49 protein-coding genes (1 of these 49 running past the window's edge) are annotated in these 57671 nt (G+C 66.0%); 31 read left to right on the forward strand and 18 right to left on the reverse strand.

All coding sequences use genetic code 11. The features are described 5' to 3' along the window. The first annotated feature begins 138 nt into the window (after positions 1–138). A complete protein-coding gene (locus C5F46_RS06250; protein ID WP_107324507.1) occupies positions 139–750 on the forward strand; it encodes a L,D-transpeptidase in 612 nt (203 codons plus the stop codon). A gap of 53 nt (positions 751–803) precedes the next feature. Here the strand turns inward: C5F46_RS06250 and hemH are convergent, their stop codons facing one another. Both hemH and C5F46_RS06260 read right to left on the reverse strand, forming a co-directional pair. After that, positions 804–1871, reverse strand: coding sequence for a ferrochelatase (hemH, locus tag C5F46_RS06255; RefSeq protein ID WP_107324508.1), 1068 nt, complete (start codon positions 1869–1871; stop codon positions 804–806). 51 nt (positions 1872–1922) lie between these two features. Next, on the reverse strand, positions 1923–2765 hold the full coding sequence (locus tag C5F46_RS06260) for a methyltransferase domain-containing protein (protein ID WP_107324509.1): 843 nt from the start codon (positions 2763–2765) through the stop codon (positions 1923–1925). Here C5F46_RS06260 and C5F46_RS06265 point away from each other — a divergent pair. From C5F46_RS06265 to C5F46_RS06280, 4 genes are read left to right on the forward strand one after another with little or no spacing between them, the layout of a single operon-like run. Beyond that, positions 2764–3513, forward strand: a complete 750-nt coding sequence (locus C5F46_RS06265; RefSeq protein ID WP_407947334.1) for a double zinc ribbon domain-containing protein — start codon at positions 2764–2766, stop codon at positions 3511–3513. The two genes, C5F46_RS06260 and C5F46_RS06265, sit on opposite strands and share 2 nt — an antisense overlap. A 34-nt stretch (positions 3514–3547) precedes the next feature. After that, a complete protein-coding gene (gene grxC / locus C5F46_RS06270; RefSeq protein WP_107324511.1) occupies positions 3548–3805 on the forward strand; it encodes a glutaredoxin 3 in 258 nt (85 codons plus the stop codon). A gap of 3 nt (positions 3806–3808) precedes the next feature. After that, on the forward strand, positions 3809–4639 hold the full coding sequence (locus C5F46_RS06275; RefSeq protein ID WP_107324512.1) for a carbon-nitrogen hydrolase family protein: 831 nt from the start codon (positions 3809–3811) through the stop codon (positions 4637–4639). Between the two features lie 3 nt (positions 4640–4642). Further along, positions 4643–5086, forward strand: a complete 444-nt coding sequence (locus tag C5F46_RS06280) for a MarR family winged helix-turn-helix transcriptional regulator (RefSeq protein WP_107324513.1) — start codon at positions 4643–4645, stop codon at positions 5084–5086. Positions 5087–5136: 50 nt separating this feature from the next. Here C5F46_RS06280 and ubiG read toward each other — a convergent pair whose 3' ends face one another. Further along, positions 5137–5886, reverse strand: a complete 750-nt coding sequence (gene ubiG, locus C5F46_RS06285; RefSeq protein WP_235820101.1) for a bifunctional 2-polyprenyl-6-hydroxyphenol methylase/3-demethylubiquinol 3-O-methyltransferase UbiG — start codon at positions 5884–5886, stop codon at positions 5137–5139. Positions 5887–5958: 72 nt separating this feature from the next. On the opposite strand from ubiG, the gene pip reads away from it, so the two are divergent. The 5 genes from pip to infB all read left to right on the forward strand — a co-directional run bounded on the left by pip (position 5959) and on the right by infB (position 12460). Beyond that, complete coding sequence (pip, locus tag C5F46_RS06290; protein ID WP_107324514.1) at positions 5959–6930, forward strand: prolyl aminopeptidase; 972 nt, start codon at positions 5959–5961, stop codon at positions 6928–6930. A gap of 152 nt (positions 6931–7082) precedes the next feature. After that, on the forward strand, positions 7083–7664 hold the full coding sequence (gene rimP / locus C5F46_RS06295; protein ID WP_107324515.1) for a ribosome maturation factor RimP: 582 nt from the start codon (positions 7083–7085) through the stop codon (positions 7662–7664). Positions 7665–7667: 3 nt separating this feature from the next. Continuing rightward, entirely contained in the window at positions 7668–9284 is a 1617-nt protein-coding gene (gene nusA, locus C5F46_RS06300; protein ID WP_107324516.1) for a transcription termination factor NusA, read from the forward strand. Between the two features lie 18 nt (positions 9285–9302). Continuing rightward, entirely contained in the window at positions 9303–9932 is a 630-nt protein-coding gene (locus C5F46_RS06305) for an RNA-binding protein (RefSeq protein WP_107324517.1), read from the forward strand. Beyond that, positions 9929–12460: a translation initiation factor IF-2 gene (gene infB / locus C5F46_RS06310; protein ID WP_107324518.1), complete on the forward strand. Its 2532-nt coding sequence runs from the start codon at positions 9929–9931 to the stop codon at positions 12458–12460. The genes C5F46_RS06305 and infB overlap by 4 nt, the downstream gene beginning before the upstream one ends. A 52-nt stretch (positions 12461–12512) precedes the next feature. On the opposite strand, the gene C5F46_RS16605 is transcribed toward infB, so the two are convergent. The 4 genes from C5F46_RS16605 to C5F46_RS06325 all read right to left on the reverse strand — a co-directional run bounded on the left by C5F46_RS16605 (position 12513) and on the right by C5F46_RS06325 (position 15352). Further along, positions 12513–12650: a hypothetical protein gene (locus tag C5F46_RS16605; protein WP_168796803.1), complete on the reverse strand. Its 138-nt coding sequence runs from the start codon at positions 12648–12650 to the stop codon at positions 12513–12515. 90 nt (positions 12651–12740) lie between these two features. After that, positions 12741–13139 carry an 8-oxo-dGTP diphosphatase MutT gene (gene mutT, locus C5F46_RS06315; RefSeq protein WP_107324519.1) on the reverse strand — a complete coding sequence of 133 codons (399 nt, stop codon included), beginning with the start codon at positions 13137–13139 and terminating at the stop codon, positions 12741–12743. Beyond that, the gene (argJ, locus tag C5F46_RS06320) at positions 13136–14494 is read right to left on the reverse strand and encodes a bifunctional glutamate N-acetyltransferase/amino-acid acetyltransferase ArgJ (protein ID WP_107324520.1); all 1359 of its coding nucleotides are present in this window, start codon (positions 14492–14494) and stop codon (positions 13136–13138) included. Before argJ ends, mutT begins: the two co-directional genes overlap by 4 nt. A 12-nt stretch (positions 14495–14506) precedes the next feature. Further along, positions 14507–15352, reverse strand: coding sequence for a peptidylprolyl isomerase (locus tag C5F46_RS06325; protein WP_107324521.1), 846 nt, complete (start codon positions 15350–15352; stop codon positions 14507–14509). Between the two features lie 183 nt (positions 15353–15535). On the opposite strand from C5F46_RS06325, the gene secA reads away from it, so the two are divergent. After that, positions 15536–18238, forward strand: coding sequence for a preprotein translocase subunit SecA (secA, locus tag C5F46_RS06330; RefSeq protein ID WP_107324522.1), 2703 nt, complete (start codon positions 15536–15538; stop codon positions 18236–18238). A 28-nt stretch (positions 18239–18266) separates the two neighbouring features. Here secA and radC read toward each other — a convergent pair whose 3' ends face one another. The 3 genes from radC to dnaK all read right to left on the reverse strand — a co-directional run bounded on the left by radC (position 18267) and on the right by dnaK (position 22256). Continuing rightward, the gene (gene radC, locus C5F46_RS06335; RefSeq protein WP_107324523.1) at positions 18267–19037 is read right to left on the reverse strand and encodes a RadC family protein; all 771 of its coding nucleotides are present in this window, start codon (positions 19035–19037) and stop codon (positions 18267–18269) included. Between the two features lie 93 nt (positions 19038–19130). Next, positions 19131–20276 carry a molecular chaperone DnaJ gene (dnaJ, locus tag C5F46_RS06340; protein WP_107324524.1) on the reverse strand — a complete coding sequence of 382 codons (1146 nt, stop codon included), beginning with the start codon at positions 20274–20276 and terminating at the stop codon, positions 19131–19133. A gap of 72 nt (positions 20277–20348) precedes the next feature. After that, a complete protein-coding gene (gene dnaK / locus C5F46_RS06345; RefSeq protein WP_107324525.1) occupies positions 20349–22256 on the reverse strand; it encodes a molecular chaperone DnaK in 1908 nt (635 codons plus the stop codon). Between the two features lie 179 nt (positions 22257–22435). Between dnaK and C5F46_RS06350 the strand changes: the two genes are divergently transcribed. After that, positions 22436–23068, forward strand: a complete 633-nt coding sequence (locus tag C5F46_RS06350) for an alpha-ketoglutarate-dependent dioxygenase AlkB family protein (RefSeq protein WP_107324582.1) — start codon at positions 22436–22438, stop codon at positions 23066–23068. Positions 23069–23074: 6 nt separating this feature from the next. On the opposite strand, the gene C5F46_RS06355 is transcribed toward C5F46_RS06350, so the two are convergent. After that, complete coding sequence (locus C5F46_RS06355; RefSeq protein ID WP_107324526.1) at positions 23075–23896, reverse strand: ABC transporter permease; 822 nt, start codon at positions 23894–23896, stop codon at positions 23075–23077. A gap of 128 nt (positions 23897–24024) precedes the next feature. Here C5F46_RS06355 and cysQ point away from each other — a divergent pair, with 128 nt between their 5' ends. From cysQ to C5F46_RS06375, 4 genes are all read left to right on the forward strand, one after another. Next, the gene (cysQ, locus tag C5F46_RS06360) at positions 24025–24819 is read left to right on the forward strand and encodes a 3'(2'),5'-bisphosphate nucleotidase CysQ (RefSeq protein WP_107324527.1); all 795 of its coding nucleotides are present in this window, start codon (positions 24025–24027) and stop codon (positions 24817–24819) included. After that, complete coding sequence (locus tag C5F46_RS06365) at positions 24819–25619, forward strand: 3-deoxy-manno-octulosonate cytidylyltransferase (protein WP_107324583.1); 801 nt, start codon at positions 24819–24821, stop codon at positions 25617–25619. The genes cysQ and C5F46_RS06365 overlap by 1 nt, the downstream gene beginning before the upstream one ends. Beyond that, positions 25616–26872, forward strand: a complete 1257-nt coding sequence (locus C5F46_RS06370) for a glycosyltransferase family 2 protein (RefSeq protein WP_107324528.1) — start codon at positions 25616–25618, stop codon at positions 26870–26872. Before C5F46_RS06365 ends, C5F46_RS06370 begins: the two co-directional genes overlap by 4 nt. Before the next feature lie 87 nt (positions 26873–26959). After that, on the forward strand, positions 26960–27640 hold the full coding sequence (locus C5F46_RS06375) for a sugar transferase (protein ID WP_107324529.1): 681 nt from the start codon (positions 26960–26962) through the stop codon (positions 27638–27640). Between the two features lie 8 nt (positions 27641–27648). Here the strand turns inward: C5F46_RS06375 and C5F46_RS06380 are convergent, their stop codons facing one another. The 3 genes from C5F46_RS06380 to C5F46_RS06390 are packed head-to-tail and all read right to left on the reverse strand — an operon-like array spanning position 27649 to position 31842. Next, positions 27649–29781: a GumC family protein gene (locus tag C5F46_RS06380; protein ID WP_107324530.1), complete on the reverse strand. Its 2133-nt coding sequence runs from the start codon at positions 29779–29781 to the stop codon at positions 27649–27651. A gap of 37 nt (positions 29782–29818) precedes the next feature. After that, positions 29819–31129 carry an O-antigen ligase family protein gene (locus tag C5F46_RS06385; protein ID WP_107324531.1) on the reverse strand — a complete coding sequence of 437 codons (1311 nt, stop codon included), beginning with the start codon at positions 31127–31129 and terminating at the stop codon, positions 29819–29821. Next, positions 31126–31842, reverse strand: a complete 717-nt coding sequence (locus C5F46_RS06390; protein WP_107324532.1) for a hypothetical protein — start codon at positions 31840–31842, stop codon at positions 31126–31128. Before C5F46_RS06390 ends, C5F46_RS06385 begins: the two co-directional genes overlap by 4 nt. A gap of 91 nt (positions 31843–31933) precedes the next feature. Between C5F46_RS06390 and C5F46_RS06395 the strand changes: the two genes are divergently transcribed. Then, positions 31934–32350: a hypothetical protein gene (locus C5F46_RS06395; RefSeq protein WP_107324533.1), complete on the forward strand. Its 417-nt coding sequence runs from the start codon at positions 31934–31936 to the stop codon at positions 32348–32350. Between the two features lie 8 nt (positions 32351–32358). Here the strand turns inward: C5F46_RS06395 and C5F46_RS06400 are convergent, their stop codons facing one another. The 4 genes from C5F46_RS06400 to C5F46_RS06415 form a co-directional block, all read right to left on the reverse strand. Further along, positions 32359–32856 (reverse strand): hypothetical protein, encoded by a 498-nt coding sequence (locus C5F46_RS06400; RefSeq protein ID WP_107324534.1) that lies wholly within the window; start codon positions 32854–32856, stop codon positions 32359–32361. Between the two features lie 182 nt (positions 32857–33038). Then, entirely contained in the window at positions 33039–33338 is a 300-nt protein-coding gene (locus tag C5F46_RS06405) for a hypothetical protein (RefSeq protein ID WP_107324535.1), read from the reverse strand. After that, the gene (locus C5F46_RS06410) at positions 33335–34267 is read right to left on the reverse strand and encodes a hypothetical protein (RefSeq protein ID WP_107324536.1); all 933 of its coding nucleotides are present in this window, start codon (positions 34265–34267) and stop codon (positions 33335–33337) included. Before C5F46_RS06410 ends, C5F46_RS06405 begins: the two co-directional genes overlap by 4 nt. A 26-nt stretch (positions 34268–34293) precedes the next feature. Next, the gene (locus C5F46_RS06415) at positions 34294–35163 is read right to left on the reverse strand and encodes a hypothetical protein (protein ID WP_107324537.1); all 870 of its coding nucleotides are present in this window, start codon (positions 35161–35163) and stop codon (positions 34294–34296) included. Positions 35164–35962: 799 nt separating this feature from the next. On the opposite strand from C5F46_RS06415, the gene acs reads away from it, so the two are divergent. The 14 genes from acs to C5F46_RS06485 form a co-directional block, all read left to right on the forward strand. Then, complete coding sequence (acs, locus tag C5F46_RS06420) at positions 35963–37936, forward strand: acetate--CoA ligase (RefSeq protein ID WP_107324538.1); 1974 nt, start codon at positions 35963–35965, stop codon at positions 37934–37936. A 2-nt stretch (positions 37937–37938) separates the two neighbouring features. Beyond that, positions 37939–38637 carry an adenylate kinase gene (locus tag C5F46_RS06425; protein WP_107324539.1) on the forward strand — a complete coding sequence of 233 codons (699 nt, stop codon included), beginning with the start codon at positions 37939–37941 and terminating at the stop codon, positions 38635–38637. Positions 38638–38702: 65 nt separating this feature from the next. After that, positions 38703–38960: a DUF4212 domain-containing protein gene (locus C5F46_RS06430; RefSeq protein WP_107324540.1), complete on the forward strand. Its 258-nt coding sequence runs from the start codon at positions 38703–38705 to the stop codon at positions 38958–38960. Positions 38961–38975: 15 nt separating this feature from the next. Next, a complete protein-coding gene (locus C5F46_RS06435) occupies positions 38976–40979 on the forward strand; it encodes a sodium:solute symporter family protein (RefSeq protein ID WP_107324541.1) in 2004 nt (667 codons plus the stop codon). An 83-nt stretch (positions 40980–41062) separates the two neighbouring features. Further along, positions 41063–42898 (forward strand): putative nucleotidyltransferase substrate binding domain-containing protein, encoded by a 1836-nt coding sequence (locus C5F46_RS06440; protein WP_107324542.1) that lies wholly within the window; start codon positions 41063–41065, stop codon positions 42896–42898. 10 nt (positions 42899–42908) lie between these two features. Beyond that, positions 42909–43442: a hypothetical protein gene (locus C5F46_RS06445; RefSeq protein ID WP_107324543.1), complete on the forward strand. Its 534-nt coding sequence runs from the start codon at positions 42909–42911 to the stop codon at positions 43440–43442. A 3-nt stretch (positions 43443–43445) separates the two neighbouring features. Next, entirely contained in the window at positions 43446–43841 is a 396-nt protein-coding gene (locus C5F46_RS06450; protein ID WP_107324544.1) for a response regulator transcription factor, read from the forward strand. Further along, positions 43838–45925 (forward strand): 3'-5' exonuclease, encoded by a 2088-nt coding sequence (locus tag C5F46_RS06455; protein WP_107324545.1) that lies wholly within the window; start codon positions 43838–43840, stop codon positions 45923–45925. Before C5F46_RS06450 ends, C5F46_RS06455 begins: the two co-directional genes overlap by 4 nt. A 93-nt stretch (positions 45926–46018) precedes the next feature. Next, positions 46019–51454, forward strand: coding sequence for an alpha-2-macroglobulin family protein (locus C5F46_RS06460; protein ID WP_107324546.1), 5436 nt, complete (start codon positions 46019–46021; stop codon positions 51452–51454). A 3-nt stretch (positions 51455–51457) separates the two neighbouring features. Next, positions 51458–53461 carry a penicillin-binding protein 1C gene (pbpC, locus tag C5F46_RS06465; protein WP_107324547.1) on the forward strand — a complete coding sequence of 668 codons (2004 nt, stop codon included), beginning with the start codon at positions 51458–51460 and terminating at the stop codon, positions 53459–53461. 66 nt (positions 53462–53527) lie between these two features. Then, entirely contained in the window at positions 53528–54133 is a 606-nt protein-coding gene (locus C5F46_RS06470; protein ID WP_107324548.1) for a CDP-alcohol phosphatidyltransferase family protein, read from the forward strand. A gap of 80 nt (positions 54134–54213) precedes the next feature. Then, positions 54214–55398, forward strand: a complete 1185-nt coding sequence (locus tag C5F46_RS06475) for an ABC transporter substrate-binding protein (RefSeq protein WP_107324549.1) — start codon at positions 54214–54216, stop codon at positions 55396–55398. Beyond that, complete coding sequence (locus C5F46_RS06480) at positions 55395–57077, forward strand: ABC transporter permease (protein ID WP_107324550.1); 1683 nt, start codon at positions 55395–55397, stop codon at positions 57075–57077. Before C5F46_RS06475 ends, C5F46_RS06480 begins: the two co-directional genes overlap by 4 nt. Beyond that, on the forward strand, positions 57074–57671 hold the 5' portion of the coding sequence (locus C5F46_RS06485) for an ATP-binding cassette domain-containing protein (protein ID WP_107324551.1). Its footprint extends 38 nt past the window's final position; 598 of the gene's 636 nt are visible here — the first part of the coding sequence; it begins with the start codon at positions 57074–57076; its stop codon lies off the right edge, out of view. The genes C5F46_RS06480 and C5F46_RS06485 overlap by 4 nt, the downstream gene beginning before the upstream one ends.

Genomic DNA, 57671 nt, shown 5'->3' on the forward strand with positions numbered 1-57671 from the left:
GCCGATTGTGCCCGCAAGAGCAAATGCAAGTCGGCGTGAATCGGCGCAATGACGCCAGTTTGAATTGCACCTGCGGCAAACCCGTCATAGACAGCACAAAAAGCCGGGCTGGATTCCGGAATAATTGGAGACATCGTGATGGCCAAAGCGCGTTCCGCAACCCTGAACCGCCGCAGTTTCATTGCCACAGCCGCCGCCCTTGGGGCTGCGGGGCTGGCGGTTCCGGCATTGGGGCAGACCGCGCTTGATGCTGGCACGGTTCAGGAAGAAACTGCCAACACCAACATGCGGCGCAACATTTCCAGCTTTCGTGCGCTGGACTGGCAGCCCTATTTCGACAATCTGCGAAATGGCGCCATTCTGGTCGATATCACCTCGCGCGCGCTGCATTTCTGGTCGGAAGATCAGACGGTCTACAAGCTTTATCCCACCTCGATCCCGGTGTCGGAGGATCTTACCCGCCGCGGCCGGACCGAAGTGATCCGCAAGGTCGAAGGCCCTACCTGGTCGCCCACCCCGGCGATGAAGCAGCGCAACCCCGAATGGCCCGATTTCGTGCCCGCCGGGCCCGACAACCCGCTGGGCACCCATGCCCTGTATCTGAGCTGGCAGTATTACCGCATTCACGGCACGCACGACACGCGCAAGATCGGCCGCAAATCGTCCAACGGCTGCGTCGGGCTGTATAACGAACATATTCAGGAGTTGTTTGCACTGGCCAAGGTTGGCACGCAGGTGCTGCTGATCTGACCCGCGCTAACGACCGGATGCGAGACGGGCGGTGGCTACTCCACCGCCCGTTTTCATTTGACCCAGCCCATCAGATTTTCACCGATCACCTCGATCAGCGCGGCGATATGGGCGTCATCATCATTCAGGCAGGGGATGTAGGTAAAACTCTCGCCCCCTGCCTCCTCAAACGCCTCGCGGATTTCGCCGTTGATCTCTTCCAATGTCTCGATGCAATCGGCAGAGAAGGCAGGAGAGATCACAGCGATGTTCTTTTTGCCCGCCTTTGCCAGTTCGGCCACATGTTCCACCGTATAGGGCTTCAGCCAGACCTCGGTGCCGAACACCGACTGGAAGGTGGTGTCAATCGCACCCGGCGCCCAGCCCAGCCGTTCGCGCAACAGCCGCGAGGTTTTCGCGCATTGGCAATGGTAGGGATCGCCCTCCAGCAGATAGCGCTGCGGCATACCGTGATAGCTGGCCACCAGCACGTCGGGCCGCGTCTCCAACCCGGAATAGACGCGTTCGACCGATTGCGCCAAGGCCTCGATATAGCTGGGACGGTCGAAATATTCGGGCACCACGCGCACGGCGGGCTGACGCTTGATCTCTGTCATTACGCGAAAGAACTGGTCGTTCGCCGTGGCCGAGGTGGCGCCCGCATATTGCGGGTAAAGCGGAAAGAACAGGATCTTTTCGCAGCCCTGATCAACCATCCGGTTGACCACGTCGCGGGTCGAGGGGTTGCCATAGCGCATGCAGAATTCGACCACGACATTATCGCCCCACAGCGCCTGCGCCTTAGCCCTGATCTTGGCTGTCTGCTGGCGCGTGATCGTCATCAACGGGCTTTCGCCCAGATCGTGGTTCCAGATTTCCTTGTAATTCGCCCCCGAGGTGAAGGGCCGCTTGGACAGGATGATCAGTTGCAGCAGCGGCTGCCATTTCCATGCCGGATAGTCGATCACCCGCTGATCCGACAGAAACTCGTTCAGATAGCGGCGCATCGACCAGTAGTCATAATTATCCGGCGTGCCGAGATTGGCCAGCAGGATACCGATCTTTGCCCGCGCGACCGGAGGATGGTCGGCCGGCGCATGGGCGAGGCGGCCAGCACCGGGCTGGATCATGTCCTTGGTCATCGGATGTCTCTTGTTTGTTTCAGAACTGACATAAGCAGAATTATTCCAAGGTCAATTGTCAGAGCCCGGCATTGGTGCCGGCGTCAGTGTAGCGCCCGAAAGGGCATCGGCCAGCCGGTAGCGGGCCGTTCCGGGGCGCAGGGGCTGCTGTTGGCTGTCGTGCGGGGCCCAGCCGGTCAGATAGATCAACTCGAAACTGGCCAGAACCCTGTCCCCTGCCTCAGAAAATGCCGCAGCATAGCGCCGGGCGGCGTCAACAAACACCCCGCGACGGGCAGGGGTGCGGCGACGTGCCGCAAGCGCATTGGCTTCGCCCATCGCCCGCAGATCGGCCATCAGGTGAAAGGCGTTGCGATAGCTGACCTTGCGCAGGCTGGCATCGGCCACCGGCAGCGCCAGTCCAGCGCGCTGCAACAGCCCGCCCCAGTCGCGGATTTCACCCATCGGCAGGATGCGTGGCGACAGCCCCCCGGTCAGCGCAGCCTCGGCTTCGGCCAGCGTGGCGCGCAGTTCGGCCAGCGTCTGACCACCGAACAGCACCGCGATGAACAGCCCGTCGGGGCGCAGCGCCCGGCGACATTGCACGATCTGCCCGACCGGGTCATTGGCCCAATGCAACGCCATCGCATGGATCACCAGATCATGCGCCCCCTCGGCCAGATCAAGCGTCTCATCATCGGCCACAACCCTGGCCTCGGGGAAGGATGCCGCCCACAGATCGGGAAAACCCGTCACCACGGCAGGCGCCGTAAACCTTCTGTTAACCTCGATCAGCCTTTCCTTGATCTCGGCCGCGGCCTCGTCATGGAAAAACAGCGCCGGGGCGCCGCGCAGGGCACGGGCGCGGGCGCGGGTCAGGGCCTTGCGGTCGGTCAGAAGGGGGGCTTTGGTCATGGGTGCAGACTTTAGAGCCGTTCGAAACGGGATGCTAGCCGCGTTGCACCTGATATTTCCACCGCGCTGCATCGGCTGCGGCGGCGCTGTCACTGACGATTTCGGGCTGTGCGCGGCTTGCTGGCGCGAGACCGACTTCATTTCCGGGCTGGTCTGCGACAAATGCGGGGTGCCGCTGCCGGGGAAAAACGAGGGCCGGGCCGAACTGTGCGACGAATGCCTGACCATCGCCCGCCCCTGGGACCGGGGCCGGGCGGCAATCCTTTATCGCGATACGGGGCGGCGGCTGGTGCTGGCGCTGAAACATGGCGACCGGCTGGATCTGGTGCCGCCGCTGGGCGCCTGGCTGGCCCGCGCAGCGGAGCCGATCCTGTTGCCTGACATGCTGGTGGCGCCAGTGCCGCTGCACCGATGGCGGCTGTTGAAGCGGCGCTACAATCAGGCTGCGCTTTTGTCGGGCGCGTTGGCGCGGGCGGCTGGGCTTGACCATTGCCCCGACCTGCTGGCGCGCCCCCGCCCCACCCCCAGCCAGGAAGGCCGCGGGCGCGAGGCGCGCTTTGCCAATATGGCCGATGCAATCCAGGTGGCGCGACGGCGGCAGGGGCAGATCATGGGCCGGCCGGTGCTGATCGTCGATGACGTGATGACCTCGGGCGCAACGCTGGCGGCGGCGGCGGACGCCTGCCTTGCTGCGGGCGCGGCCTCGGTTTCGGTCGCCGTGCTGGCGCGCGTTGCGAAGGAGGGCTGAATCCGTATATTGGGCCGATGCGGAAGGGCCCATCATGCAGCACGTTGAAATCTATACTACCCGAACCTGCCCCTATTGCATAGCTGCCAAGCGGCTGCTGGATGCCAAGGGCGTTGCCTATGACGAAACCGATGTGGGCGCCGACCCGCGCCTGCGTGCGGCGATGACCGCGCGGGCGGGCGGGCGCTATACCGTGCCGCAGATTTTCATCGGCGGGCAGCATGTAGGCGGCTGCGATGACATCCACCTGCTGGACCATCAGGGCAGGCTTGACATCCTGCTGGCAGGTTAAGCGATGCGCGCAGGGCTGGTGCAGCTTTCGGTGACCGACGATCCGGCGGCGAACCTGCCGGTGACGCTGGGCCTGGTCCGTCAGGCGGCCAGCGCCGGGGCAGGTTTTGTGCTGACGCCCGAATGCACCAATCTGCTGTCGTCCGATCGCGCCTGGCAGGCCGAGGCGCTGCGGCATGAGGCCGAGGACGAGACCCTAGCCGCCCTGCGGGCCGAGGCCGACCGGCTGGGCATCTGGCTGCTGATCGGGTCGCTGGGGTTGAAGACGGATGACCCCGACGGCCGCTTTGCCAACCGCAGTTTCCTGATCGCGCCCGATGGGGCGATTGCGGCGCGCTATGACAAGATCCACATGTTCGATGTGGATGTGTCGGCAACCGAACGCTACCGCGAATCAGAGGGGTATCGCCCCGGCACCCGTGCGGTGATGGCCGATGCGGGCTTTGCCCGGCTGGGGATGGCGGTCTGCTATGACCTGCGCTTTGCCTATCTGTTCCGGGCGCTGGCCAAGGCCGGTGCCGAGGTGCTGACGGTTCCAGCCGCCTTCAACGATACCACCGGCGCCGCGCATTGGGAGCCGCTCTTGCGCGCCCGTGCAATTGAAACCGGCTGCTATGTTCTGGCCCCCGCGCAATGCGGCGAACATGCCGCCCATGGCGGCAAGCCGCGCCGCACCCATGGCCACAGCCTGGCCGTAGGGCCCTGGGGCGAGGTGCTGGCCGATGGCGGCGCCGAGCCGGGCATCAGCCTTGTCGATCTGCACCTGCCTGAGGTTGCCCGCGCCCGTGCCCGCGTGCCCGCGCTGCACCACGACCGCGCCTTTGAGGGGCCGTAGCCGATGGCAGACCTAACCGACACGCTGGCCGCGGCGCTGTTTTCCGAGGTGTTCATGGCCGATCAACTGGCGCGCAACCTGATTTCGCGCGCGCTGCCCAAGGGCATGGAGATTTCGCATTTTTCGGTGCTGAACCATCTCGCCCATGCGAATGAGGAACGCACCCCCGCGCAGCTTGCCGCCACCTTTCACGTTACCCGCGGCGCGATGACCAACACGCTCTCAAGGCTGGAATGGGCCGGGCATGTGCACATTCGCCCCGATTGGGACGATGCGCGGCGCAAGTTCGTTTCCATCAGCCCGGCGGGCCGGGCCGCGCGCGATGCCGCGCTGGCGGCCTTCATGCCGGTGATTGCCGATGTGGTGCGCGGCATCGGCCCCGACAAGGTTCGCGCCGCCCTGCCGGTGCTGCGCGAATTGCGCGCACGGCTGGGCGACGAGATCTGACCCCGACTGCGGGAGCCTCCGGCGGGGATATTTGGGCCAAGATGAAGGGGTCAGCGTTTTACGCTGGCGGTGACGTAGTTGACCGACAGGTCGCGGTCCGACAGGCTCCAGCTCCAGCTGACGGGGTTGAAGACCATGCCCTTGCGGTCCACCGGATCAAGGCCGGCAGTTCGGATCAGACCATAAAGCTCATCGGGGGTGATGAACTTTTGCCATTCATGCGTGCCCTTGGGCAGCCAGCGCATGACATATTCGGCGCCCACGATCGCCATCATGAAGCTTTTGGGGTTGCGGTTCAGCGTCGAGCAGATCATCAGCCCACCCGGCTTCAGCAACCGGCGGCAGGTGGTGATGAATCCCTGCGGGTCAGCGACATGCTCCACCACCTCCATGTTCAGCACCACGTCGAATTCCTCGCCCGCCTCTGCCAGCGCCTCGGCGGTGGTATGACGGTAGTCGATCGCAAGCCCCTGCTGTTCGGCGTGGATCTGCGCCACGGGAATGTTGCGGCCCGCCGCATCGGCGCCGACCACGGTGGCCCCTAGCCGTGCCATCGGCTCTGACAGCAGCCCGCCGCCGCAGCCGATATCCAGCAGCCGCAGCCCCGCGAACGGCTGCGGCTGGGTCAGGTCGCGGCCAAACTCGGCGGCGATCTGACCGGTGATATAGTCAAGCCGACAAGGGTTGAGCATGTGTAGCGGCTTGAACTTGCCGTTGGGGTTCCACCATTCGGCCGCCATCGCCTCGAATTTCGCCACTTCGGCGGGATCGACGGTGTTCATCGGTTGATCGCCCGGCATAGTGCCCCCTTTGCTGCAAATCCTGGCCCGACACGGTGGCGGGCACTCTGTTTTGGGGTATATAGTGCGATCATGGACAGAACCGCAGGCCAAAAGCGCGCAGCACACGCCTTTCTGTATCCGCCGCTCGAACCCTTCGATCAGCGGATGCTGGAGGTTGGTCAGGGCCATCGGCTGTATGTGGAGCAAAGCGGTCATCCGCAGGGCGCGCCGGTCGTGGTGCTGCATGGCGGGCCGGGGGGCGGGTCGAACCCGGCGATGCGGCGCTATTTCGACCCGGCGCATTACCGCATCATCCTGTTTGACCAGCGCGGTTGCGGCCGGTCGCGCCCGCATGCCAGCGTGGAGGCGAACACAACCCCGCATCTGATCGCCGATATCGAGGCGATCCGCGAAACGCTGGGGGTCCGCAACTGGTTCGTGTTTGGCGGCAGTTGGGGGGCGACGCTGGCGCTGCTGTATGCGCAGGCCCATCCGGGCCGGGTGCGGCACCTGATTCTGCGCGGCGTCTTTCTGGCCATGCGCGAGGAGTTGAAGTGGTTTTACGGCGGCGGGGCGGGGCTGTTCTTTCCCGACCTCTGGGCCGATTTCTGCCGCCCGATCCCCGAGGCCGAGCGGGGCGACCTGATCGGCGCCTATCACCGCCGCCTGTTTTCCGGCGACTGGGCAACCGAGGCGCGCCATGGCCGGATCTGGGCGCAGTGGGAAAACGCGCTGGCCAGCGTGGACCATGATGGCCCGCTGGGTGAGGCACCGCCTGATTACGCGCGCGCCTTTGCCCGGCTGGAGAACCACTATTTCAAGCACGACTCGTTTCTGGACTGCGACGGTCAGATCTTGCGCGACCGGCACCGGATCGAGGATATCCCTGCCAGTATCGTGCAGGGCCGGATGGACATGATCTGCCCGCCGATCTCGGCATGGCGGCTGGCCGATGGCTGGACCATGGCCGACCTGCGGATGGTGCCTGCGGCGGGCCACGCCCTGTCGGAACCCGGCATCACCGCCGAACTGGTGCGGGTGATGAACCGGCTGCGCGAGTAACACGCCAGGCCTGGCCCACGCGGCGCTTGCATGATTGCGGCGGTTCGCCTATAGAGCGGTCAACAGCGGCGCTCCGGGGTCCAAACCCGCAGCCCACCGGGAGAGATCGACGGGCCGCTTGCGCCCGTTTTTTGTTTTTGAGGCATCACCAGATGACCGACCTGATCGCAAAGACCGCCATCGACCGGCGCCTGGCCGACATCGTGACCCCCGCGATCGAGGGGCTGGGGTATGAGCTGATCCGCCTGCGCCTGATGGGCGGGCTGACCAAGACGTTGCAGATCATGGCTGACCGCCCTGAAGGCGGGATCAACGTGGAAGACTGCGCGAAAATCTCGACCGCGATTTCCGCCGCGCTTGACGTGGAAGACCCGCTGGAAGATGCCTACAACCTTGAGGTGTCCAGCCCCGGCATCGACCGGCCGCTGACCCGGCTGAAGGATTTCGACCTGTGGGAGGGCTATGAGGCCCGGCTTGAGACGACCGAGACGATCGACGGGCGCCGCCGCTTCAAGGGGATGCTGGCCGGCACCGAGGGCGACGAGGTGCTGATCAACATCGAGGAAGGCACCGTCGGGCTGAAGTTCGACTGGCTTTCGGATGCGAAGCTGATCCTGACCGAAGATTTGATCGCCGAGATGTTGCGGCAGAAAAAGGCCGCCGGCATCGTTGACGAAGACATGTTCGACGAGATCGAAACCGATACTGATACTGACCCGTCCGAGGAGGCGTGAGACATGGCAATCACCTCTGCCAACCAGCTTGAACTGCTGCAGACGGCCGAAGCCGTTGCCCGCGAGAAGATGATCGATCCCGACCTGGTGATTCAGGCGATGGAAGACAGCCTCGCCCGCGCCGCCAAATCGCGTTACGGCGCCGAGATGGACATTCGCGTTGCGATCGACCGCAAGACGGGCCGGGCCAGATTTACCCGTGTGCGCACCGTGGTCGAGGATGACGGCGTCGAAAATTATCAGGCGCAGGTGACCGTGGCCCAGGCCAAGCCCTATCTGGCCGACCCCAAGGTGGGCGATGAGATCATCGACGAGGTGCCCCCGGTCGATCTGGGCCGGATCGCCGCGCAAAGCGCCAAGCAGGTGATCCTGCAAAAGGTGCGCGAGGCCGAGCGTGACCGTCAGTATGAAGAATTCAAGGACCGCAAGGGCAGCATCATCAACGGTGTGGTCAAGCGAGAGGAATACGGCAACATCATCGTCGATATCGGCCGGGGCGAGGCGATCCTGCGCCGCAACGAAAAGATCGGCCGCGAAAGCTATCGTCCGAACGACCGTATCCGCGCCTATATCAAGGATGTGCGCCGCGAGGCCCGTGGCCCGCAGGTATTCCTGAGCCGGACCGACCCGCAATTCATGGCGGAACTGTTCAAGATGGAAGTGCCCGAGATCTACGACGGCATCATCGAGATCAAGGCCGTCGCCCGCGACCCTGGCTCGCGCGCCAAGATCGCGGTCATCAGCTATGACAATTCGATCGACCCGGTCGGCGCCTGCGTGGGTATGCGCGGCAGTCGTGTGCAGGCCGTGGTGGGCGAATTGCAGGGCGAAAAGATCGACATCATCCCGTGGAACGAGGATCAGGCGACCTTCCTTGTGAACGCGCTGCAACCGGCCGAAGTGTCGAAGGTGGTGATCGACGAGGAAGCCAACCGCATCGAGGTTGTGGTTCCCGACGAGCAACTGTCGCTGGCCATCGGTCGGCGCGGGCAGAACGTGCGTCTGGCCAGTCAGTTGACCGGCCTGGACATCGACATTCTGACCGAGGCCGAGGAATCGAGCCGCCGTCAGGCTGAATTCGCCGAGCGCACCAAGCTGTTCGTCGATGCGCTGGATCTGGACGAATTCTTTGCCCAGCTTCTGGTGGCCGAAGGCTTTACCAGTCTTGAAGAGGTGGCCTACGTCGATCTGGACGAGCTGCTGTCGATCGAGGGCGTGGACGAGGGCACCGCATCCGAGCTTCAGGCCCGTGCCCGCGACCAGATCGAGGAACAGAACCGCAAGGCGCTGGAGGCTGCCAAGGCCCTGGGCGTCGAGGACAGCCTGTTTGCCTTTGAGGGGCTGACCCCGCAGATGATCGAGGCGCTGGCGAATGACGGTGTCAAGACGCTGGAAGACTTCGCCACCTGCGCCGACTGGGAACTGGCCGGCGGCTGGACCACGGTCAACGGCCAGCGCGTAAAGGACGAAGGCATCCTTGAGAAATTCGACATGAGCCTTGAAGAAGCGCAGCAACTGGTGATGACCGCGCGGATTCAACTGGGTTGGGTCGATCCGTCGGAACTGCCCGGCGCCGTGGTCGAGGACGAAGACGACACAGACGAGGAGGCCGAGGGCTAAGCCCCGGAGCGCGACACTATGACCCGAGGGGGCCGCGACAAGGACCGAGAAGACCCGGAACGCCGCTGCATCGTCACCGGCGATGTCCGGCCGAAGGCCGGGCTTATCCGCTTTGTCGTCGGCCCCGAAGGGCAGATCGTGCCCGATCTGGCCGAAAAGCTGCCCGGTCGGGGCATCTGGGTGACGGCTGATCGCAGTGTGCTGGCACAGGCCGTCAAAAAAAACGCCTTTTCCCGCGCGGCACGCCAGCCCGTGATCCTGCCCGAAGGGCTGGTCGCGATGGTCGAGGCGGCGATGGCGCAGCGGGTTGTTGACCTGGTGTCGCTGGCGCGCAAATCGGGCCGGGCGGTCTGTGGCTTTGAAAAGGTCAAGGGCTGGCTGGCCGAGGGCCGCGCCAAGGTTCTGCTGCAAGCCTCCGACGGGTCGGAACGCGGCAAGGGCAAGCTGTGGACGCCCGAAGGCGGGCGCTGGTTCGGCTGCCTGACGGCCTCGGAATTGGGTTTGGCATTCGGCCGCGATCATGCCATACACGGCGCGCTTGCGGCTGGCGGACTCAGCATACGTGTTATAGAGGATGCGGCGAAGCTCACGGGCTTGCGCAAGCAGGACGGCGGCGGGACCGCCGAGAAGGATACGAAGACGGCATGAGCGATACAGACGGCAAAAAACCCCTTGGTCTTGGTGGCGGGCGCCCCGGTCAGGTGAAGCAGAGCTTCAGCCACGGCCGCACCAAAAGCGTCGTTGTCGAGACCAAGCGCAAGCGCGTCGTGGTGCCCAAGCCTGGCACCGCCTCGACGACGGGCGCCGGTGCAGGCAGCCCGAACCTTGGCGATCCGTCCAAACGCCCCGCAGGCATCTCCGACGCCGAGATGGAGCGCCGCCTGAGCGCGCTGCGCGCTGCCAAGGCGCGCGAGGTCGAAGAGGCCGCGCAACGCCTGCTGGACGAGAAGGCCCGCGAGGAAGAGCGCGCCCTGCGCCGCGCCGAGATCGAGGCGAAAGAACGCGAAGAGCGTGAGCGCGAAGAGGCCGCCCGGCTGAAAGCCGAGGAGGAGGCCCGCAAAGCCCGTGAGGCCGAGTTGCGCGCACAGAAGAAAGAAGACGTGCGCAAGCCCGTCACGACCAAGCCCGCGGTGCCCGCAGACCCGGCTGCGGCCGAGGCGGTCGCTTCGCGCGCCGCGACCAAGGGCGTGGCCACCGTCGGCCCGCGCAAGACCGACCGCGACCGCGCCGATGCCGACCGCGGCGATGCCCGCGGCAAAGCCAAGACCGATGACGCGCGCCGCACCGGCAAGCTGAGCCTGTCAGATGCGCTGGATGGCGAGGGCGGGCGGCAGCGTAGCCTGGCCGCGATGAAGCGTAAGCAGGAAAAAGCTCGCCAGAAGGCGATGGGCATGGGCCACCGCGCCGAAAAGATGGTGCGCGACGTTCAACTGCCCGAAACGATCGTGGTGCAGGAACTGGCCAACCGGATGGCAGAGCGCGCGGCCGACGTGATCAAGTCGCTGATGAAAATGGGCATGATGGTCTCGATCAACCAGACGATCGACGCCGACACCGCCGAACTTGTGATCGAGGAATTTGGCCACCGGGCCGTGCGCGTGTCGGATGCCGATGTGGAACAGGTCATCGACACGGTTCAGGACCGCGACGAAGACCAGATGCCGCGCCCGCCGATCATCACAATCATGGGCCACGTTGACCACGGCAAGACCTCGCTTCTGGACGCGATCCGCAAGACCAACGTGGTGTCGGGCGAAGCCGGCGGGATCACCCAGCACATCGGCGCCTATCAGGTGAAAACCGAATCGGGCGCGCTGCTGACCTTCCTTGATACGCCGGGCCATGCCGCCTTTACCTCGATGCGCGCCCGCGGTGCGCATGTGACCGATATCGTCGTTCTGGTGGTGGCGGCCGATGACGCCGTGATGCCGCAGACGATCGAGGCGATCAACCACGCCAAGGCCGCCAAGGTGCCGATGATCGTGGCGATCAACAAATGCGACAAATACGAGGCGAACCCGCAAAAGGTGCGCACCGATCTGTTGCAGCACGAGGTTGTCGTCGAGGCGATGTCGGGCGATGTGCAGGATGTAGAAGTGTCCGCAAAAACCGGCATGGGCCTTGATACCCTGCTGGAGGCGATCGCGCTGCAATCCGAGATCCTGGAGCTGAAGGCCAACCCGCAGCGCGCCGCCATGGGCGCTGTGATCGAAGCCAAGCTGGACGTGGGCCGCGGCCCGGTCGCAACGGTTCTGGTGCAGAACGGCACGCTGAAACAGGGCGACATCTTTGTGGTTGGCGAAAAATGGGGCAAGGTCCGCGCGCTGATCAACGACAAGGGCGAGCGCGTGGACAGCGCCGGCCCCTCGGTTCCGGTCGAGGTTCTGGGCCTGAACGGCACGCCCGAAGCGGGCGACGTGCTGAACGTGGTCGAAACCGAAGCGCAGGCGCGCGAGATCGCCGATTACCGGATCAAGGCCGCAAAAGACAAGCGCGCCGCCGCCGGTGCCGCGACCACGCTGGAACAGCTTATGGCCAAGGCCAAGGCAGATGAAAGCGTGTCGGAACTGCCGATTCTGGTGAAAGCCGACGTGCAGGGTTCGGCCGAGGCGATCGTGCAGGCGATGGAAAAGATCGGCAACGACGAAGTGCGCGTGCGCGTGCTGCACTCGGGCGTCGGCGCCATCACCGAAAGCGATATCGGGCTGGCCGAGGCTTCGGGCGCGCCGGTGATCGGTTTCAACGTGCGAGCCAATGCGCCGGCACGGGCCGCCGCGAACCAGAAGGGCGTGGAGATCCGCTACTACTCGATCATCTACGATCTGGTCGATGACATCAAAGCCGCCGCCTCGGGCCTGCTGAAGGCCGAAGTGCGCGAAAACTTCATCGGCTACGCGCAGATCAAAGAGGTTTTCAAGGTCTCGGGTATCGGCAAGGTGGCGGGCTGTCTGGTCACCGAAGGTGTGGCGCGCCGGTCTGCGGGTGTGCGTCTGCTGCGCGACAACGTGGTGATCCACGAGGGGACGCTGAAGACGCTCAAGCGGTTCAAGGACGAGGTCAAAGAGGTTCAGTCGGGTCAGGAATGCGGGATGGCGTTCGAGAATTACGACGATATCCGCCCGAACGACGTGATCGAAATCTTTGAGCGCGAAGAGGTCGAGCGTAAGCTGAGCTAAAAAGACGGGGGGCGCATTGCCCCCCTGATACTGCGCTGGAAACCGCCTGATCTCAGGCGGTTTTTTGCATTACGGGCTTGCCCTGATACAGGCTGTTGCCAACCCGCACGACAATGCGGCCATCGTCGAGTTGGCCTTCAAAGCTGCCCTGCACCGAGACGCAACTGCCCACTGTTATCGTTCTCAACATGTCCTTCCCTCCCAAGAAAGCCGCGCTGCGCAACATTGTTGCGAATTCTGGCTTTGCGCAACAGTTTTTTAACAACTGTTGCCTACGGCACTACAGCCAATCGCGCAGGATCGGGATCAGAGGTTCGTCGGCGGGCGGCATCGGATAGCCGCGCAGATCGGCCGGGCGCACCCAGGCAAGGCTCTGGCCCTCCCGCGGGGTGACAATGCCCTTCCACTTGCGGCAGGCATAGAGCGGCATCAGCAGGTGGAAATCGGCGTAGCTGTGGCTGGCAAAGGTCAGCGGTGCCAGGCAACTGGCAAATGTGTCGATACCCAGTTCTTCCTGCAATTCGCGGATCAGCGCAGCTTCGGGCGTCTCTCCCGGCTCCACCTTGCCGCCCGGAAACTCCCACAACCCCGCCATCGACTTGCCCGCGGGGCGCTGCGCCAAAAGCACCCGGCCGTCGGCATCAATCAGCGCGACGGCCGAGACCAGGACAACCTTCACGAGCGGTAATCCGCGTTGATGTCGATGTAGCGATGGGTCAGATCGCAGGTCCAGACCGATTTGGCGGCCTTGCCCAGCCCCAGATCGACACCGATCACCAGCTCAGGCTGCTTCATATAGGCGCTGGCAGCGGCCTCGTCATAGTCGGGCACGCGCCAGCCGTTTTCGGCCAAAACCATATCGCCAAAGGCGATTTTCAGCCGGTCGCGGTCGGCCTTGGCGCCCGATTTGCCCACTGCAGCCACGACGCGGCCCCAGTTGGCATCCTCGCCCGCGATCGCGGTTTTCACCAGCGGCGAATTGGCCACCGCCATCGCCACCTTGTGCGCGTCGGCGGCATCCGCCGCGCCAGTCACGCGGATTTCGACAAATTTCGTGGCACCCTCGCCATCACGCACCACCTGATGCGCAAGGTCCATCATCACCCCGCGCAGACCCGCCTCGAACGCTTTGGCCACCTTGCCGCGCAGATCCCTGATCTCGGCCGCCGGGCCCTGGCCGGTAGCGGCCACGATCAGCGCATCCGAGGTCGAGGTGTCGCTGTCCACTGTGATTGCGTTGAACGTGTCATCGACCTGACGCGAGACGATCTTTTGCAGGTTCGCCGCCGAGATTTTGGCATCGGTAAAGATGTAGACCAGCATCGTCGCCATATCGGGCGCGATCATCCCCGAGCCTTTGGCGATACCGGCAATACGGATCGGCCCGCCCTCGCCCGCGATCTCGGCCATGGCGCCTTTCGCGAAGGTGTCGGTCGTCATGATCGCGCGCGCCGCCGCCTCGATCCCCGCCGGGTCAAGGCCCGCGACCAGCGCCGGAACCGCGGCGGTGATCCGGTCATGCGGCAAAGGCTCGCCAATGACCCCGGTCGAAGAGGAAAACACCCGCTGCGCCGGAACCCCCAGCGCCTGCGCCACCGCGCCGGTGACGGCATCGACCGAGGCCTGACCGCCCGCGCCGGTGAAGGCATTGGCATTGCCCGAGTTCACGATGATCGCGGCGCCGCCCTCGGCGTTTGCCGTCAGCTTGGCCTGACAATCCAGCACACAGGCTGCGCGGGTCGAAGACCGGGTAAAGGCCCCGGCAATCGCCGTGCCGGGCGCAAGGCGCACCAGCATCACATCGGTGCGGCCCGCGTAGCGCACGCCTGCGGCGGCAGCGGCAAATTCGACCCCTGCAATCACTGGCAGCGCGGGAAAGGCTGCAGGCGCGAGCGGCGAAACCGGGTTGGCCGCCTTGGCCTTGGGTGCGGGCGAAGCGGGGGCCAAGGCGGCCTCCAGCCGGGCTTTCAGCACCTCGACCTTGGCTTTCAGCTTGACCGCCTTCGCCTTCAGTTCCTTCTTGTCCTTCGACATTGCAGACCCCCCTCAATTGTCCAGCAGTGCGGCGTTTTTCAGCACTGCCGGGTCTATCCCCTCGGCCCTGCGTTCAACCTTGGCGGCCTGCACAACCTCATCAAGGCGGGCCTCCACGGCCTTGGCGCGCAGATCGCCCTCCAACTCGGCACGAACATCGTCGAGCTTGGGCGCCTCGGCCAACCGGGTGTCGTTCAGGCGGATGATGTGCCAGCCAAACTCGCTTTGCACCGGCACCGAGATTTCGGCGGGTTTCAGCGCCGCCACCGCATCGCCAAAGGGCTTGACCATCGCCTCCAGCGGGAACCAGCCCAATTCGCCGTCGTTCGGCCCCGACGGGCCGGTCGATTTAGTCCGCGCGATTTCGGCAAAATCAGCCCCGCCGTCGAGTTCGGCCTTGATCGCCTTGGCCTCTTCCTCGGTCTCCACAAGGATATGGGAGGCGTTGTATTCGCGCGTGGGTTCGGCCTTGGCAAAACGGGCGTCATAGGCGGCCCGCACACCTTCTTCGGTGACGGCGGTGTCGGCGGTCTGATCCAGCACCGCGCTGGCCAGATAGGCGCGGCGGTCCACCTCCAGCATCGCCTCATCCCGACGGGTCATTTTTTCGGCGCCAATCTGGGCCAGTGCGGTCTGCTGAATCAACTGATCCAGAATCCCGTTGAACAACACGTCATCGGGCAGCGCCTGATAATCGGCGGGCAGGCTGTCGCGCAGCGCAATCATGTGCGCCAGCGTGATTGACTGACCGTTCACATTGGCCACCACCGTATCGGCGGTTAGGTCAGCCGCGCGCACCGGGGCCGAAAGCGCCAGAGCCAGCGCAGAGGCCGCCAGAAATTTCACACCGATCGACATCAAAGCCACTCCTGCAAGGGCCGCGACCTGCCGCGGCGTTGACACTCTGACGGTAGACCCTTACATCGCCAAGGGACTTGTGAAGGCTAATCCGCCCTTTGTTAGCAGCCGTTCTAGGCAAGCCCGAAGGTGCGGGCAAGGCCACGTTTCACACGATGGCGCAATCGAACCCGCGGAGAACACATGCTGGGCTTTGGGACACTCGCGAAAAAGGTTTTTGGCACGCCCAACGACCGCATGGTGAAATCGGCCCGTCCGCTGGTTGAAAAGATCAACGCGCTGGAGCCGGAGTTCCAGAAACTGACCGAGGCGGGCATCAAGGCCAAGACCGCCCAATTGCAGCAACGCGCGCAAGGCGGCGAAAGCCTGGATGACCTGCTGCCCGAAGCATTCGCCAACTGCCGCGAGGCCGCGCGCCGCGCGCTGGGCTTGCGCGCCTTTGATGTGCAGTTGATGGGCGGCATCTTTCTGCACCAAGGCAACATCGCCGAGATGAAGACCGGCGAAGGCAAGACGCTGGTCGCCACCTTCCCCGCCTACCTGAACGCGCTGGCGGGCAAGGGCGTGCATATCGTGACCGTCAACGACTATCTGGCGCGCCGCGATGCCGAGTGGATGGGCAAGGTTCATGCGGCGCTGGGGCTGACCACGGGCGTTGTGGTGCCCTATCAGCCCGACGCCGAAAAACGCGCCGCCTACAAGGCCGACATCACCTATGCCACCAACAACGAGTTGGGCTTTGACTATCTGCGCGACAACATGCGCAGTTCGATCCCCGAAATGTCGCAGCGCGGCCATTTCTTTGCGATCGTGGACGAAGTTGACAGCATCCTGATTGACGAGGCGCGCACCCCGCTGATCATTTCCGGCCCCTCGCAGGACCGGTCCGAACTTTACAAGACGCTGGACCGCTTCATCCCCGAAATCCGGGCCGAGCATTTCAGCCTCGATGAAAAGACCCGCAACGCCACCTATACCGAGGACGGCAACGAATTCATCGAGCAGCGCCTGCGCGAAGAGGGCATCCTGCCGGAGGGCCAGTCGCTCTATGACCCCGAAAGCACGACCATCGTGCACCATGTCACGCAGGCATTGCGCGCGCACAAGCTGTTCCACAAAGACCAAAACTACATCGTGCGCGGCGACGAAATCGTGCTGATCGACGAATTTACCGGCCGGATGATGCAGGGCCGCCGCCTGTCGGACGGTCTGCATCAGGCGATCGAGGCCAAGGAAGGCGTCACCATTCAGCCCGAAAACGTAACGCTCGCCTCGGTAACGTTCCAGAACTACTTCCGGCTCTACGACAAGCTGGCGGGCATGACCGGCACCGCGGTGACCGAAGCCGAGGAATTCGCCGAGATTTACGGCCTTGGCGTGGTCGAAGTGCCCACCAACCGGCCGGTGCAGCGGATCGACGAACACGACCGCGTCTATCGCACCGCGCGCGAAAAATATATGGCCGTGGTGGGCGCCATCCACGAGGCCAATGCCAAGGGCCAGCCGATTCTGGTGGGCACCACCTCGATCGAAAAGTCGGAAATGCTGTCCGAGATGCTGAAGAAAGAGGGCATTGCGCATAACGTGCTGAACGCCCGCCAGCATGAACAGGAAGCCTATATCGTGGCCGAGGCCGGCAAGCCCGGTGCCGTCACCATCGCCACCAACATGGCCGGTCGCGGCACCGACATCCAGTTGGGCGGCAACGTGGAATTGAAGGTGCTGGAGGCGCTGGCCAAAGACCCCGGCGCCCACCCCGACGAATTGCGCGCCCGGATCGAGGCCGAACACGCCGACGAAAAGGCCAAGGTGCTGGAGGCCGGGGGGCTGTTCGTTCTGGCCACCGAACGGCACGAAAGCCGCCGGATCGACAACCAGTTGCGAGGCCGCTCCGGTCGTCAGGGCGACCCTGGCCGCTCGCTGTTCTTCCTGTCGCTGGAAGATGACCTGATGCGCATCTTCGGCTCGGACAAGCTCGATGCGGTGCTGTCGCGGCTGGGCATGAAAGAGGGCGAGGCGATCATTCACCCCTGGGTGAACAAATCGCTCGAACGCGCGCAGGCCAAGGTCGAAGGGCGCAACTTTGACATCCGCAAGCAATTGCTGAAATTCGACGACGTGATGAACGACCAGCGCAAGGCGATCTTCAGCCAGCGTCTGGATATCATGCGCGCCGAGTCGGTGGACGAGATCACCCGCGACATGCGCCATCAGGTGATCGATGACATGGTCGGGGAATTCACGCCTGCCAAGACCTATGCCGACCAGTGGAACAGCAAGGGCCTGCAAGCCGCCGTGCTTGATCGGCTGAACATGGACCTGCCGATCACCGCCTGGGCCGCCGAGGAAGGCGTGGATCAGGACGAAATCCGCACCCGTCTGGAAAAGATTTCCGACGCCTATCTGCGCGACAAGGCCGACCGCTTTGGCACCGAAACGATGCGGGCGATCGAAAAGCAGATACTGCTGCAAACCATTGACGCCAAATGGCGCGAACATCTGGTGACGCTGGAACATCTGCGCTCGGTCGTGGGCTTCCGCGGCTATGCGCAGCGCGACCCGCTGTCTGAATACAAGACCGAGTCGTTCCAACTGTTCGAGACGTTGTTGAACAGCCTGCGCAGCGAAGTGACCGAGCGGCTGGCACAACTTCGGCCGATCACCGCCGAAGAGCAGACCATGCTGATGGCCCAGATGGCCCCGCAGCCGAAGCCGGCGGCCCCGGCCCCGGTCGCAAAGCAAACGCCGCAACCCGCGCCCGCCAAGGCCGCAGCGGTGGCCTTTGACGAAACTGACCCCTCGACCTGGGGCAACCCCTCGCGCAACGATCCCTGCCCCTGCGGGTCGGGGGAAAAGTTCAAGCACTGCCACGGCAGGCTGGCATAAGACGGGGCGGCTTTAGCCGCCCCTTCCGTTACAGATAGCCTGAGGCGCGAAAGCTGAGTTCGCGGCTTTTGCCAATGATCAGGTGGTCGTGCAGCACGATGCCCAGAACCTGGGCTGCATCCTGGACCTGGCCTGTCATGGCCATGTCGGCCTCGGACGGGGTCGGATCGCCCGAGGGGTGATTATGCACCAGAATCAGCGCGCTGGCGTTCAGTTCCAGCGCGCGTTTGACCACCTCGCGCGGATAGACCGGCACATGATCGACGGTGCCGCGGCCCTGTTCCTCGTCGGCGATCAGCACGTTCTTGCGATCCAGATACAGCACCCGGAACTGTTCGGTTTCCCGATGCGCCATGGTGGTGTGGCAATAATCCAGCAACGCATCCCACGAAGATAGCACCTGCCGGTTCAGCACCCGCGCCCGCGCCATCCGCTGCGCCGCCGCCTCGACGATCTTCAGTTCCTGCACCACGGCATCGCCCACCCCCTGCACCTCGGCCAGGCGGTGCGGCGGGGCCGACAGCACGCGGTTGAAATCGCCAAACACCTCCAGCAGGCGCCGCGCCAGGGGTTTCACATCCTGCCGCGGGATGGCCCGAAACAGCACAAGCTCCAGCAGTTCGTAATCGGGCATGGCCGCCGCGCCCCCCTCCATGAACCGGGTGCGCAGGCGTTTGCGGTGGTCCTGGATGTAGGAGGGCAACCGCCCGGTGGGTGCCATCGGCACCGCCGCAGCCTCGTCTGCATCGCAGGCGAAAAGCGGTAGCGGAGCTTCGGAAAAGGCACGGGGACAGGTCATGCCTTCAGCCTCGCGCAGCAACGTGAATAAATGGTTAACGGCGTCGCGGCGCCTGCGCGGCCAAGCCCCCCGCCGCAGCGGGGGGCTGCGGGTTCACCCCTTCATTCCATCCCAAAAGGTTTTGACCTTCTTGAAGAACGACGCAGTTTCCGGGTTGTTTTCGGCCTCGATCTTTTCGAATTCGCGCAGCAGTTCCTTTTGCCGCGTGGTCAGGTTGACCGGCGTTTCCACCGCCAGTTCAATCAGCATGTCACCCGCACCACCGCCACGCAGCGCCGGCATCCCCTTGCCGCGCAGCCGCATCTGGCGCCCCGACTGGCTGCCCGCCGGAATTTTTACACGGCTTCGGCCGCCGTCGATCGTAGGCACCTCGACCTCGCCGCCCAGCGCCGCCGAGGCCATGCTGACCGGCACGCGACAGAACAGCATCAGCCCGTCGCGCTGAAAGATCGCGTGCTCCTTCACCTCAATGAAGATGTAAAGATCGCCCGCAGGCCCGCCGCGCAGACCCGGTTCGCCCTCGCCTGCCAGCCGGATGCGGGTGCCGGTTTCCACCCCCGCCGGGATATTGACCGACAAGGTGCGCTCTTTCTCAACGCGGCCCGCACCGTGGCAGACACGGCAGGGGTTCTTGACGACCTGACCTGCGCCATTGCAGGTCGGGCAGGTCCGCTCCACGGTGAAAAAGCCGTTCTGCGCCCGCACCTTGCCCAGCCCCGAACAGGTCGGGCAGGAAACCGGCTCTGCGCCGCCCTCGGCGCCCGTGCCGTTGCAGGCCGTGCAGGCCACCGATCCGGGCACGGTGATGGTTTTCTGCACCCCCGCAAAGGCATCTTCCAGCGCGATACGCAGGTTGTAGCGCAGGTCCGACCCGCGGCTGGCACGGGATCGCCCGCCGCCAGCACGGCCGCCCACGAAATCGCCGAACAGATCCTCGAACACATCCGAGAAGGCCGACGCAAAATCGCCCTGCCCAGCATAGCCGCCACGCGGCCCGCCGCCCCCCATGCCACCCTCAAAGGCAGCGTGGCCATAGCGGTCATAGGCGGCCTTGCGGGTATCGTCCTTCAGCACATCATAGGCCTCGTTCACTTCCTTGAACTGGGCCTCGGCGTCGGGGTTGTCCTGATTGCGGTCGGGGTGAAGCTCTTTGGCCTTGGTCCGATAGGCCTTTTTGATCTCGTCGGCCGAAGCGCCACGCGCCACGCCCAGAACCTCGTAGAAATCACGCTTTGCCATGTTGCACCCCCTTGGCCCAACGCAAGGACCGGCCCGCAGCATTGCGCGGACCGGCCCCCGAGGTTGCTGCGCTTATTTGCGCTTGTTCTCGCCCAGATCTTCGAAATCGGCATCGACGATGTCATCGTCCACGCCGCGGGGCGCGTCATCCTCGGCGCCGCCAGACTGGGCCGCCTGCGCCTTGTAAATCGCCTCACCCAGCTTCATCGCCGCGTCAGTCAGGTTCTGGATACCACCCTTGATCTTGCCGGCATCGTCGGTTTTCAGCGCCTCTTCCAGCGCGTTCATCGCCAGTTCGATCACCTCGACCGTGGAACCATCCACCTTGTCGCCATGCTCTTCCAGCGATTTCCTGGTCGAGTGCAGCAGGCTTTCAGCCTGGTTGCGGGTTTCGACCAGATCCTTGCGCGCCTTGTCGGCTTCGGCATTCGCCTCGGCGTCCTTGACCATCTTTTCGATCTCGTCGTCGGTCAGCCCGCCCGAGGCCTGGATCGTGATGTTCTGGCTCTTGCCGGTACCCTTGTCCTTGGCCGAAACCGAGACGATGCCGTTCGCGTCGATGTCGAAGGTGACCTCGATCTGCGGCATCCCGCGCGGGGCGGGCGGGATGTCTTCAAGGTTGAACATGCCCAGCATCTTGTTATCGGCGGCCATCTCGCGCTCGCCCTGGAACACGCGGATCGTCACCGCGTTCTGGTTGTCTTCGGCGGTCGAGAAGATCTGGCTTTTCTTGGTCGGGATCGTGGTGTTGCGGTCGATCAGCCGGGTGAACACGCCGCCCAGCGTTTCGATACCAAGGCTCAGCGGCGTCACGTCGAGCAGGACCACATCCTTCACGTCGCCTTGCAGCACCCCCGCCTGAATGGCCGCGCCCAGCGCAACCACCTCGTCAGGGTTCACACCTTTGTGCGGTTCCTTGCCGAAGAAGTTGGTCACCTCTTCCACCACTTTCGGCATACGGGTCATGCCGCCGACCAGAACCACCTCGTCGATGTCGCCTTTCGACAGGCCCGCATCCTTCAGCGCCGCGGCGCAGGGCTTCAGGCTTGCCTTGATCAGGTCGGCGACAAGGCTTTCCAGCTTGGCGCGGGTCAGCTTCATCACCATGTGCAGCGGCGTGCCCGACTGCGCGTTCATGCTGATGAACGGCTGGTTGATTTCGGTCTGCTGGCTGGAGGACAGCTCGATCTTGGCCTTTTCTGCCGCCTCTTTCAGGCGCTGAAGCGCCATCTTGTCCTTGGTCAGGTCAACGCCATGCTCTTTCTTGAACTCGTCCGCCAGATAGTTGACGATCCGCATGTCAAAGTCTTCGCCACCCAGAAAGGTGTCGCCGTTCGTGGATTTCACCTCGAACAGACCGTCGTCGATCTCCAGAATGGTGATGTCAAAGGTGCCGCCGCCAAGGTCATAGACCGCGATGGTTTTCGATTCTTTCTTGTCCAGGCCATAGGCCAGCGCTGCCGCGGTGGGTTCGTTGATGATACGCAGAACCTCAAGGCCCGCGATCTTGCCCGCGTCCTTGGTCGCCTGACGCTGGGCGTCGTTGAAATAGGCCGGAACAGTGATGACAGCCTGCGTGACGGCCTCGCCCAGATAGCTTTCGGCGGTTTCCTTCATCTTTTGCAGGATCACGGCCGAAACCTGCGCGGGGCTGAATTTTTCGCCCCTCACCTCGACCCAGGCATCGCCGTTGCCGCCGTCGACGATCGAATAAGGCACCAGCTTGCGGTCTTTTTCCACCTCGGCATCTGTCACGCGACGACCGATCAGGCGTTTGACGGCGAAAATCGTATTGGTCGGGTTCGTCACCGCCTGCCGTTTGGCGGGCTGGCCGACGAGACGCTCGTTATCGGTGTAAGCAACGATCGAGGGCGTCGTGCGCGCCCCTTCGGAATTCTCGATCACCCGCGGCTGGGCCCCGTCCATGATGGCGACGCAGCTGTTCGTGGTCCCCAGGTCGATGCCGATGACTTTGGCCATGATATACCCTCTTCTTGGCGATATGGTGGACGACAGGCCCGAACACGGCCCCTGCCCTCCGATCCCAGGTTTTCAACTTCTCCCGGCGCGGGGGCCTGCCCCGTCCGGCTTCTGGGCGTATATAAGGAGGGGTCTTGCACCCTGCAAGCCGCGCAGGAAAACGAATGACAGAGGAAAAGATGGAATCTGCGTCAGGTCGCACAGATCGCCCGCCGCCGCGCGATATTCGGGGGTTTCGGCATTATCCGGGCTGGCTGACCGTCGACGAACAGCGCGCGCTGCTGACCGATCTGCGTGGCGTTGCCGCCGCGGCGCCCTTGTTTTCGCCCGTTACCCCCTCGGGTCGGGCGATGAGCGTCAAGATGACCTCGGCGGGCGATTTCGGCTGGGTGTCGGACCGACACGGCTATCGCTACGCCCCGCGCCATCCGGCAGGCGGCGCCTGGCCCCCGATCCCGCCGCAAGTTCTGGAAATCTGGCAGGCTGTGGCGGGGACGACGCGGGCACCGGAATGCTGCCTCGTGAACTATTACCCCGAGGGTGCGAGGATGGGCCTGCACCAGGACCGTGACGAGGCCGATTTCACCCTGCCGGTTGTGTCGATCTCGCTGGGCGATGACGCGCTGTTCCGGATCGGCAACCTGACCCGCGGCGGCGGCACGCAAAGCCTGTGGCTGCGGTCGGGCGATGTGCTGGTGATGGGCGGGGCCGCGCGGCTGCGGTTTCATGGCGTGGACCGGGTGGCTTTTGGCAGCTCGCACCTGCTGCCGCAGGGCGGGCGGCTTAGCCTGACGCTGCGAGTCGTGACCTGAGGTCGGTCAGCGCCGCGCGCCCCAACTGAGCGAGGCGTTGCGGCGGGTGTAGAATTCGCCCATCAGGCCCAGCATAAGGAAGGTAAGCCCGACATAGACCGGATAGGATATCGACGAAAAATGCGGGTTGTAGTTGATGAAGGTGAACCCGCGCGCCTGATCTATGGTGTGAAACAGCGGGTGCCAGTCGAACAGCGCCAGCATCTTGGCCCCCAGCGTATTGGCCAGAAACATCTTGCCCGAGGCAAACATGCTGGCCCGCCGATACAGCAGCGAGGCCAGGTTAACCACATCCGGTATCCACGGCTGCAAGGCCAGAAAGACCATGCCGATCGACACACCGGTAAACCACGACAACAACACCATGCCCACCGCCCCGGCCGGATTCTCGATCTCGATCGGGGTAAAGGCGGCGTGGTAGATATACAGCACCACCGCCATTGACAGGATCTGTTGATACAGCGCGGCGAATGCCGAAGATGCGACGGCAACCATGGTGTTCATCGGCGCGTGTTTCATCATCGCCGATGTCGGCCCTTCGGCCCCCATCACCGCGCTGACGGCCTTGACATGGGTCATGAACAGCAAGACGCCGCTCATGATATAGAGCAGGAAATCGCCGCGAATGGCGATCTGGCGCAGGCCGATCATGGTCATCATGAAATAGAACACCCCGACCATCACCAGGGTCTGGAGAATGTTCATCACAAGGCCGATCACCGCATTGCCATGGCCCTTGCGGACCGAGCGGACGGTGGAGTGAAAAAGCAGTTCCAGAAACTCGAACCCGAGGCTGATCGTGCCGGTGCTGCGATGCGGCTTGAACATGTTGCGCCCTGCGTGACCCCGCTGCCCGGTATCGGCAGGAAATCTTGCCGTTTCGTTGACGGCGCATCATAAGGGGGCGGGGCCTTCGGATCAATCCGGCAGCGCCCGCCACGAAAGGAGCCTGCACGATGGACCTTGACCGTCTTGTTGCCGTGATGCGCCGCCTTGCGCTAGAGGCGGGCGACCGGATCATGCAGATTTATGCCAGCCCCGATTTCGAGGTGCGCGCCAAATCCGATGCCAGCCCCGTCACCGCGGCTGACGAGGCCGCTGATGCGCTGATTTCGGCGGGTCTGCGCGCAGCCTTTCCCGATCTGGCGATGATCACCGAGGAACAGGCCGCCAGCCACGGGCAACAGGCGCAAACCTTTCTGATTGTCGATCCGCTGGACGGCACCAAGGAATTTGTGCAGCGCCGCGGCGATTTCACCGTCAACATTGCGTACGTCGAAAACGGCGTGCCGCTGCGCGGGGTGGTCTATGCGCCCGCCAAGGGGCGGCTCTTTTACACGCTTGGCGATGGTCGCGCGGTCGAGGAAACCGGTCCCTTCGACAAGGAAACCCCCGGCGATCAGCGGCCCATCACTGTATCGGTGCCAGACAACCGGGCGCTGATGGTCGTGGCTTCGAAATCGCACCGAGATCAGGCAACCGACGATTACATCGCCCGCTATGGCGTGCGCGACATGACCAGCGCGGGATCGTCGCTGAAATTCTGCCTTGTGGCGACGGGCGAGGCCGACCTTTACCCCCGGCTTGGCCGGACAATGGAATGGGATACTGCGGCGGGCGATGCCGTGCTGCGCGGCGCGGGCGGGCAGGTGGTGCGGCTTGATGACCACACCCCCCTGACCTATGGAAAACCGGGCTATGCAAACCCCTTCTTCATCGCCTACGCCCCCGGCGTTCTTCTGGTGAAATGATGTCGGTTCTGATCGTCATTCCGGCGCGCTATGCCTCCAGCCGCTATCCGGCCAAACCGCTGGTGGCGCTGCGCGGCGCGACCGGGCAGGCCAAGACCCTGATCCAGCGCAGTTGGGAGGCCGCGCTGGCCGTGCAGGGCGTGGCGCGCGTGGTGGTGGCCACCGATGACGACCGCATCCGCGACCATGCCCAGGGCTTTGGCGCCGAGGTGGTGATGACCGCCACCACCTGCCAGAACGGCACCGAACGCTGCGCCGAGGCGGTGGCACGACTGGGCGGCGGATTTGACATCGTGGTGAACCTGCAAGGCGACGCGCCGCTGACCCCGCCATGGTTCATCGAGGCGCTGGTGGCGGGTCTGCGCGCCGATCCGGGCGCCGAGATCGCCACCCCCGTGCTGCGCTGCGAGGGCGCGATGCTGGCGGCCCTGCTGGCCGACCGGCGCGCGGGCCGCGTGGGTGGCACCACCGCAGTCTTCGGGGCCAGGGGGCGTGGGCTGTATTTTTCGAAAGAGGTGATCCCCTTCACCGGCCAGACCTATGGCGCGACGGAACCGACGCCGGTGTTTCACCATGTCGGCGTCTATGCCTACCGCCCGGCGGCGCTGGCGGCCTATCCGGGCTGGCCGGTCGGGCCGCTGGAAACCCTTGAGGGGCTGGAACAACTGCGCTTTCTGGAGAATGGCCGCGCCGTCCTGTGTGTCGAGGTCGAGGCCCGCGGCCGCCAGTTCTGGGAACTGAACAACCCCGCCGATGTGCCGCGGATCGAGGCGATGATGGCCGAGATGGGCCTTGCATGACCACAGGGTCGGTGCCCCGCACCAGCCTGATCATCACCTCGCGCCACCGGCCTGACGCGCTTGCGCGGTGCTTGCTGGCGGTGGCACAACTCGATCACTCCGACTTTGAGCTGATCGTGGTCACAGACCCCGCGGGCTTGGCGCAGGCTCAGGGTCTGGCGGTCAAGCGTGTGGCCTTTGACGTCGCCAATATCTCGGCCGCGCGCAATGCCGGGCTGGCCGTGGCGGCGGGACAGGTGGTGGCGTTTCTGGATGACGATGCCGTGCCGGAACCAAGCTGGCTGTCGCATCTGACCCGCCCCTTTGCCGCACCCGAGGTGGCGGCGGCGGGCGGGGCCGTGCGCGGCCCCGACGGCATCGGTTATCAGTGGCGGGCCGGCCTGACCGATGCCTGGGCCGAAATCACACCGCTGCCCCTTGCGGGCCTTGCCCCCAGCCTGCCCACCGCCCCGCCCGGCAGGGCTGTGGCCACAATGGGCACCAACTGCGCCTTTCGCCGCGATCTGCTGGCAGGGCTGGGCGGGTTTGACCCGGCCTACCGGTATTTTCTGGATGAAACCGATGTGAACTGGCGGCTCGCGGCCGCGGGGCACACCACTGCAATCGTGCCGATGGCACAGGTTCACCACCGCCTTGCCGCCTCGGCGCTGCGGCGGGCGGACAGGGTGCCATGCAGCCTGCATGACATCGGCGCCTCGACCGCCGTGTTCTGGCGCCGCCATGCGGGCGGGCCGGCGGCCGCTGCGCTGGCACGGTTGCGCACGCGCGAACGGGCGCGGCTGGTGCGGCACATGCTGGCCGCCCGGCTGGAGCCGCGCGACGTGGCCCGCCTGATGCGCACACTGGAGGACGGGCTGGCCGAGGGGGCGCTGCGCCCCTTGGCCAAGCTGGCACCAATCGGCCCCCCGACGTTGCCGTTCCTGCGCTTTCCCGCCGGGCCGCGCCCCGGGCGGGTGCTGGCCGGGCGCCCGTGGCAGGCCCAGCGCCTGCGCGCCCGCGCAGCGGCAGCCCTGGCCGCGGGCGAGATCGTGACCCTGTTCCTGTTCAGCCCCGATGCCCGCCCGCATCAGATGTGCTTTACCGACGCGGGCATCTGGGAACAGACCGGCGGCCTGTGGGGTCGGGCCGGGCCGGGCGGCCCCCGGCTGCACCCCGGCAGCTTCGCCGCACGGCTGGCGCCGAAACGGAGCGGCTGGCCGGGCTGCGCCCCATGTAAGGGGCCACGGCCAGGCCCCGCGAAAATACAACCTTGAGTTGTCAAGGCAAACGATGTAGACATCGGCTGTGGCCGTGCCGTTTCAATCGCGCCGCGCCGGGCAGTCTTCGCGCAAGGAGGCATCATGACCCTGACCTTCGACGCGTCGCCCGGTGTTGATGATGGCGCGGCGACCGTCTCGATCCGGGCAAATCGTCACTTCGGGCCGGGCAAGCGGCTGTTCGACATCCTGCTGTGTCTGGTGATCCTGCCGGTGGTAGCACTCGTGACCACGGTTTTGTGGGCCTTGGTGCGGGCAGATGGCGGCCCCGGCTTTTTCTGCCAAACCCGCGTCGGGCGTGGCGGGCGGCCGTTTCGCTGCTGGAAATTGCGCAGCATGGCCGTGGATGCCGAGACGCGACTGACCCAGCTTTGCGCAGACGACCCGGCGCTGGCCCGGGAATGGCACAACCGCCAGAAACTTGAAAACGACCCCCGCGTTACCCGGATCGGCGCTTTTCTGCGCCGCACCAGTCTGGATGAATTGCCCCAGATATGGAACATCCTGCGGGGCGACATGAGCCTTGTCGGCCCGCGCCCCTTCATGCCCAGCCAGGAACGGCTTTACGCCGAGGCCGGAGGGCGCGCCTATTTCCTGATCCGTCCCGGTGTGACCGGCCCATGGCAGGTAGATGGCCGCAGCACCACCCGATTTGTCGATCGGGTGCGGTTCGATGAAGGCTATTACGCCAGCGCCTCGGCCCTCACCGATCTGGCGCTGCTGATCCGCACCGCAGGCGTGGTGGTGCGGATGACCGGACGCTAAGGCGCGTCTCAGATCTCGGCGGGGTCGGCGTAATCGGCATAGCGCGCGGCGTCGCGCCCCTGTGGCTGATGGCTCAGCGCCGTCAGCAACTCGGCCCCCGGCGCCATCACCTCCGCCAGCGTCTGAACCGCACTGCGCAGATCGCCCTGCCCGGTCGAGGCAAAGCGCACCGTCATCGCCACCGCATCGCCATGCGGCACCAGATAGCGCGTGTCCACCGCAGCCAGAACCGGCGGCGCATCGACGATGACAATATCGAACACCTCGCGCGCTGCCTGGATCAGCGCCACAAACACGTCGGACCCCAAGAGCTGATCTGTTTCGCGCTGCGCCCGGCCTCGACCGGGGATCACCGCGGCGCCCGTCAACGGGTCTTGTGCCATCAGCGTCGCGGTCAGATCGTTTTCCGAAGGATCAAGCAGATAGTCGATCAGGCCCCGATCCGGCACCAACCCGATCAACGCATGAATCGAGGGTTTGCGCAGATCAGCGTCGATCAGAAGCACCCGGCGCTGCGCCAGCGCAAAGCCCCGCGCCAGCGCAAGGGCGGTGGTGCTTTTGCCCTCGCCCGGCAGCGCAGATGTCACGATGATGGTCTGACCCATGGCACTGCCCGCCCGCTCCGGCCCCTGTCGCAGCGACAGTTCCAGCGCCGCCCGCAGGCGGCGGATCGCCTCGGCATAGGGTGACAGCGGGGCCAGCACGACAGTGTCGGCAACCGAAGCCCCGCCCTCCTGCCTGCGCGGCATCTGCGGAACAGCCGTCGCCACCCGCGCCCGCAGCACATCGCGCAACTGGCTTTCCGAGGTGATGCCCCCCAGATGATATTCGGTCAGCACCGCCAACCCGATGCCCAACCCCAGCCCCGCCACCAGCGCCAGCACCAACACCATTGCGGGTTTCGGAAAGCTCGGCTCTATCGGCGCAAGGGCGGGCGAAACCACCCGACTGTCGGCGATCTGCACAGCGGCCTGCATCTCCAGTTCGCGGATGCGCGACAGCAGCATCTGATACTGGCCGCGGGCAATGCCCGCCTCTTGCTGCAACTGATAAAGCCCGATCAGAACCTCGGAGGGCAGCGCCCCATCGGCCAGAACCCCGCGCAGTTCGGCCCGCGCTTCGCGCTCGGCGCCCGACAGCGCCACGGCGGTTCCGGCGATGCCGTCCAGCGCAGCGGCCGCACGGCGCGCCTGATCGGCCTCCAGCGCGGCCAGCGCGGCGGTCAGATCGACCGCCTCGGGGGTGTCGGGGGCCACACCGCCCAGTCGCCGCTCCAGATCGACGCGCTGGCGTTGCAGGCTGGCCAGCGCCGCATCGCCCAGCCGCGCGGTCAGCCCTGCCCAATCTTCCTGCTCCAGCGCCAGACGGGCCGCGCCGGCCTGCGCCTCGGCGGTGCGCCGTTCAGCCTCCAACGCCTGAATCCGGCTGCGCAGCGCGGCAAGGTCTGTGCGCCCGCCTTCGGCCTCGATCCGGGCCAGATTATTCTCGATATAGCCGTCAATCGCTGTCTCGGACGCAGTCAGCGCCATCTCGGCTGTTGCGATCTGGCCCTGCAACTTGTCGCGCGCCGCCAGCGCCCCCGCGACCTTGGAGGCGACCTGCGCGTCGATATAAACGGCGGTCAGCGCATTGGCGAGCGACGCGGCCCGGTCGGGGCTTTTCGCGGCGACGGAAACCGCGATCAGATTGGTCAGCCCGCGGCGACGGATCGTGACGGCATCGCTCAGCCGGTCCAGCACCACATTGGCCAGCGCCTCGCCGCCGGGGCTGTCGGCAGGGGCAAGGCCCAGCGCCAGACGCAGCTTGTCGCTCAGCCCAAGGCGGGGACCAAATTCAGGGTCAACGACAAGCTTTTCATCGCGCACCACGGCCAGCGCGGTGGTGGGGGCGCGCAAGATTTCAACCTCGCTTTCCACCCGCGCATTCTCTGACGCTGCCGAGGGGGCGGGTTCATCCGCATACAGCAGCGAGCGTTTGCCGGTATCGACCATCACCAGCGCTGTGGCGGTATAAATCGGCGGCACCAGCGCCAGAAAGGCCACCGCCAGCCCCAGCGCAAGACCCAGCGTCACGCCGATCAGCCCCAACTGCCGACGCAGCAAGGACAGGGTCGATGACAGATCGAACGTCTCGGGTTGCATAAACACTTGGTCCGGCGTTTTCGGATGAAATGCAATCTTAAATTGTATAATGCACCCGTTTTTCGGGTGATGGCTGCGACAGACCCAGAGCGATCAGTGCCAGCAACATCAGCAGGTTGGCGTGGATTTCCAGGCTGAAATCGACCAGCGCATGAACCGCCGCAAGGATCAGCGCCGCCAGCGCGGCACGGGGCAAGGCCGCATCAGGCCCGGCGCCGCGCATCTGCCGCAGCAACCGGCGCGCTACGGCCAGCGCCGCCAACATCGGCAGGCTGCCCGCGATCAGGCCCAGTTCAACCCACAGCGTCAGATAGGAGGAATGCGCATTGTCCCACAGCCGGGTGGAGGCAAGCGGCGGGCGATGCACCAGCTCAAACGCCGGTGCAAAGGCATCCAGCCCATAACCCGCCAACGGCCGTGCCGCGATCAGACCCAGGGTTTGACGATAGACCTCGGCCCGCGTCGCAACCGCTTCGGCCAGAAACACCGCGCGATCCAGCACGCCGGCCGACAGCGCCAGCACGCCCAGCAGCAGCGCCCCCAACCCCAATGCGGTAACAAGCCGCCTCGGCTGCCCGGCCACCACGACGGCCAGCCCCAGAATTGTGGCAAACACCCCCATGCGTGAATCTGTGCCCAGCAGCGCCAGCAACACCAGCCCAAGGCACAGCCAAAGCCCAGCGCGCCGCATCATCGCCGCCCCGCTGCGCGAGGGATGGTTCCGGCCCCGCGCGGGCAACAACGCCAGCCCCAGAACCGCACCCATGCCCAGAAATGTGGCGAAGGAATTGGGGTTGGCAAACGGCCCGGCAAGACCACCGCGCGCATCGCCGGACGGTCCCGCGATCAGCGCCAAAACCGCATGGATCACCACTGCGGCAAACAGCGCCCACCCGATCCGGCGGGCAATCTGCGGTGCGGTGGCGACCTCCAGCATCAACGCCAGAAACGCAACCGCCCCGGCCAGTCGCAACAGCCCCGTCAGGCTTGCCTCGGGCACAAGGCTGATGGTGCGCGGCAGCGCGGCGCCGATATCTGGCAGCGCCAGCCAGCCTGCGGGCAGATAGGGGGCCAGCGGCAAAGTCTGGATCATGCCGAACGCCAACGCCAGCAAGACCGGCCCGATCACATCCCCCAAGGCCGCAATCTGCAGGCAGCGGCCTGCATGAACCAGCCGCAGGGCGAGGGCCGAAACCAAAAGACCGCAAACCGCAGTGCTGGCAAGCCAGACCGCCGCGCGATTGCCGCCCAGCGGCAGCGGCATGATCAGCACAAGTGCCACCAACGCCACCGGCAGCGCGGCAGCACGCCACCAAGGCGCGCGCAGATCGGCGGCCGGACGGGTCATGGCATCGCCCCATCCCGCCGCAGGGCACCCAGAAACGACCGTTGCGCAGCAACCGGCGCCGCCTGCGTCACCTCAGCCAGAAGCGGGCGCAGCGCAGCCACGCGCTGATAGTGCTGCGCAAGCAAAAGCCGCCCCGAATGCGTCGTGACAAGCACTCGCGCATCGGCCTGCAACACCCGCCGCGCCTTGGGCGACAGCGCGGCACACCCCGGCGCCGCAAGGTCAAAACGGCGCTGGGCCAGCCAGCCCTCTTGCGCGGCGGCGCGATTGGCACGGATCAGCGCCGCCTCGAACACCGCGTGGTCCTGCTGCGCCAGCGCCACCTCGGCCACGATCAGATGCGCCAGTCCCAGCGTCGGGGCCGTCGCCAGAACTTGCCCGGCAATCGCGCCGCAATTTTTCCCAACTGCCGTTCGCCGGGCCGCCGATTGCACCGCCGCCAAGGGGCCGCGCAGCGCGCGGTCACACCCCTCCAGCAGCAGCCTTGTGCCGCGCAGCGAGCCGGGCATCGGGGGTGGGCCTGCCGCCAGCCGCTCAATCTGCTGTGGCGGGGACATTTCGCCAAAACGGATCGCGGCATATTCGGCGCCAAGCCGCTGCAAAGCCGCCGCCGCGACCGCAAGGCTGGCCACCGCGCAGAACAGCGCCGCGACGGTCCCGGTGCGGGCGGGTTTGGCATTGGTCTGGCATCGGATTCCATTGACCGGCGGCATTTCGCCCCCTTGGGCGTATTCGAAATTGACGATGATCCTGCGGTATACTACCTTAGGTTGTGAAATTGAGAAAGCTGTAACCGAAACCCCCATGATCATGCCACTGCATAACCTGCTGCTTTCGGTGTCGGCTCTGGTCGCGGCCAGCCTGGCCCACCCGGTTGCCGCCCAACCCTTCCAGATTGACCAGGCCGCGCTGGCAACCGCCTGTGGGCAGGGCGGATGTGCAGCCCAGGTTTCGGCGCAGATCGCGCAGATGCGGGCCGCGGGGCTGGACGCCGCCGCGCTGAACTCCGGGCTGGGGCAGTTGGCCGCGGTTCTGATCGCTGCGGCGCAGGCGGCACCGCAAGACACCGTCGCTGACTATGCCGCGGCGCTGGCCGTTGTGGCCAACGCCTCGACCGAACCGGCGCAGGCAGCAGCCATTGCCGCGGCGGCGCAGGCGGTGGCCAACAACGCCGCCGCCACGATCGACCTTGAAACAGGCGTCGCTGCCAGCGCCGGCTGACCGCGCAGTTAGGGCGGGCATTCGGCGATGCCGAGGCGCAACAGATCGGCGCCACGAAACTCGGTAAAGCCCACGGTGATGTAGCGGCCCTCCCGCAGATACCAGCCGCGCAACGGTTCGGGATAGTGCCGCGCGATCAGTTGCGACCAGTATTCAAAGGCCTCGGGCCGCAGACCGATGCCGGGCCTGACCGAGCCGGGGCCGTGAAACCCCAGCAGCGCCCGACGGCTGACGCAGGTGTCGGGCAAGGCCAGATACATCGTGCAAGATGACCAGCAGGCACCACGGATCTGCACCCGCGCCCCCTGAGCGCGCAACCGGGCCACATGCCGGGCGCGGGCGGCAATGCTGCCGCCGCTGTCCTGCGTGATGCGATAGACCCGCGCCGGGGCAGCCCGCCCGACCGGATCGGCCCAGACCGCTGGCGGGGCGATCAAGGCGACTGCCACCACGGGTCCGGCGCACAACAGCCTAAAGCCGCGCGAAAACCGCGCCTGCCAGCCCATTATGATGCCCCCTCATTCCGCATTCGGCAGCGCGCCTCAGCACCCGCCGATAACGGCCAGAGCAAAACATGCTCGGGTTAAGGAATGGCTGAGGGCCGGTCAGGCCCGGACCCTCGCCCCCAGAACTGGCGATCAGAACTTGGCGACGAGGTTGAGGAACGCGCCCTCCTTGCACCCCTAGATCAGCCGCAGGTCGTCGGAGACATCGCCCCACTGATAACCCGCCCCGACCTTGAAGTTGTTGCCGACGTACCGCCAGCCCCCGCCAGCGCACCGGTTTCGGTCACGCCGGTATCGCGGCAATCCATCCGCCGGGCTTCGATCATCACATCCCAGTTGTGGACAACGTGATAATCAAGCCGCACCACCCACAGATCGGCGGTGCTGTTGATGAACAGATCCGAACTGCGGTCGGCAATCTGGGCCTTGCGCAGGCCATATTTGGCACCCAGCGTCAGATCCTTGGTCAGGTCATAGTTCACATCGACCGAAAAGATGGGGCTTTTCTAGAGCGGACCGCCGGTGTCGCCAGCGGATATTTGCGGTCGGTATGGGCAAGGCCGATTTCGGCCGTCCACTGATCCGACAGCGCATATTCCAGCGCAACCTTGGCATCGCTGCGGCGTTTGTTCTCGGCATCCTTGAAGTTCTGGTTGGCCAGCCGCAGCGCGCTGCGATCGCGGATCTCGACTTCGGTTTCGATCCCCCAGGCGGTCTGGGTGGTATCGATATCAAGCCCGCCGTTATCCGAGAACGAGGCCCCGAACCCCGGCCCCTCGCTGCGCGCAACATCCAGTGAAAGCCACGTCGCATCGCTGCGCCGCAACAGGATATCTGCCCCGACAACCCGGTTGTCGGCAACGCCGGTGGTTTCGCTCTGCGCCGAAAGCCCCAGCCGCAGCGCATCATTCACCCAGCCTTCCAGTCGGGCCCCTGTGGAGATGCCGTCCACATCGCCGGTGGTGGGCACATATTCATAGTGCGCCACCAGATTCACATCATACTGTCCCAGCGGGCAGTCGGTCAGCAAGGCGCCCCCGGCCGAACCCGACAGTGGCCGCGTCAGGATCACCACACCGACGAAATACTCGATCTCGTAATCTGTGCCCGCCACCAGCGTCTGACGCCGCACCACATGACCCGAAACCGGGTCGCGCCATTCCACCGTCAGGGTTTCGGTGCCTGCCAGAATATCCTGACGTTTCAGAAAATAGCTCGATCCGCCCGTGCCACGCAGATTGTCACGTTGCATCAGCCGGTCGGACTGGGCTGCAAAGGCCGAAAACTTCAACCGCGGCGCCCCATGCGCGGTCTGCTGCATCGATTCATGCACGACCTGCGCGCCATAAAGCGTGCGGTCCGACCGGACCAGCCGCGATTCCCCGTCAGACGCCTTGAAGTCGCCCGACATCACATGCGAGCGGTCTTTTTCAACCTTCAGATAGAATTTGCCCGAGGTCGGCGCATCGTCGTAACTGATCGGGTCGTCGCCGCAGCCCCGTCGCCCACACGCACCTCATGCGCGCCGGGCGGCAGAATGCGTTGCAGCACGAACCGGCCGGTGGCATCGGCCTGCGCCGCCTCGCCCATGACCGGCACGGTGCCGCCGGGGGTCGCGCTGCCCGTTACCGTCACGGACCCGCCGCGCACCGCAATACCGCGGCGGGCGGGCATGTCCAGATCCTCCCCCGGAGCGATGATCGGGCCGTCCAGCGCCACAGCGGGAAAATTGGCAGCGGTGCGGTTAAGCGCCTGATGGTGGGTTTCGTCAAACCGTCCGCCCGCATCATAGACCCGCAGGGCAAACAGCATCTCGTCGGCGCCAACCGCAGGCATCGTCCAGCCTGCCGTGCCGTTCGGCGCGACCGGCACCACCGCCAGCCCCCGCGAAGACCGGTCTCGGTCCAGAATGCGAATCTCGGCGCGGTCGATCCATGCCGGATAGTTGGTCGAGGCGCGAAAGCTGACAGCCTCGCCCGCGCGATATCCCGATTTCATGTCAGAGGTGACAACCGCCAGCCGCGGCCGCACACCCGGCGCAACCGGAACGCCGTCAGGGTTTGCCGATGTGGCGGTGCCATCCTTGAGCAAAGTGATCCGGAAGGTGATGCGGGGATTATTGATCGGCATCAACCGCGCGCGAATCCTCTGATTCGCAGGATTGAATTCAAGCGATGCGGGCGAGCCAGAAATAGTCAGCACCCGGAACACCGCATCGACCGGGTTGGCGGCGAGGTCGATGGTCACATTATCGAACAGATACCTGTCAGAGGTCGAGATCGCACCGGCACTGCCGGTGTCCGTCAACTGGGTGCGCGGGCGCAGGAAAAGGTCGGTCGGGGTGCATTGGCCCGAATGGCCGGCACAAATTTATTCATGCTCCACCGCCTTGCGCCTTTTTGTCACCAAAAAGGAACTGCCCACGTTCACGGCCATGTCTTGAGATCACGGCATCCCGCGCACAAGCCGCACTCGAATTTGATGCCTTGTTAACGATTTGTTTACGTCTGGAATGTGTGAAAGAAAGCGCAATCGCGAGGCGCGACACCCCGATAAAGGTTTTGAGGCGGCGCAGGGCGCGGCGCCGAATCGCAGCGTTTCGGCGCCGATGCATCGCCTATTTGCAACAACGGATGCGCCGCTGCGGGGAGAGGTGATCTTCACACCCGACAGCCACGAACTGGCGCAACATCCCGGACGGCTGGGTTCACCGGCTATGACGATGAGGTCGCTGAGAGTGACACGGCCACCGGCCGGTGCGGGCGCAGGCTGGCCCATCCTTACCCACGCCGCGCCGTCTGAGTCCTCCCAACAAAATCACGCGCAAACCGGAGAAAATACGCGCCCGGCGGCAAACCGGCCGCCCCATCGCAGCCCGCATCAACACCCAACCCCCTGAAACCGAACCGCAATCTATGTTTTGCAGCGCGGAAATTTACAGATTTTGCCTGCTTATTGTAAAATAATTAACAAAAAAAATCAATTTACAAAGGGGCTTACATGGAAAGTGGCAATCGGTTTACAAGATGTAACAGAGAATTGCCTGCGGCCAGCGCCGTCGGGCCGACGTGGGCGATATGCCCGCGGCTATGCAAGGGGGGATGTCATGACGGCAGCTTTGGAACAATCCGCAACGCAACCGGAACTGCGCGAGGTGCCGGCGGGGTTTGAAAACGCCCATGCCGATCTGACGAAGTATCGCGCGATGTATGCCGAATCGATCGCCGATCCGGACGGGTTCTGGGGCCGCGAGGGCCAGCGGCTTGACTGGATAAAGCCCTATACCAAGGTCAAGAATACCGATTTCACCTTTGGTCAGGTCAATATCAAATGGTTCGAGGATGGCGTTCTGAACGTCGCCTACAACTGCATTGACCGGCACCTGCCGACCCGTGCCAACCAGACCGCGATCATCTTTGAACCCGATGATCCGGCGACCCCGGCGCAGCACATCACCTATCGCCAGTTGTCGGAAAACGTGAACCGTATGGCCAACGTCCTGCTGAGCCAGGGCGTGATGCGCGGCGACCGTGTTGTCATCTACCTGCCGATGATCCCCGAGGCGGCCTATGCGATGCTGGCTTGCGCCCGGATCGGCGCGATCCATTCGATCGTGTTTGCGGGCTTCTCGCCCGATGCGCTGGCCAACCGCATCAACGATTGCGGCGCCAAACTGGTGATCACCGCCGACACCGCGCCCCGCGGTGGTCGCCGCACGCCGCTGAAGTCGAACACCGATGCCGCGCTGCTGCACTGCTCGGACAAGGTGCGTTGCCTGGTGGTAAAGCACACTGGCGATCAGATTCACTGGATGCAGGGCCGCGACGTTGACCTGAAGGCGCTGATGGAACACGCCAGCCCCGAATGCCCGCCGCGACCGATGGGGGCGGAAGACCCTCTGTTCATCCTTTACACCTCGGGTTCGACCGGCAAGCCGAAGGGGGTGGTGCATACCTCGGGCGGCTATCTTGTCTATGCCTCGATGACGCATCAATACACGTTCGACTATCAGGATGGTGACGTGTTCTGGTGCACCGCGGATGTGGGCTGGGTCACCGGCCACAGCTATATCGTCTATGGCCCGCTGGCCAATGGCGCCACCACGATCATGTTCGAAGGCGTGCCGACCTATCCCGACGCGGGCCGTTTCTGGGAAGTCTGCGCCAAGCACAAGGTCACGCAGTTCTACACCGCCCCTACTGCTATCCGCAGCCTGATGGGCCAGGGCCCCGAATGGGTTGAAAAGCACGACCTGTCGTCGCTGCGCGTGCTGGGCTCGGTGGGCGAGCCAATCAACCCCGAAGCCTGGGTCTGGTATGACCGCCATGTCGGCAAGGGCCGTTGCCCGATCGTCGACACCTTCTGGCAAACCGAAACCGGCGGCCACATGATCACACCGCTGCCGGGTGCCACCGCGACCAAGCCGGGTTCGGCCACCACACCGTTCTTTGGCGTCAAGCCCGTGGTGCTTGACCCGCAGACCGGCCGCCGCATCGGCGAAACGGAATGTGACGGCGTTCTGTGTGTCTCTGATAGCTGGCCGGGCCAGATGCGCACGCTCTGGGGCGACCACGAACGGTTCCAGGAGGCGTATTTCGGCCAGTATAGGGGTTATTACTTCACCGGCGACGGCTGCCGCCGCGATGCCGACGGCTATTACTGGATCACTGGCCGCGTCGATGACGTGATCAACGTCTCGGGCCACCGGATGGGCACCGCCGAGGTCGAAAGCGCGCTGGTCGCCCATGCGCAGGTGGCCGAGGCCGCAGTTGTGGGCTATCCGCACGACATCAAGGGGCAGGGCATCTATGCCTATGTCACGCTTATGAACGGCGTCGAGCCGAGCGAGGAACTGCGCAAGGATCTGGTGAAATGGGTTCGTACCGAGATCGGGCCGATCGCCTCGCCCGACCTGATCCAATGGGCGCCGGGCCTGCCCAAGACCCGCTCGGGCAAGATCATGCGCCGCATCCTGCGCAAGATCGCCGAGAATGACTTTGGCAGCCTCGGTGACATCTCGACGCTGGCCGACCCGTCGGTCGTGCAGGATCTGATCGACAACCGCATGAACCGGGGCTGAGCGTGGCTGCGGTTCGGGAGGAGACGGCAGCCAAGACCGCCCGCGTTCTGATCCTGCTCGGCCCTCCGGGGGCGGGCAAGGGCACGCAGGCCCGGCTGCTGGAAGAGGGCTTTGGCCTGATCCAGTTGTCCACCGGCGATCTGCTGCGCGCCGCGGTTGCGGCGGGCACCCCCGCGGGCCTTGCCGCCAAGTCGGTGATGGCGGCGGGGGGGCTGGTGTCTGACGACATCGTGCTGGCGATTCTCAAGGATCGGATGGCGGCGCCCGATGTGGCCGCCGGGGTGATCCTTGACGGCTTCCCCCGCACCGATGTGCAGGCGGCGGCGCTGGATGATCTGCTGGCCGCATCCGGCCAGCGCGTCGATGCCGCAATCAGCCTTGACGTCGATGACGAGGCGATGATCGCCCGCGTCGCCGGGCGTTACACCTGCGCCACCTGTGGCGAGGGCTACCATGACGATTTCAAGCGGCCCCTTCACGACGGGGTTTGCGACAAATGCGGCGGCACGACGTTCAAGCGCCGGGCCGACGACACTGCCGAAACGGCGCGAGAAAGGCTGAAAGCCTATCACGCCCAGACGGCACCGCTGATCGCGCATTACGAGCGCCTTGGTGTTCTGCAACGGGTCGATGCGATGGCGTCGATCGACAAGGTTGCCGAAGACCTGGGGCAGATCGTGGGCGGGCTTCTGGCGGGTTGACGGGGAAGGAAGGGCGGCGTCTTAGGGCGTCCGTTCTTTGGAGGTAACAACAGGGAGTTACGCAAATGGCGGACAAATCTTCGTCCAATGCCTACTGGAAAGCGAACATCCGGATCATCCAGATATCTCTGGTGATCTGGTTCGTCTGTTCCTTCGGCATGGGCATCATCCTGCGTCCGATGCTGAAAGGCATCAACGTCGGCGGGGCCGATCTTGGCTTCTGGATGGCTCAGAACGGGTCGATCTATGTGTTCCTGGTTCTGATCTTTGGCTATGCCATCGTGATGAACCGGCTCGATCGCGCCCATGGCGTTGAAGAATAAGGGAGAGCAGGGACAATGGATCAATTCACCCTCAACCTGATCTTCGTGGGCATCACCTTTGCGATCTATATCGGTATCGCAATCTGGGCCCGCGCCGGATCGACGGCCGAATTCTATGCGGCCGGCCAAGGCGTCAACCCCATCCTCAACGGCATGGCGACCGGCGCCGACTGGATGTCGGCGGCTTCGTTCATCTCGATGGCGGGCATCATCGCGCTGGCTCCGGCTGGCGGATATGAGCAATCGGCCTTCCTGATGGGCTGGACCGGCGGCTATGTGCTGCTGGCGCTGCTTCTGGCCCCTTACCTGCGCAAGTTCGGCAAGTTCACCGTGCCGGAATTTATCGGCGACCGCTTCTATTCGGGCGGCGCCCGACTGCTGGCGGTTATCTGCCTCATCGTCATCTCGATCACCTATGTGATCGGGCAGATGCGGGGCGTGGGCGTGACCTTCTCGCGCTTCCTCGAAGTGTCCACCGACACCGGGCTTTATATCGGCGCGGCGATCGTGTTCGCCTATGCCGTGTTCGGCGGCATGAAGGGCATCACCTATACCCAGGTGGCGCAATATGTCGTTCTGATCATCGCCTACACGGTTCCGGCGGTCTTCATCTCACTGCAACTGACCGGCTCGGCGCTGCCGCAGTTGGGCCTGATCGGCGATCACTCGGCATCGGGCGTGGCGTTCCTGACCAAGCTTGACCAGGTCGTGACCGAACTGGGCTTCAAGGCCTACACCTCGGAAAGCGCCAACATGCTGAACATGTTTTTGTTCACCATGTCGCTGATGATCGGCACCGCGGGTCTGCCGCACGTCATCATCCGCTTCTTCACCGTGCCGAAAGTGGCGGACGCCCGGTCTTCGGCCGGTTGGGCGCTGGTGTTCATCGCGCTGCTTTACACCGTGGCCCCGGCCGTGGGTTCGATGGCGCGTCTGAACCTGACCACGACGATGTGGCCTGCCTCTGCCGCCGGCAATGCGCTGGATGGCGACGCGCTGTCGTATGAGGCCCGCCCGGACTGGATGAAAACCTGGCAGGCCACCGGCCTTATGGAGTTCTCGCCCGGCTACCCGCTGACCGACAAGCCCGCTGACGTCAAGATCCGCGAAGGTGTTGTGGCGGCTCTGGGCGCCAACCCGGCTGCGGTTCTGCACATGACCGGTGCTGACGGTGTGACCAAGGAAATCCGTGCCGAGGGCGGCGACGCCGCGGCCATCGACGCGGCGATCCGCGCGGCTCTGGGCGAAGGCTTCAAGCCCCGCTTCCTTGACCGCAACGGTGACGGCCTTGTCCAGTACTACAACGACAAGTCCGAGGCGATGAAGGCAACGGCCGCCTCCAAAGGCTTTGCGGGCAACGAACTGTCCAAGGTCGACAACGACATCATGGTGCTGGCCAACCCCGAGATCGCGGCCCTTCCGGGCTGGGTGATCGCGCTGGTCGCCGCCGGTGCTCTGGCGGCCGCCCTGTCCACCGCCGCGGGTCTGCTGCTGGCCATTTCCTCGGCCATCTCGCACGACCTGATCAAAGGCTCGATCAATCCGAACATCTCGGAAAAGGGCGAACTGCTGGCGGCTCGGGTCTCGATGGGCTTTGCCATCGTGGTGGCGACCTATCTGGGCCTCAACCCTCCGGGCTTTGCGGCTCAGGTGGTGGCGCTGGCCTTCGGTCTGGCGGCTGCAACGATCTTCCCGGTTCTGATGATGGGCATCTTCTCGAAGCGCATCAACAAGCAGGGCGCCATCGTCGGCATGCTGTTCGGGCTGGTGTTCACCGCGGTCTACATCTTTGTCTACAAGGGCTGGTTCTTCATCCCCGGCACCAACATGCTTGAAGATGTGGCGGCCAACTATGTGTTCGGCATCTCGCCGCTGTCGATCGGTGCGGTTGGCGCCGTGGTCAACTTCGTGTCGGCTTATGTCGTCTCGTCGATGACCAAGGAACCCCCGCAGGAAGTGCAGGAACTGGTTGAATCGATCCGCATCCCGAAAGGTGCGGGCGCGGCGACCGGCCACTGAGGCAACAGGCGCCGGGCGGGTCTTCCGCCCGGCGCTTCCTTCTGGCGAACGTGGGCAACCGCGTGCCAACCTTGGAGACTGCGATGGACGAGACGCTTCAGACCCTTATCGGCTTTCTGGAAACCGTCCACCCCTACGACACCCTGCCCCGCGACGAGCTTTCGCAGGTGGCCCGCGCCATGATGCGCCGGGACTATGCCGCGGGCGACCTGATCTATGAAATCGACGAGCCGCTGGGCGGGATCTTCCTCATCAAGAAGGGTGGGGTCGAGGTCACCGACCGCAACGGCGCGCTGGTGTCGCTGCTGTCGGCACGCAATACATTTGGCGAACGCGGATTGATGCGTGACGGTCTGGCCGCCACCACCGCGCGCGCCAAGGAAGACAGCATCGTGCTGATGTTGCCCGTTTCCGAGTTTCGCCGCCTGATCGGTCAGTATCCAGTCTTTGATCGCTTCTTCAACCGCTCGCGGCGGCAAGACAGCCGCGGTGGCGATATTGCCATGCAAAAGGTTTCAGACCTGATCGCGCGCAAGCCGCTGTCGTGTTCGCCCGATACGCCGGTGGACGAGGCCGCGCGGATGATGCGCGATGCGCATGTCTCCTCGTTGGGTGTCACTGACCCGGCTGATGGCGGCGAACGGCTTTTGGGCATCATCACAGTGCGCGATCTGGCCAACCGTGTGCTGGCCGAGGGGCGCGACCCCGCCACCCCGGTGCGCGCCGTGATGACCGCCGATCCGATCTCGCTGCCGCTCACGGCGCTGGGGTCTGACATTTTTCACATCATGCTGGAACGCAAGATCGGGCACCTGCCGATTGTCGATCATGGCCGCTTTGCCGGGATGATCACCCAGACCGACCTGACGCGGTTTCAGGCCGTCAGTTCTGCCGTGCTGATCCGCGACATTTCGGGCGCGACCAGTATTGAAGAAATGGCCGCCGTGACCGCCCGGATCCCGCAGCTATTGGTGCAACTGGTGGGTGGCCATCTCAGCCACGAGGTCGTGACGCGGCTGATCACCGACATTGCCGATGCCGTCACAAGGCGCCTGCTGGCCATGGCCGAGGCCGAATTTGGCACGCCGCCGGTGCCCTATCTGTGGCTGGCCTGCGGCAGCCAGGGCCGTCAGGAACAGACCGGCGTTTCCGATCAGGACAACTGCCTCTTCCTTGACGATGCCGCGACCGACGATGACATGCCCTATTTTGACCATCTGGCGCGGTTCGTATCCGACGGGTTGAACGCCTGCGGCTATGTCTATTGCCCCGGCGACATGATGGCCACCGCGGCGCGATGGCGCCAGCCGGTGCGGGTGTGGCGCGAGTATTTCCGGGCCTGGACCACCACGCACAGCCCCGAATCGCAAATGCTGGCCTCGGTCATGTTCGACCTGCGCCCGATCGGCGGCACCGCGGGGCTGTATCACGACCTGCAGGCCGAAACGCTGGAGATGGCGTCACGAAACTCCATCTTCGTGGCGCATATGATCGCCAACAGCCTGAAACACACGCCGCCGCTGGGCCTGATCCGCGGCTTTGCCACGATCCGCTCGGGCGAGCATCGCAACCATATCGACATGAAGCACAACGGCGTGGTGCCGGTGGCCGATCTGGCGCGGGTCTATGCGTTGCAAGGCCGGCTGACCGACGTGAACACCCGCGCCCGCCTGCAAGGCGCCGAGGATGCGGGGGTCATTTCCGCCTCGGGCGCGCGCGACCTGATCGAGGCTTATGATCTGATCGCCACGATGCGTCTGGAAAATCAGGCGCATCTGGTGAAATCGGGCCGTGCGCCCGACAACTATCTGGCCCCGTCCGACCTGTCGGATTTCGAGCGCAGCCATCTGCGCGATGCCTTTGTCGTCGTGCGCACGATGCAATCGGCGGTCGGGCACGGCAAGGGAACATTAGGCTAAGGGGGCCGGAATGGCAGTTGATCTGATTTCGATGATTGCGGCAGGCATTCTGACGGCCTGCATCATGTTTGCGGCTGGCCATTTCTTTCGCAAGGCTCGCGGCCAGCGCCTGCCCAAATGGATGATGCCCAGTGCCGTGGGGGCAACCATGATCGTGTTTTCGATCTGGAACGAATACACATGGTTTTCGCGGCTTGAGGCGGTTTTGCCGGAATCTGTGGTGGTGCTGAACACCGCCACCTCCAGCGCGCCGTGGCGGCCGTGGACCTACGCGATCCCGATGACCGAACGTTTCATGGCAATCGACCGGAGCGCGCTGGTGCGGTCCGATGCGGCGCCCGATCTGGTGCGCGCCGAAATCCTGCTGGTGCAGCGCTGGCAACCGACCCGCGTGGTGCCGGTAGCCTACGATTGCGCGGCGGGCGCGCGCGCCGATCTGTTCGGCGGCGCCGAGCTTGCAGCCGACGGCACGCTGACCGGGGCCAGTTGGCAGCCCGTGGGCCTTGAGGACGAGACATTGCAGGCCGTCTGCAACGGAGGATGAGCCATGCCCGATCTGGGAACCAAGCGACGAGTCCTGATTGTGGAGGATGAGGACAACATCGCCCTGGCGCTCGACTACCTGATGACGCGCGAAGGCTATGACCATGACCGCATCGCCACCGGCGCAGGCGCCGTGGCCCGTATCCGCGAAACCCGCCCCGATCTGGTGCTGCTTGACATCATGCTGCCCGAGGTGTCGGGCTATGAAATCTGTCAGGACGTGCGGGCCGACCCGGCGCTGGCAACGGTCAAGATCCTGATGATGACCGCTCGCGGATCGGCGATGGAGCGGCGCAAGGGTCTGGCGATGGGGGCCGACGGTCTGATCGCCAAGCCGTTCGAGCTGAAAGAGCTCCGCTCGGAACTTCACCGCCTGCTCAACCCGGAGGCAGCGCCATGATCCACCGGCTCAGCCTTCGGTTCCGCGTCTTTCTGTTCTTTGTCGCCTTGGCGGTGGGAAATTGCGCGGCGCTGACGGTCGGGCTGTTTCTGGGCTATCAGCGGCTGGGCAACCCCGACGACCTCAACGCCTTTATCTCTGGCGGGGTGGCTGCGGGCTTTGTGATTCTGGGACTGATCACCTGGGTCTGGTATCTGTTCGACATCAACGTGGCCAAACCGATCGAGCGGCTGGCCGGCGGCATTCGCGCCCGTACCCATGCCGATGTCGCCGCCGAGATGGACCACACCCCCGCCCGCTATCTGGGCGACCTGGCCCCCGCCGCGATGGCGGCAACGCAGCATCTGTCCGATGCGCGCAATGCGCTGGCCGAGGCGGTGGCGCGTGAAACCACTCGCCTTGCCGCCGAGAAAGAGCGGCTGGAAACACTTTTGTCCGACGTGCCGGTGGGGGTGCTGCTGTGCTCGCCCGACCATCAATTGGTGTTCTACAACGGCCATGCCGTCGGGCTTCTGGGCAGCCTGGATGCTCCGGGGCTGGATCGGCGGCTGTTTGACTATCTGCATGACGCCCCGATCCTGCACGCCTATGCCCGGCTGCTGGAAACCGACGATCCCGATGCCGCGTCAGACCTGCTATGCGCCAGCACGGCCGGGTCGCGCGTGCTGGCCGCGCGGATGCGGCTGTTGACCGATCTGTCGGCCTGCGCGGGCGGGCAGGCGCGGCCCGGCTATGTGCTGACGCTGCGTGACGTGACCGCCGATCTGGCCGCCCACGCCACGCGCGAGGCGCTGATGGATGAGTTGTTTGACCGGCTGCGGCGCCCCGCGGCCAATCTTCAGGCCATGATCGGGGTGTTGTCGGAACAGCAGGTAGGCCTGACCGAACCGCTTGACCGCGCCCTGCGGACCGAAGTGACGGGGTTGACGCAGGCGATCAACGATCTGGCGCACCGCCATGATGCCGCCCGCGCCGACTGGTGGCCGCTGTCGATGACCCGCGCCACCGACCTGACGGCGGCGGTGCAGGTGCTGCTGGCGCCCGAGGACATCGCGTTGCACTGCCACACATCCGACCTGATCCTGCGTTGTGACGGGTTCGAGATCGTGGCGCTGCTGGCCGCACTTGTGACCCGCGCGGCACCGGGGCGCAGCGATTTCCGGCTGGAGATCGCCGAAGACGGCGCCGGGGCGCTGATCACGCTGGATTGGGCGGGGCCGCCGCTGCCGGTGTCGGAACTGGACCGATGGCTTGCCGCTCCGTTGCAGGTGGGCATGGCCGATGTCACCGGGCGCACGGTGCTGTCGCTGCATGCCACCGAGCTTTGGCCCGAGCCGCGCCCGCATGGCCGCGCGCGGCTGTGCCTGCCGCTGCGCGAGGCGCGGCTGGCCCATGGCCGCCCGGCGCCGATCCCGCGCGGGGTGGTCTATGATTTCGACCTGTTGTCGAAATCGCGCAACGCCGAGGTGCTGAATACCCGGTTGGAAGACCTGACCTATGTGGTCTTTGACACCGAAACCACCGGCCTGCTGCCCAGCGAGGGCGACGAGATCGTGCAGATCGCCGCGGTGCGCATCGTGAACGGGCGCCGCGTCGGCAAAGAGGTGTTTGACACGCTGGTCAACCCGCGCCGCACGATCCCGCCCGCCTCGACGCAGGTGCACGGCATTTCCGATGCGATGGTGGTGGATGCGCCCGGCATCGAAGAGGTCGGGCGACGGTTCCACAAATTCGCCGAAGGCGCGGTTCTGGTGGCCCATAACGCCCCCTTTGACATGGAGTTTCTGCGCCGCCACGAGCTGGGCATAGGCCGGGTATTCGACCACCCGATCCTTGACACGGTGCTGCTGTCGGCAGTGATCTTTGGCCAAAGCGAAAGTCACAGCCTTGATGCGCTGACCCACCGGCTGGGCATCACCATCCCCGAAGAGGCGCGCCACACCGCCATCGGCGATACCGTGGCCACGGCGGATGCTTTCCTCAAGCTGCTGCCCGTGCTCAAGGCCCGCGGCCATGTCACCTTTGGCGATGTTCTGGCCGAGGTGCGCAAGCATGGCCGCCTGCTCCGGGACTTGAACATCTAGGGGGGGCCAGGTCAAATTCGCGGCTTGTCTCGCTTGCTCAAGGGCACGGGGCGTGACAGCATCAAGGCACGCGCCCTCGCGAAGGAGTCTCCGATGCGTGCCCTTCTGACTGCGGTTTTCTGCCTGACCCTCGCCCTGCCAGCCACGGCGCAAGACGCCTCGCCCGTTCCGGAACGCAGGCTAGTGCTGACCGAGAACATGGACCTTGTCGGTGCCGATCTGGTCCAGATCTTCGACACCACGCTGGACTCGTGCGAGGCCGCCTGCCTGTCGAACCCGGCCTGCCAGGCGATCACCTTCAACGCACGCAACGGGTCATGCTTTCCCAAGTCGACGGTCACGGGGCAGGTGCCCTATCAGGGCGCCTATTCCGGGGTCGTGCAGGCGGCAGCGCCGGGGCTGATCGCGCAAGCCCGGCAGCGGGCGGGCGACCTGGCATTTCTGCAGGCCGAAGATCTGCGGCAGGCCCGCGATCAGGCCGCGGGGCTGGGGCGCGCGCATCTGACTGGCGACTGGGGCGCCGATCAACTGCTGTCGGCGGCGGCCCAGTCGCGCCGCGCGGGTGACATCGCCGGGGCTGCGCGGCTGACCGGGGCCGCGCTGAACCTGACCGATGCCGCCGATCAATGGCTGGATTATGCGCGCCTGACCCTTGCCCTTCCGGGCGATGACGAGGCGCACCGCGATCAGGCGGGCCGCGCAGTCTCGGCGGGCGTGAACGGCTATCTGCGCGCCGCCCCCGCCGCCTTGCGCGCCGAGGCGCTGCTGGTTCTGGCCGAGGCGCTGCAACGCGCCGATCGTGGCCGCGACTCGGTTCCGGCACTGCGGCTGGCGCAGTCGCTGTCAGCGCGCGACGATATCGCCGCGGCGCTGGCCGATGCTGCCGGCAAATACGGTTTCCGCATCACCGAGCATCAGGTCGAGGCCGACAGCGCCGCCCCCCGCATCTGCGCGCTTTTTTCCGAACCTCTGGCGCGCGCGGGCACCGATTACGCGCCCTTTGTCGCCCTGCCCGAACCGGGGCTGTCGGTCGAACCCGAGGGCAGCCAGTTGTGCGTCGCGGGGCTGAAACATGGCGCCCGCTATGCGCTGACCTTCCGCGCGGGCCTGCCGGCCGACACTGGCGAGGCGTTGACCCGCGATGTGACCATCACCGCCTATGTGCGCGACCGCGCGCCCGTAGTGCGCTTTCCGGGCCGCGCCTATATTCTGCCGCGCGCCGCCGACGCCGGGCTGCCAGTGGAAACCGTCAACACCAGCCAGCTTGATCTGAAACTGTTCCGCATTTCCGACCGCAACCTTGTGGCGGCGATGCGCGCCGATTATTTTGCCCGCTCGCTCGATTACTGGTCAGGCGCCGATTTCACCGGATCGCTGGCCGAAGAGGTCTGGTCCGGCACCGCCGAAGTCGGGCAAGAGCTGAACCGGGATATCACCACCCGCCTGCCGGTGCAGGAGGTGACGGGCCCGCTTGGCCCCGGCATCTATGCCTTGCAGGCCGCGCTGCCCGGTGTTGACCCCTCTGAAACGCCGCCCGCCCTGCAATGGTTTGTCGTGTCGGATCTGGGGCTGGCCACGCTGTCTGGCAGCGACGGGCTGCATGTGGTGGTGCGCGGCCTGTCAGATGCCGCCCCCCGCGCCGGGGCCGAGGTGCAGCTTGTCTCGCGTGCCAATGCGGTGCTGGGCACCGCCCGCACCGATGATCAGGGCCACGCGATGTTCGACGCCGGGCTTGCCGCAGGCCGGGGCGCGGCGGCGCCTGCGCTGGTCAGCGTGGCGATGGGCGAGGATATCGCCTTCCTGTCGCTGACAGAACCCGAGTTTGACCTGTCCGACCGCGGCGTGGCGGGGCTGCCGCCCGCGCCGCCGATCGACGTGTTCGTGGCGACCGACCGCGGCGCCTATCGCGCGGGCGAAACGATCCACGTCACCGCCTTGGCCCGTGACAGTGGCGCGCGCGCGCTGTCCGGCGTGCCGCTGACCGCTGTTCTGATCCGTCCCGACGGGGTGGAACACGCCCGCACGCTGGCCGATGCGGTCGGCGCGGGCGGGCATGTGCTGACCTTTCCGCTGGCACCTGGTGTGCCCCGCGGCACCTGGCGGCTGGATATTCTGGCCGATCCAAAGGCGCCGCCGCTGGCCTCGCAGCGGGTGCTGGTCGAAGATTTCCTGCCCGAGCGGATCGACTTTGCCCTGACCCTGCCGCAAGGCCCCTTCCCCGCCGCGGCGCTGCCCGAGCTGACGTTGGCGGCACGCTGGCTGTTCGGCGCGCCCGGCGCGGGCCTGACCGCCGAGGCCGATCTGCGGCTGTCGGCAGCCGAGTCCGTTCCCGGCTTTGAGGGCTTCCGCTTTGGCCGCCAAGATGACCCCGTCTCGCCCTGGTATGAGGGGCTGAGCGCCGGGCAGACCGATGTGACCGGCGCGCTGACCATTCCCGTTACACTGCCCGACGCGATGGCGCTGCCCAGCCCGCAGCCGCTTGCCGCGCGTGTGGCCGTGCGGCTGGCCGAAGGCTCGGGCCGCCCGGTAGAGCGGGAAATCACCCGTATCGTCCTGCCCGCCAGCCCCGCACCCGGCATCCGGCCGATGTTTCAGGGCGACACTGTGGCCGAGGGCGGGGAGGCGCGGTTTCAGATCGTGGCGCTTGGCCCCGACGGCGCGCCTGCCGCGGTGCCACTGCACTGGCGGCTGAACCGGGTCGAGACCGATTACCAATGGTATGCGATGTATGGCAATTGGACGTGGGAGCCGGTGACCCGCCGCACCCGCATAGCCGAGGGTGACCTGACCGCCACCGCAGGCCCCGCCGAAATCGCCGCGCAGGTGACCTGGGGCCGATATGAGCTGATCGTGGAAACCACGGCGGGCGACTACGCCGTGGCCTCGGTCGGGTTCGATGCGGGCTGGTATGCCCCGGCCGACACGCTTGCCAGCCCCGACCGGCTGGAGTTGTCGCTGGACAAGCCCGCCTACCGGCCCGGCGATACGGCGCGGCTGCGGCTGGTGCCTGCGGCAGATGGTGTGGCCGTGGTTTCGGTGCTGTCGAACCGGGTGATTGCGCTGAAAACGGTGGCGGTGACGGCGGGCGAAAACCTGATCGACCTGCCGGTCACCGACGATTGGGGGCCGGGTGCCTATGTCACCGCCTCGGTGCTGCGCCCGCTGGTTGCGGCAGCCGCCGATCGGGTGCCTGCGCGCGCGCTGGGGCTGGCCCATGCCGCGGTGGACCCCGGCACACGCGCGCTTGCGGCCCGTTTCGCGGTGCCCGCAAAATCCGCTCCGCGCGCGCCGCTGCCCGTGACGCTGAAGGTAGACGGCGTGGCGCCCGGTGATACCGCCTTTGCCACCATTGCTGCGGTCGATCTGGGCATCCTGAACCTGACCGGCTTTGCCGCGCCCGACCCGCAGGGCCATTACTTTGGCCAGCGGCGGCTGGGGGTGGCGCTGCGTGATGTCTATGGTCGGCTGATCGACGGGCGCACCGGCGCCGAGGGTATCATCCGATCAGGCGGCGATGGCGACCGCGGGCTGAGCATGCAGGCCCCGCCCCCGACCGAGGAACTGGTGGCCTATTTCAGCGGCCCGCTGACCATTGGTGCCGATGGCACCGCGCAGACCGAATTTCAGATGCCCGCCTTCAACGGCACCGTGCGGCTGATGGCCGTCGTCTGGTCGCAGGGCGGCGTGGGGCAGGCAAGCGCCGATGTCCTGGTGCGCGATCCGGTGGTGGTGACCGCCTCGGCGCCGCGTTTTCTGGCGCCGGGCGATCAGGCGCGGCTGATGCTGGACATCACCCATGCCTCTGGCCCCGCCGGGCGCGTGGGGCTGGACCTGACCGCCGAGGGGTTGACGCTTGGCGCCAGCCCCTCGAGCGTCGAGCTGGCGGAACTGGGCACCGCGCGGGTAACCGTGCCGCTGACCGCTGGCGCAGCAGAGGGGGTGGAAACCGTTCTGGTCCGCCTGACCACGCCCGAGGGCCGGGTGCTGGACAAGGTGCTGACCATCCCGGTGCAGCGCAACGACCCCGCGATATCGCGCCAGTCGCGCTTTGATCTGGCCGCAGGCGCCAGCTTCACCCTGGATGCCGAGGTGTTTGCCGGACTGGCCCCTGGCACCGGCACCGCCACGCTGACCTTGGGGCCGCTGGCGCGGTTCGACGCGGCGGGGCTGATGGCGGCGCTGGACAGCTACCCCTACGGCTGCACCGAACAAACGGTGTCAAAGGCGCTGCCGCTGCTGCACATGTCCGCGCTGGCCGAGCCCGAGGGCGCCCGCCCGCGCATCGCCGCTGCGGTGGCGCGGGTGCTGACCAATCAGGCCGCCAGCGGCGCCTTTGGCCTTTGGTCGCCCGAAAGCGGCGATCTGTGGCTGGATGCCTATGTGTCAGATTTCCTCAGCCGTGCACGGGCGCAGGGCCATGCGGTGCCCGACGCCGCCTTCCGCAACGCGATGGACAATTTGCGCAATCAGGTGAACTACGCCCCCGATTTCAGCGCCGACACCAACGGCGGCGGGGTTGGTCTGGCCTATGCGCTGATGGTTCTGGCGCGCGAGGGCGCGGCGGCGGCGGGCGATCTGCGCTACTACGCCGATGTGAAGGGCGACGATTTCGCAACGCCGCTGGCTGCGGCGCAACTGGGCGCGGCGCTGGCAGCTTATGGCGATCAGACGCGCGCCGATGCGATGTTTGCCCGCGCCGCGCGGCTGATGGGCAGGGCCGGCGACGAGGGCCAGATCTGGCGCGCCGACTACGGCACCGCGCTGCGCGATCAGGCAGCAGTTCTGGCGCTGGCGGCCGAAGCCGGATCGACCGCGGTGCCGCTGGAGGCGGCGGGCGCGACATTGGCCAGCCGCATCGCAGGTCAGCCCCTGTCTCCGCAAGAGGCCGCCTGGGCGCTGATGGCCGCGCAGGGCCTGATCGACCGGCCCGGCACCGAGGGGCTGACGCTGAACGGTGCGGCGCTGGCTCGCCCCACGCTTCAGGTAACCGATGCCGAGGCAGCGGCGGCACCAGGTGCGGTGGCCAACGGTTCGGGCAAGGCCACCACGCTGACGCTGACCACCACGGGCGTGCCCGAGGTGGCCGAGGCGGCCGGCGGCACCGGCTATGCCATCACCCGCCGCTACTACACGCTGGAGGGTGCGGCGATGGACCCGGCCGAGGTGGCGCAGGGCACGCGGCTGGTGACGGTGCTGGAGGTGACGCCGCAGGGCGGCGGTGCGGCGCGGCTGATGGTGGCCGACCCGCTGCCCGCAGGGTTTGAGATTGACAACCCCAACCTCTTGCGCGGTGGCGACATTGCCGCGCTGGCCTGGCTTGAGGTGACCGATGCGACCCGGATGACCGAGTTCCGGCAGGACCGCTTTCTGGCAGCGCTGGATTGGCAAAGCGACGATCCGTTCCGGCTGGCCTATCTGGTGCGCGCGGTCACGCCGGGTCGTTTCCACCACCCCGCGGCCAGCGTCGAGGATATGTATCGCCCCGGCTACCACGCCCGCACCGGGACGGGCAGCGTGAGGGTGCGCTAGGTCATGCGCGCCGCGCTGCTGTGGGGGGTGGCGCTGCTGGCGGTTCTGGCCGCGGCGCGCGACGGTGCCGATGACTGGATCGCCCGCACCGACCTGCCGCCGCTTCGGGTAGCGGTCGGCACCGAGGTTGTCGCCCGAGACGGCAGCCTGCTGCGCGCCTTCCCGGTGGCCGATGGCCGCTGGCGGCTGGCGCCCGGCCCGGTGGACCCCGCCTTTGTGGCCTTGTTGATCGCGCATGAGGATCGCCGCTTCTGGTGGCATGGCGGGGTTGACCTGCGGGCGATGGCGCGGGCCGCGGTGCAGGCGGCACGCGCGGGGCGCATCGTCTCGGGCGGGTCCACGCTGACGATGCAGGTGGCGCGGCTGCTGGAAGAGGGGCCAACGGGCACCCTGCGGGGCAAGCTGCGCCAGATCCGCGTGGCGCTGGCGCTGGAACGGCGGCTGGACAAGACCGCGATCCTCGACCTCTACCTGCGGCTGGCGCCCTATGGCGGAAATCTCGAAGGGGTGCGGGCGGCAAGCCTGGCGTGGTTCGGCAAGGAACCGCGCCGCCTGACGCCAGCCGAGGCCGCGCTGCTGGTGGCGCTGCCGCAGGCACCCGAGGCGCGCCGCCCCGACCGCGCACCGCAGGCCGCGCGCGCCGCACGAAACCGGGTTCTGGCGCGCGCGGGCCTGCCCGGCGCAGCCGAGACGGTGCCCGACCGGCGCCGCCCCTTTCCTGCGCTGGCCCCGCATCTGGCGCAGCGTCTGCACCGCGCGGACCCCTTGGCACAGCGCATCGTCACCACGATCGACCCCGCTCTGCAACGCGCCGCCGAGGCGCTGGCAGCCCGCGCGGTAGCCGGCCAGCCGGGGCAGCTGTCGGCGGCGCTGGTGGTCGCCGATCACCGCAGCGGCGAGGTTCTGGCCCATGTCGGCGCCGCACACTGGACCGATGACAGCCGCGCGGGATTTATCGACATGGCCGCAGCCCCGCGTTCGCCCGGCTCGACGCTGAAGCCCTTTGTCTATGCGCTGGCCTTTGACGACGGGCTGGCGCATCCCGAAACCCTGATCGAGGATCGCCCGGTGGCCTTTGGCACCTGGCAACCGCAGAATTTTGACCGCCGCTTTCGCGGCACCGTCAGCGCCCGCGCGGCGCTGCAAGCCTCGCTCAACATCCCCGTGGTGCGGCTGACCGAGGCTGTCGGCCCCGCCCGGCTGATGACCACGCTGGCCCGCGCGGGCGTGCAGGCCGATCTGCCGGGCGGGGCGCCGGGCCTGGCGGTCAGCCTGGGCGGCGTGGGGATCAGCCTGGAGGGATTGGTCCAGGCCTATGCCGGGTTGGCGCGGCTGGGGCAGCCGGTGCGCCTGTCACCACTGCCCGGCGGTGCCGGGCCGTTGCCGCAGCGCCTGTTCGGGGCGGTCGCGGCCTGGCAGGTGGCCGATGTGCTGGCGGGGCTGACGCCGCCCGCGGGCGCCCCGGCGGGGCGGATCGCGTGGAAGACCGGCACCAGCTACGGCCACCGGGATGCGCTGGCGTTGGGCTTTGACGGGGCACATGTGGCAGGCGTCTGGCTGGGGCGACCCGACGGCACGCCGGTGCCCGGCGCCTTTGGCGCCGATCTGGCGGCACCGATCCTGTTCGAGTTGTTCGGGCGGCTGAAAGCCACGCCCGCCCCGCTGCCACCACCGCCCGCAGCCACGCTGCTGCTGCCCAACGCCCGCCTGCCGCAGCCCCTGCAACGCTTTCGCCCGCGTGATGCAGTCTTTGCCGATAGCGCCGCGGGGGCGCCGGAACTGGCGTTCCCGCCCGACGGCGCCGAGATTGCGGCCAGCCCCGGCGGGCTGACCGTCAAGCTGCGCGGCGGCACAGCACCCTTCACCTGGCTTGCCAATGGCGCCCCGGTCGCCGTGGCGCTGCGCGGGCGCGAGGCGGTGCTGGATCTGCCCGGCGGCTTTGTCGCGCTGACGGTGATCGACGCGCAGGGCCGGTCAACCTCGGCAGCGGTGCGGATGCTGCCCTGAAACCGGTCGCGGGCGCGGCCAAAGGCGGCTAGGCTGAAATCGACATGTTCAAGGGATGCCCGGCAAATGATGGATGCGGCACTTCTTCCCCTGCAACGGCGGCTGATGGCGCCGCCCGCGCGGCTGTTGCTGGCGCGCGGCATTGGGGCCGATCAGGTCACGCTGACAGGATTTGCGCTTGGCGTTCTGGTTTTGCCAGCACTGGCCCTTGGGGCCTATGGGCTGGCGCTGGCGCTGATCGTGGCAAACCGGCTGGCAGATGGCCTGGACGGCGCGGTGGCGCGGATCGCGGGGCCTACCGACCGCGGCGCGTTTCTGGATATTGCGCTGGATTTCCTGTTCTACGCGCTGGTGCCCCTGGGCTTTGCGCTGGCCGATCCGGGGGCCAACGCGCTGCCCGCGGCGGTGCTGATCGCGGCTTTCGTGGGCACCGGGTCGTCGTTTCTGGCCTTCGCCGTGATCGCGGCCAAGCGCGGGCTGGCCGCCGCCGATTTTCCGGCGAAGGGCTTTTACTATCTGGGCGGGCTGACCGAAGGCGCCGAAACCATCGCCTTCTTCGTGCTGGCCTGCCTGTTTCCGACCGCTTTCCCGATGCTGGCCTACGGCTTTGCCGCCGCCTGCGCACTGACCACAGCGACGCGCTGGCATCAGGGCTGGCGCGCCTTTGCCTGACATGCGCCGCGCGCCATCTTGTTGCACCTGCGGGGCTTTCGCGCAGAATACCCCCAACCGATCATCTTACAGGAGAAGCCATGCGCCTGCCATTTGTCGCCGCCCTCGGCCTGACCCTTGCCAGCCCCGCGCTGGCCGACTGGCCCGAAACGCTTGCCACCGCAAGGGGCCAGACCGTTTACTGGAACGCCTGGGCCGGCGATCAGCGCACCAATGATTTCATCGCCTGGGTCGGCCAGCAGACCGAGGCGCTTTATGGGGTGAAGGTCGAGCAGGTCAAGCTGACCGACACCGCCGAGGCGGTGACGCGCGTCATCGCCGAAAAGGCGGCGGGCAAGGATCAGGGCGGCTCGGTCGACCTGATCTGGATCAACGGGCCGAACTTTCTGGCGATGAAGGAACAGGGCCTTCTGCATGGTCCCTTCGTCGCCGATCTGCCCAATGCCCGCTATGTGGACCTGTCGCCTGCGGCACCCGCCTCGGTCGATTTCACGGTGCCGGTCGAAGGCTATGAATCGCCTTGGCGGCTGGCAAAATTCGTCTTTACCTATGACAGTGTGCGCCTGCCCACGCCGCCGCGCAGCATGATCGCGCTGCGTGATTGGGCGCAGGCAAACCCCGGTCGGTTCACCCATCCGGTGCCGTCAAACTTCATGGGGGCGACCTTTCTGAAACAGGCACTGGTCGAACTGGCCCCCGACCCGGCGGTGCTGCAAGCGCCGCCGACCGAGGCTGCCTATGCCACAACCACCGCGCCCCTGTGGGAATGGTATGATGCGCTGCGCCCGCATCTGTGGCGCGGCGGGCAAACCTTCCCCGAAAACCAGTCGGTGCAGCAGCAGCTTTTGAACGATGGCGAGGTCGATATCGCCATGTCCTTCGACCCGGCCAGCACCGCCGCAGCGATCGCCGAGGGGCTGCTGCCTGAAACCGCGCGCGTTTTTGTGCCCGAGGTGGGCAGCATCGGCAATGTCAGCTTTGTGGCCATTCCCTTCAATGCCGCGCAGCGCGAAGGCGCGATGGTGGTGGCGAACTTCCTGCTTGATCCGGCGACGCAGGCGCGCCAGCAGGACATCACTGTTCTGGGTAGCTTTTCGGTGCTCGATCCGGCGCGGCTGGATCAGGCCGCGAAGGCCGCCTTTGCCGTGCTGCCCACAGCCCCTGCCCTGCCCACAACCGAAGACCTTGGCGCCACGCTGCTGGAGCCGCATCCCGGCTGGATGACCTGGCTGACCGACGACTGGGCGCGGCGCTATACGAAATGACGCATCTGCTGCGGCTGACGGTTTTTGCGCTGGCGGCGGGGGCGCTGGTGCTGCCGATCCTCGCCGGGCTGTGGGAAACCGGCCGCGCCGCCTTTGGGGTGCTGCCCGCCATCGGCGCCGACCGGCTGACGCTGGACCCGTGGCGGCAGTTGGCTGCCCTGCCGGGCTTTGCCACCAGCCTGCGGCTGACACTGGTCACGGGGGTTGGGTCTACCCTGGTGGCGTTGATCCTTGCCGCAGGGGCGGTGGCGATGTTGGCTGGGCGGGGCGGGGGGCCTGCGCGGCTGATCGCTCCCCTGCTGGCGGCGCCCCATGCCGCGCTGGCCATCGGCGTGGCCTTCCTGATTGCACCCTCGGGCTGGATCGTGCGGCTCGTCAGCCCCTGGGCGACAGGGTGGGACCGCCCCCCTGATCTGGCGCTGCTGAACGACCCTTGGGGCGGGGCGCTGATGCTGGGCCTGCTGATCAAGGAGGTGCCGTTTCTGATGCTGGTCATGGCCTCGGCGCTGGGGCAGTTGCCGCTGCGCGCGACGCTCGCCACCGGGCGCGCGCTGGGCTATGGCCGCGCGACGGCCTGGCTGCGGCTGATCCTGCCGCGGCTTTACCCGCTGATCAGGCTACCGGTTTACATCGTTTTGGCCTTTGCGCTGTCGGTCGTGGACATGGCCATCATCCTCGGCCCCTCGACCCCGCCGACGCTGGCGGTGGCGCTGACGCGCTGGTTCGGCGCGGCAGATACAGCGCTGATCCTGCCCGCCTCGGCGGGGGCGGTGCTGCAGGCAGGTCTGGTCGTGGGGGGGATTGCGCTGTGGCGCGGGGCGGAACTGATGCTGGCGCGACTGGGGCGGGCATGGCTGCGCCGCGGGGCGCGCGGACGGGGGGCCGCGGCGCTGCTGGCGGCCTGCGGCGCGGCGGTGGCGGGTCTGGTGACGCTGGGGTTGCTGGCGCTGGCCGCACTGGCGGTCTGGTCGCTGGCGTGGCGCTGGCCGTTCCCCGCGGCACTGCCCGAAGCCTGGTCGCTGCGCGGCTGGCTGCGCCCGGCCGACTGGGGGGAAGCGCTGGGCACCACGCTGGCGCTGGGGCTGGCCAGCACCGCGCTGTCGCTAACCCTCGCCATCACCTGGCTGGAGGCCGAGGATCGCGCAGGCCGCATGCCATGGTCGGGCGCGCTGATCTATCTGCCGCTGCTGGTGCCACAGATCGCGTTTCTTTACGGGCTGAACGTGGTCATGCTGCGGGCTGGGCTGAGCGGGGGCATGGGCGCGGTGATCTGGGCGCAGGTGCTGTTCGTGTTTCCTTATGTGATGCTGGCGCTGGCCGACCCGTGGCGCGCGCTCGACCGGCGGCTGCTCGCCACCGCTGCGGCGCTGGGGGCGGGGCCGGTGCGGCGGCTGCTGGGGGTCAAGTTGCCGGTTCTTGCGCGCCCGATCCTGACCGCCGCAGCGGTGGGCTTTGCCGTATCGGTCGCGCAATATCTGCCCACGCTGTTCATGGGCGCGGGCCGTGTGACCACACTGACCACCGAGGCGGTGACGCTGTCGTCCGGCTCTGACCGGCGCGTGGTGGGGCTTTACGGCGCATTGCAGGCCATGCTGCCGTTTCTGGCCTATGCGCTAGCGCTGGGTCTGCCCGCAATCCTGCACCGCAACCGCCGCGGCCTGACCGGGGGTCTGGGATGAGCCTTGATCTGATCGACCTGACCGTTACCCCGCCCGGAGCCACGCAGCCCCTGTTCGCGCCGCTGACACTATCGGTGGCGCCGGGGCAGGTGGTGACGGTGACGGGCCCCTCGGGCGTGGGGAAATCAACGCTTCTGGATGCCATCGGCGGGCATCTGGCGCCGGGCTTCGTGGCCTCGGGTCGGGTGGTGCTGAACGGGCGCGATGTCACGCGCCTGCCCGCCGAGTCGCGGCGGATCGGCATCCTGTTTCAGGAGGCGCTGTTGTTTCCGCATCTGTCGGTGGGCGACAACCTGGCCTTTGGGCTGGCCGCGCGCATCCGCGGCCGGGCGGCGCGGCGCGCAGCGGTGCAGGCGGCGCTGGATCAGGCGGGGCTGTCAGACTTTTACGACCGCGACCCCGCCACATTGTCGGGCGGCCAGCGCGCCCGCGCCGCGCTGATGCGCACGGCCTTGGCCGAGTCGCTGGCGCTGTTGCTGGACGAGCCGTTTTCAAAGCTCGACACCGCGCTCAGGGCCGATCTGCGGCGGTTCTTCTTTGGCCACGTTCAGGCGCACGCCATTCCGACGCTGATGGTGACGCATGATACCGAGG

The organism is Phaeovulum veldkampii DSM 11550 (assembly GCF_003034995.1).
GTDB classification, from domain to species: Bacteria; Pseudomonadota; Alphaproteobacteria; order Rhodobacterales; family Rhodobacteraceae; genus Phaeovulum; species Phaeovulum veldkampii.

Excerpts from the sequence above, each read along its gene's own strand:
- C5F46_RS06370 (WP_107324528.1), top strand. The coding sequence starts at position 25,616 with ATGACCACAGGGTCGGTGCCCCGCACCAGCCTGATCATCACCTCGCGC.
- argJ (WP_107324520.1), bottom strand. The coding sequence starts at position 14,494 with ATGTCGAAGGACAAGAAGGAACTGAAGGCGAAGGCGGTCAAGCTGAAA.
- C5F46_RS06440 (WP_107324542.1), top strand. The coding sequence starts at position 41,063 with ATGGACGAGACGCTTCAGACCCTTATCGGCTTTCTGGAAACCGTCCAC.
- C5F46_RS06400 (WP_107324534.1), bottom strand. The coding sequence starts at position 32,856 with ATGGGCTGGCAGGCGCGGTTTTCGCGCGGCTTTAGGCTGTTGTGCGCC.
- secA (WP_107324522.1), top strand. The coding sequence starts at position 15,536 with ATGCTGGGCTTTGGGACACTCGCGAAAAAGGTTTTTGGCACGCCCAAC.
- C5F46_RS16605 (WP_168796803.1), bottom strand. The coding sequence starts at position 12,650 with ATGTTGAGAACGATAACAGTGGGCAGTTGCGTCTCGGTGCAGGGCAGC.
- cysQ (WP_107324527.1), top strand. The coding sequence starts at position 24,025 with ATGGACCTTGACCGTCTTGTTGCCGTGATGCGCCGCCTTGCGCTAGAG.
- C5F46_RS06375 (WP_107324529.1), top strand. The coding sequence starts at position 26,960 with ATGACCCTGACCTTCGACGCGTCGCCCGGTGTTGATGATGGCGCGGCG.
- C5F46_RS06430 (WP_107324540.1), top strand. The coding sequence starts at position 38,703 with ATGGCGGACAAATCTTCGTCCAATGCCTACTGGAAAGCGAACATCCGG.
- C5F46_RS06380 (WP_107324530.1), bottom strand. The coding sequence starts at position 29,781 with ATGCAACCCGAGACGTTCGATCTGTCATCGACCCTGTCCTTGCTGCGT.
- C5F46_RS06275 (WP_107324512.1), top strand. The coding sequence starts at position 3,809 with ATGCGCGCAGGGCTGGTGCAGCTTTCGGTGACCGACGATCCGGCGGCG.
- C5F46_RS06355 (WP_107324526.1), bottom strand. The coding sequence starts at position 23,896 with ATGTTCAAGCCGCATCGCAGCACCGGCACGATCAGCCTCGGGTTCGAG.
- C5F46_RS06250 (WP_107324507.1), top strand. The coding sequence starts at position 139 with ATGGCCAAAGCGCGTTCCGCAACCCTGAACCGCCGCAGTTTCATTGCC.
- pbpC (WP_107324547.1), top strand. The coding sequence starts at position 51,458 with ATGCGCGCCGCGCTGCTGTGGGGGGTGGCGCTGCTGGCGGTTCTGGCC.
- dnaK (WP_107324525.1), bottom strand. The coding sequence starts at position 22,256 with ATGGCCAAAGTCATCGGCATCGACCTGGGGACCACGAACAGCTGCGTC.
- C5F46_RS06445 (WP_107324543.1), top strand. The coding sequence starts at position 42,909 with ATGGCAGTTGATCTGATTTCGATGATTGCGGCAGGCATTCTGACGGCC.
- C5F46_RS06480 (WP_107324550.1), top strand. The coding sequence starts at position 55,395 with ATGACGCATCTGCTGCGGCTGACGGTTTTTGCGCTGGCGGCGGGGGCG.
- ubiG (WP_235820101.1), bottom strand. The coding sequence starts at position 5,886 with ATGCCGGGCGATCAACCGATGAACACCGTCGATCCCGCCGAAGTGGCG.
- grxC (WP_107324511.1), top strand. The coding sequence starts at position 3,548 with ATGCAGCACGTTGAAATCTATACTACCCGAACCTGCCCCTATTGCATA.
- pip (WP_107324514.1), top strand. The coding sequence starts at position 5,959 with ATGGACAGAACCGCAGGCCAAAAGCGCGCAGCACACGCCTTTCTGTAT.
- C5F46_RS06410 (WP_107324536.1), bottom strand. The coding sequence starts at position 34,267 with ATGTCGGGCGACTTCAAGGCGTCTGACGGGGAATCGCGGCTGGTCCGG.
- C5F46_RS06460 (WP_107324546.1), top strand. The coding sequence starts at position 46,019 with ATGCGTGCCCTTCTGACTGCGGTTTTCTGCCTGACCCTCGCCCTGCCA.
- C5F46_RS06260 (WP_107324509.1), bottom strand. The coding sequence starts at position 2,765 with ATGACCAAAGCCCCCCTTCTGACCGACCGCAAGGCCCTGACCCGCGCC.
- C5F46_RS06435 (WP_107324541.1), top strand. The coding sequence starts at position 38,976 with ATGGATCAATTCACCCTCAACCTGATCTTCGTGGGCATCACCTTTGCG.
- C5F46_RS06325 (WP_107324521.1), bottom strand. The coding sequence starts at position 15,352 with ATGTCGATCGGTGTGAAATTTCTGGCGGCCTCTGCGCTGGCTCTGGCG.
- C5F46_RS06390 (WP_107324532.1), bottom strand. The coding sequence starts at position 31,842 with ATGCCGCCGGTCAATGGAATCCGATGCCAGACCAATGCCAAACCCGCC.
- C5F46_RS06470 (WP_107324548.1), top strand. The coding sequence starts at position 53,528 with ATGATGGATGCGGCACTTCTTCCCCTGCAACGGCGGCTGATGGCGCCG.
- dnaJ (WP_107324524.1), bottom strand. The coding sequence starts at position 20,276 with ATGGCAAAGCGTGATTTCTACGAGGTTCTGGGCGTGGCGCGTGGCGCT.
- C5F46_RS06280 (WP_107324513.1), top strand. The coding sequence starts at position 4,643 with ATGGCAGACCTAACCGACACGCTGGCCGCGGCGCTGTTTTCCGAGGTG.
- C5F46_RS06305 (WP_107324517.1), top strand. The coding sequence starts at position 9,303 with ATGACCCGAGGGGGCCGCGACAAGGACCGAGAAGACCCGGAACGCCGC.
- C5F46_RS06350 (WP_107324582.1), top strand. The coding sequence starts at position 22,436 with ATGGAATCTGCGTCAGGTCGCACAGATCGCCCGCCGCCGCGCGATATT.
- C5F46_RS06395 (WP_107324533.1), top strand. The coding sequence starts at position 31,934 with ATGATCATGCCACTGCATAACCTGCTGCTTTCGGTGTCGGCTCTGGTC.
- radC (WP_107324523.1), bottom strand. The coding sequence starts at position 19,037 with ATGACCTGTCCCCGTGCCTTTTCCGAAGCTCCGCTACCGCTTTTCGCC.
- acs (WP_107324538.1), top strand. The coding sequence starts at position 35,963 with ATGACGGCAGCTTTGGAACAATCCGCAACGCAACCGGAACTGCGCGAG.
- rimP (WP_107324515.1), top strand. The coding sequence starts at position 7,083 with ATGACCGACCTGATCGCAAAGACCGCCATCGACCGGCGCCTGGCCGAC.
- nusA (WP_107324516.1), top strand. The coding sequence starts at position 7,668 with ATGGCAATCACCTCTGCCAACCAGCTTGAACTGCTGCAGACGGCCGAA.
- C5F46_RS06365 (WP_107324583.1), top strand. The coding sequence starts at position 24,819 with ATGTCGGTTCTGATCGTCATTCCGGCGCGCTATGCCTCCAGCCGCTAT.
- infB (WP_107324518.1), top strand. The coding sequence starts at position 9,929 with ATGAGCGATACAGACGGCAAAAAACCCCTTGGTCTTGGTGGCGGGCGC.
- C5F46_RS06450 (WP_107324544.1), top strand. The coding sequence starts at position 43,446 with ATGCCCGATCTGGGAACCAAGCGACGAGTCCTGATTGTGGAGGATGAG.
- C5F46_RS06475 (WP_107324549.1), top strand. The coding sequence starts at position 54,214 with ATGCGCCTGCCATTTGTCGCCGCCCTCGGCCTGACCCTTGCCAGCCCC.
- C5F46_RS06385 (WP_107324531.1), bottom strand. The coding sequence starts at position 31,129 with ATGACCCGTCCGGCCGCCGATCTGCGCGCGCCTTGGTGGCGTGCTGCC.
- hemH (WP_107324508.1), bottom strand. The coding sequence starts at position 1,871 with ATGACCAAGGACATGATCCAGCCCGGTGCTGGCCGCCTCGCCCATGCG.
- C5F46_RS06455 (WP_107324545.1), top strand. The coding sequence starts at position 43,838 with ATGATCCACCGGCTCAGCCTTCGGTTCCGCGTCTTTCTGTTCTTTGTC.
- C5F46_RS06265 (WP_407947334.1), top strand. The coding sequence starts at position 2,764 with ATGGGTGCAGACTTTAGAGCCGTTCGAAACGGGATGCTAGCCGCGTTG.